This is a genomic window from Gemmobacter serpentinus (assembly GCF_008973825.1).
GTDB lineage: Bacteria > Pseudomonadota > Alphaproteobacteria > Rhodobacterales > Rhodobacteraceae > Gemmobacter > Gemmobacter serpentinus.
The window spans coordinates 111,248-168,430 of sequence record NZ_WCHR01000012.1; the positions used below are offsets into that span (position 1 = coordinate 111,248).

At 63.9% G+C, this 57,183-nt stretch carries 50 protein-coding genes, 1 tRNA gene and 1 riboswitch (2 of these 52 only partly in view); of the genes, 33 read left to right on the forward strand and 18 right to left on the reverse strand.

Translation table 11 applies throughout. The features are described 5' to 3' along the window. The 7 genes from sucD to lpdA form a co-directional block, all read left to right on the forward strand. Nucleotides 1-249, forward strand: partial view of a succinate--CoA ligase subunit alpha gene (gene sucD, locus GBJ34_RS07335; RefSeq protein ID WP_151718613.1) — the 3' end only. 636 nt of this gene lie to the left of the window's left edge; the window shows 249 of its 885 coding nt (coding positions 637-885); its start codon lies off the left edge, out of view; its stop codon occupies nt 247-249. An 84-nt stretch (nt 250-333) separates the two neighbouring features. Then, nucleotides 334-774, forward strand: a complete 441-nt coding sequence (locus GBJ34_RS21195) for a lipoprotein (protein WP_192931133.1) — start codon at nt 334-336, stop codon at nt 772-774. A gap of 36 nt (nt 775-810) precedes the next feature. Next, the gene (locus GBJ34_RS07340) at nt 811-3,777 is read left to right on the forward strand and encodes a 2-oxoglutarate dehydrogenase E1 component (RefSeq protein ID WP_151718614.1); all 2,967 of its coding nucleotides are present in this window, start codon (nt 811-813) and stop codon (nt 3,775-3,777) included. Between the two features lie 4 nt (nt 3,778-3,781). After that, entirely contained in the window at nt 3,782-5,002 is a 1,221-nt protein-coding gene (odhB, locus tag GBJ34_RS07345) for a 2-oxoglutarate dehydrogenase complex dihydrolipoyllysine-residue succinyltransferase (RefSeq protein WP_226341082.1), read from the forward strand. A 69-nt stretch (nt 5,003-5,071) separates the two neighbouring features. Then, nucleotides 5,072-5,443 (forward strand): hypothetical protein, encoded by a 372-nt coding sequence (locus GBJ34_RS07350; protein WP_151718615.1) that lies wholly within the window; start codon nt 5,072-5,074, stop codon nt 5,441-5,443. Further along, nucleotides 5,440-5,844 (forward strand): MAPEG family protein, encoded by a 405-nt coding sequence (locus GBJ34_RS07355; RefSeq protein ID WP_226341083.1) that lies wholly within the window; start codon nt 5,440-5,442, stop codon nt 5,842-5,844. The genes GBJ34_RS07350 and GBJ34_RS07355 overlap by 4 nt, the downstream gene beginning before the upstream one ends. A gap of 80 nt (nt 5,845-5,924) precedes the next feature. Continuing rightward, a complete protein-coding gene (gene lpdA / locus GBJ34_RS07360; RefSeq protein WP_151718616.1) occupies nt 5,925-7,313 on the forward strand; it encodes a dihydrolipoyl dehydrogenase in 1,389 nt (462 codons plus the stop codon). Nucleotides 7,314-7,589: 276 nt separating this feature from the next. On the opposite strand, the gene GBJ34_RS07365 is transcribed toward lpdA, so the two are convergent. After that, on the reverse strand, nt 7,590-9,554 hold the full coding sequence (locus GBJ34_RS07365; RefSeq protein WP_151718617.1) for a protein meaA: 1,965 nt from the start codon (nt 9,552-9,554) through the stop codon (nt 7,590-7,592). 134 nt (nt 9,555-9,688) lie between these two features. Here GBJ34_RS07365 and GBJ34_RS07370 point away from each other — a divergent pair, with 134 nt between their 5' ends. Both GBJ34_RS07370 and parA read left to right on the forward strand, forming a co-directional pair. Continuing rightward, nucleotides 9,689-11,170, forward strand: coding sequence for a 1-acyl-sn-glycerol-3-phosphate acyltransferase (locus GBJ34_RS07370; RefSeq protein ID WP_151718618.1), 1,482 nt, complete (start codon nt 9,689-9,691; stop codon nt 11,168-11,170). Nucleotides 11,171-11,266: 96 nt separating this feature from the next. Beyond that, complete coding sequence (gene parA / locus GBJ34_RS07375; RefSeq protein ID WP_226341084.1) at nt 11,267-11,899, forward strand: ParA family partition ATPase; 633 nt, start codon at nt 11,267-11,269, stop codon at nt 11,897-11,899. A 593-nt stretch (nt 11,900-12,492) separates the two neighbouring features. Here the strand turns inward: parA and ettA are convergent. The 3 genes from ettA to GBJ34_RS07390 form a co-directional block, all read right to left on the reverse strand. Further along, nucleotides 12,493-14,148 (reverse strand): energy-dependent translational throttle protein EttA, encoded by a 1,656-nt coding sequence (gene ettA / locus GBJ34_RS07380; protein WP_151718619.1) that lies wholly within the window; start codon nt 14,146-14,148, stop codon nt 12,493-12,495. 80 nt (nt 14,149-14,228) lie between these two features. Beyond that, nucleotides 14,229-15,566, reverse strand: a complete 1,338-nt coding sequence (locus GBJ34_RS07385) for a reverse transcriptase family protein (protein WP_151718620.1) — start codon at nt 15,564-15,566, stop codon at nt 14,229-14,231. A 188-nt stretch (nt 15,567-15,754) separates the two neighbouring features. After that, the gene (locus tag GBJ34_RS07390) at nt 15,755-16,243 is read right to left on the reverse strand and encodes a GNAT family N-acetyltransferase (RefSeq protein WP_192931134.1); all 489 of its coding nucleotides are present in this window, start codon (nt 16,241-16,243) and stop codon (nt 15,755-15,757) included. A gap of 220 nt (nt 16,244-16,463) precedes the next feature. Here GBJ34_RS07390 and GBJ34_RS07395 point away from each other — a divergent pair, with 220 nt between their 5' ends. Beyond that, nucleotides 16,464-17,033, forward strand: a complete 570-nt coding sequence (locus GBJ34_RS07395) for a nicotinate-nucleotide adenylyltransferase (protein WP_404811411.1) — start codon at nt 16,464-16,466, stop codon at nt 17,031-17,033. 186 nt (nt 17,034-17,219) lie between these two features. Here GBJ34_RS07395 and GBJ34_RS07400 read toward each other — a convergent pair whose 3' ends face one another. Then, on the reverse strand, nt 17,220-19,049 hold the full coding sequence (locus tag GBJ34_RS07400) for an MORN repeat-containing protein (protein WP_151718623.1): 1,830 nt from the start codon (nt 19,047-19,049) through the stop codon (nt 17,220-17,222). A gap of 115 nt (nt 19,050-19,164) precedes the next feature. Here GBJ34_RS07400 and GBJ34_RS07405 point away from each other — a divergent pair, with 115 nt between their 5' ends. Continuing rightward, nucleotides 19,165-20,823: an NAD+ synthase gene (locus tag GBJ34_RS07405; protein WP_151718624.1), complete on the forward strand. Its 1,659-nt coding sequence runs from the start codon at nt 19,165-19,167 to the stop codon at nt 20,821-20,823. Next, a complete protein-coding gene (locus tag GBJ34_RS07410; protein WP_151718625.1) occupies nt 20,820-21,140 on the forward strand; it encodes a YnfA family protein in 321 nt (106 codons plus the stop codon). The genes GBJ34_RS07405 and GBJ34_RS07410 overlap by 4 nt, the downstream gene beginning before the upstream one ends. 106 nt (nt 21,141-21,246) lie before the next feature. On the opposite strand, the gene GBJ34_RS07415 is transcribed toward GBJ34_RS07410, so the two are convergent. Beyond that, nucleotides 21,247-21,945: an alpha/beta hydrolase gene (locus tag GBJ34_RS07415; protein WP_192931135.1), complete on the reverse strand. Its 699-nt coding sequence runs from the start codon at nt 21,943-21,945 to the stop codon at nt 21,247-21,249. A gap of 344 nt (nt 21,946-22,289) precedes the next feature. Here GBJ34_RS07415 and wrbA point away from each other — a divergent pair, with 344 nt between their 5' ends. Further along, nucleotides 22,290-22,886, forward strand: a complete 597-nt coding sequence (gene wrbA / locus GBJ34_RS07420) for an NAD(P)H:quinone oxidoreductase type IV (protein WP_151718627.1) — start codon at nt 22,290-22,292, stop codon at nt 22,884-22,886. 73 nt (nt 22,887-22,959) lie between these two features. Here the strand turns inward: wrbA and GBJ34_RS07425 are convergent, their stop codons facing one another. Together GBJ34_RS07425 and GBJ34_RS07430 are read right to left on the reverse strand one after the other, a co-directional pair. Further along, nucleotides 22,960-23,898 carry an MBL fold metallo-hydrolase gene (locus tag GBJ34_RS07425; RefSeq protein WP_151718628.1) on the reverse strand — a complete coding sequence of 313 codons (939 nt, stop codon included), beginning with the start codon at nt 23,896-23,898 and terminating at the stop codon, nt 22,960-22,962. A gap of 213 nt (nt 23,899-24,111) precedes the next feature. Beyond that, complete coding sequence (locus GBJ34_RS07430; RefSeq protein ID WP_151718629.1) at nt 24,112-24,522, reverse strand: metallopeptidase family protein; 411 nt, start codon at nt 24,520-24,522, stop codon at nt 24,112-24,114. A gap of 163 nt (nt 24,523-24,685) precedes the next feature. On the opposite strand from GBJ34_RS07430, the gene gltX reads away from it, so the two are divergent. From gltX to GBJ34_RS07480, 10 genes are all read left to right on the forward strand, one after another. After that, nucleotides 24,686-26,011, forward strand: a complete 1,326-nt coding sequence (gene gltX / locus GBJ34_RS07435; protein ID WP_151718630.1) for a glutamate--tRNA ligase — start codon at nt 24,686-24,688, stop codon at nt 26,009-26,011. Nucleotides 26,012-26,096: 85 nt separating this feature from the next. Then, nucleotides 26,097-27,440 carry an MATE family efflux transporter gene (locus tag GBJ34_RS07440; protein ID WP_151718631.1) on the forward strand — a complete coding sequence of 448 codons (1,344 nt, stop codon included), beginning with the start codon at nt 26,097-26,099 and terminating at the stop codon, nt 27,438-27,440. Between the two features lie 68 nt (nt 27,441-27,508). After that, nucleotides 27,509-27,614: riboswitch (glycine riboswitch) on the forward strand. Between the two features lie 162 nt (nt 27,615-27,776). Continuing rightward, a complete protein-coding gene (gcvT, locus tag GBJ34_RS07445; protein ID WP_151718632.1) occupies nt 27,777-28,898 on the forward strand; it encodes a glycine cleavage system aminomethyltransferase GcvT in 1,122 nt (373 codons plus the stop codon). Nucleotides 28,899-28,915: 17 nt separating this feature from the next. Continuing rightward, nucleotides 28,916-29,275 carry a glycine cleavage system protein GcvH gene (gene gcvH, locus GBJ34_RS07450; protein WP_151718633.1) on the forward strand — a complete coding sequence of 120 codons (360 nt, stop codon included), beginning with the start codon at nt 28,916-28,918 and terminating at the stop codon, nt 29,273-29,275. A gap of 79 nt (nt 29,276-29,354) precedes the next feature. Then, a complete protein-coding gene (gcvP, locus tag GBJ34_RS07455) occupies nt 29,355-32,213 on the forward strand; it encodes an aminomethyl-transferring glycine dehydrogenase (protein ID WP_151718634.1) in 2,859 nt (952 codons plus the stop codon). A 326-nt stretch (nt 32,214-32,539) separates the two neighbouring features. Continuing rightward, a complete protein-coding gene (locus tag GBJ34_RS07460) occupies nt 32,540-33,229 on the forward strand; it encodes an AzlC family ABC transporter permease (protein ID WP_151718635.1) in 690 nt (229 codons plus the stop codon). Then, entirely contained in the window at nt 33,226-33,537 is a 312-nt protein-coding gene (locus GBJ34_RS07465) for an AzlD domain-containing protein (RefSeq protein ID WP_151718636.1), read from the forward strand. The genes GBJ34_RS07460 and GBJ34_RS07465 overlap by 4 nt, the downstream gene beginning before the upstream one ends. Before the next feature lie 75 nt (nt 33,538-33,612). After that, nucleotides 33,613-34,059, forward strand: coding sequence for a thioredoxin family protein (locus GBJ34_RS07470; RefSeq protein ID WP_151718637.1), 447 nt, complete (start codon nt 33,613-33,615; stop codon nt 34,057-34,059). A gap of 102 nt (nt 34,060-34,161) precedes the next feature. Beyond that, nucleotides 34,162-34,237 (forward strand) — tRNA-Ala (locus GBJ34_RS07475). 135 nt (nt 34,238-34,372) lie between these two features. Further along, nucleotides 34,373-34,630 (forward strand): hypothetical protein, encoded by a 258-nt coding sequence (locus GBJ34_RS07480; RefSeq protein ID WP_151718638.1) that lies wholly within the window; start codon nt 34,373-34,375, stop codon nt 34,628-34,630. 190 nt (nt 34,631-34,820) lie between these two features. Here GBJ34_RS07480 and argF read toward each other — a convergent pair whose 3' ends face one another. Continuing rightward, nucleotides 34,821-35,747, reverse strand: coding sequence for an ornithine carbamoyltransferase (argF, locus tag GBJ34_RS07485; protein ID WP_151718639.1), 927 nt, complete (start codon nt 35,745-35,747; stop codon nt 34,821-34,823). Between the two features lie 113 nt (nt 35,748-35,860). Further along, nucleotides 35,861-37,033, reverse strand: a complete 1,173-nt coding sequence (locus GBJ34_RS07490; RefSeq protein WP_151718640.1) for an aspartate aminotransferase family protein — start codon at nt 37,031-37,033, stop codon at nt 35,861-35,863. 253 nt (nt 37,034-37,286) lie between these two features. Here GBJ34_RS07490 and GBJ34_RS07495 point away from each other — a divergent pair, with 253 nt between their 5' ends. After that, the gene (locus GBJ34_RS07495; protein ID WP_151718641.1) at nt 37,287-37,709 is read left to right on the forward strand and encodes a DUF1801 domain-containing protein; all 423 of its coding nucleotides are present in this window, start codon (nt 37,287-37,289) and stop codon (nt 37,707-37,709) included. Between the two features lie 34 nt (nt 37,710-37,743). Here the strand turns inward: GBJ34_RS07495 and GBJ34_RS07500 are convergent, their stop codons facing one another. Continuing rightward, the gene (locus GBJ34_RS07500; protein ID WP_151718642.1) at nt 37,744-39,138 is read right to left on the reverse strand and encodes a glutamine synthetase family protein; all 1,395 of its coding nucleotides are present in this window, start codon (nt 39,136-39,138) and stop codon (nt 37,744-37,746) included. Between the two features lie 3 nt (nt 39,139-39,141). After that, entirely contained in the window at nt 39,142-40,521 is a 1,380-nt protein-coding gene (locus GBJ34_RS07505; protein ID WP_151718643.1) for an aspartate aminotransferase family protein, read from the reverse strand. Nucleotides 40,522-40,704: 183 nt separating this feature from the next. Between GBJ34_RS07505 and GBJ34_RS07510 the strand changes: the two genes are divergently transcribed. Continuing rightward, nucleotides 40,705-42,198, forward strand: coding sequence for an acetyl-CoA hydrolase/transferase family protein (locus GBJ34_RS07510; protein ID WP_226341085.1), 1,494 nt, complete (start codon nt 40,705-40,707; stop codon nt 42,196-42,198). Nucleotides 42,199-42,265: 67 nt separating this feature from the next. Here the strand turns inward: GBJ34_RS07510 and GBJ34_RS07515 are convergent, their stop codons facing one another. Genes GBJ34_RS07515 through GBJ34_RS07525 form a run of 3 tightly spaced genes read right to left on the reverse strand, consistent with a single transcriptional unit; the run spans nt 42,266 to nt 45,685 of the window. After that, nucleotides 42,266-43,843 (reverse strand): 5-guanidino-2-oxopentanoate decarboxylase, encoded by a 1,578-nt coding sequence (locus GBJ34_RS07515; RefSeq protein WP_404811410.1) that lies wholly within the window; start codon nt 43,841-43,843, stop codon nt 42,266-42,268. A 13-nt stretch (nt 43,844-43,856) separates the two neighbouring features. Beyond that, a complete protein-coding gene (locus GBJ34_RS07520) occupies nt 43,857-45,044 on the reverse strand; it encodes a pyridoxal phosphate-dependent aminotransferase (RefSeq protein ID WP_151718645.1) in 1,188 nt (395 codons plus the stop codon). Further along, on the reverse strand, nt 45,044-45,685 hold the full coding sequence (locus tag GBJ34_RS07525; protein WP_151718646.1) for a TetR/AcrR family transcriptional regulator: 642 nt from the start codon (nt 45,683-45,685) through the stop codon (nt 45,044-45,046). Before GBJ34_RS07525 ends, GBJ34_RS07520 begins: the two co-directional genes overlap by 1 nt. A gap of 73 nt (nt 45,686-45,758) precedes the next feature. On the opposite strand from GBJ34_RS07525, the gene GBJ34_RS07530 reads away from it, so the two are divergent. From GBJ34_RS07530 to GBJ34_RS07545, 4 genes are all read left to right on the forward strand, one after another. After that, on the forward strand, nt 45,759-46,556 hold the full coding sequence (locus GBJ34_RS07530; RefSeq protein ID WP_151718647.1) for an ABC transporter ATP-binding protein: 798 nt from the start codon (nt 45,759-45,761) through the stop codon (nt 46,554-46,556). 86 nt (nt 46,557-46,642) lie between these two features. After that, the gene (locus GBJ34_RS07535; RefSeq protein ID WP_226341086.1) at nt 46,643-47,419 is read left to right on the forward strand and encodes a transporter substrate-binding domain-containing protein; all 777 of its coding nucleotides are present in this window, start codon (nt 46,643-46,645) and stop codon (nt 47,417-47,419) included. 3 nt (nt 47,420-47,422) lie between these two features. Further along, a complete protein-coding gene (locus GBJ34_RS07540) occupies nt 47,423-48,166 on the forward strand; it encodes an ABC transporter permease (RefSeq protein WP_151718648.1) in 744 nt (247 codons plus the stop codon). After that, nucleotides 48,166-48,945 carry an ABC transporter permease gene (locus tag GBJ34_RS07545; RefSeq protein ID WP_151718701.1) on the forward strand — a complete coding sequence of 260 codons (780 nt, stop codon included), beginning with the start codon at nt 48,166-48,168 and terminating at the stop codon, nt 48,943-48,945. Before GBJ34_RS07540 ends, GBJ34_RS07545 begins: the two co-directional genes overlap by 1 nt. 322 nt (nt 48,946-49,267) lie before the next feature. Here GBJ34_RS07545 and GBJ34_RS07550 read toward each other — a convergent pair whose 3' ends face one another. Next, nucleotides 49,268-51,094, reverse strand: coding sequence for a M3 family oligoendopeptidase (locus GBJ34_RS07550; RefSeq protein ID WP_151718649.1), 1,827 nt, complete (start codon nt 51,092-51,094; stop codon nt 49,268-49,270). 341 nt (nt 51,095-51,435) lie between these two features. On the opposite strand from GBJ34_RS07550, the gene GBJ34_RS07555 reads away from it, so the two are divergent. From GBJ34_RS07555 to GBJ34_RS07570, 4 genes are all read left to right on the forward strand, one after another. Beyond that, complete coding sequence (locus tag GBJ34_RS07555) at nt 51,436-52,827, forward strand: circularly permuted type 2 ATP-grasp protein (protein WP_192931139.1); 1,392 nt, start codon at nt 51,436-51,438, stop codon at nt 52,825-52,827. A gap of 5 nt (nt 52,828-52,832) precedes the next feature. Next, a complete protein-coding gene (locus GBJ34_RS07560; protein WP_151718651.1) occupies nt 52,833-53,783 on the forward strand; it encodes an alpha-E domain-containing protein in 951 nt (316 codons plus the stop codon). Further along, nucleotides 53,783-54,646, forward strand: coding sequence for a transglutaminase family protein (locus GBJ34_RS07565; RefSeq protein ID WP_151718652.1), 864 nt, complete (start codon nt 53,783-53,785; stop codon nt 54,644-54,646). The genes GBJ34_RS07560 and GBJ34_RS07565 overlap by 1 nt, the downstream gene beginning before the upstream one ends. Nucleotides 54,647-54,730: 84 nt before the next feature. Next, nucleotides 54,731-55,456, forward strand: coding sequence for a proteasome-type protease (locus tag GBJ34_RS07570; protein ID WP_151718653.1), 726 nt, complete (start codon nt 54,731-54,733; stop codon nt 55,454-55,456). Between the two features lie 25 nt (nt 55,457-55,481). Here GBJ34_RS07570 and GBJ34_RS21045 read toward each other — a convergent pair whose 3' ends face one another. Both GBJ34_RS21045 and GBJ34_RS07580 read right to left on the reverse strand, forming a co-directional pair. Beyond that, on the reverse strand, nt 55,482-56,840 hold the full coding sequence (locus GBJ34_RS21045) for a calcium-binding protein (RefSeq protein WP_151718654.1): 1,359 nt from the start codon (nt 56,838-56,840) through the stop codon (nt 55,482-55,484). A gap of 107 nt (nt 56,841-56,947) precedes the next feature. Further along, nucleotides 56,948-57,183: the end of an alpha/beta fold hydrolase gene (locus tag GBJ34_RS07580; RefSeq protein WP_151718655.1), read on the reverse strand. The gene runs 724 nt beyond the window's last position; the window shows 236 of its 960 coding nt (coding positions 725-960); the start codon falls outside the window, past its right edge; the stop codon is at nt 56,948-56,950.

Sequence of the window (57,183 nt, forward strand, 5' to 3'; positions counted from 1 at the left end):
TCGGCCGAGGAAGAAGCCGCACAATTCCTGGCCGACGAGAAGAAGCGTGGCCGCTGGAAGCCGACCGCCGGTTTCATCGCGGGCCGCACCGCGCCGAAAGGCCGTCGCATGGGCCATGCAGGTGCCATCGTGGCCGGTGGCAAGGGTGATGCGGAATCGAAGATCGAGGCGATGAAAGCCGCCGGGATCGTTGTGGCTGACAGCCCGGCCCAACTGGGCGAAGCCGTGATGAAGGCGATCAGGGGCTGATGTGACAGTTTGCTTCCCCGGGGCGCGCGCATGTTGTGCCTCGGGGAGGGTTTTCCAGTGCAACAGATTTTCAGGGTGAACAGGATGAAACGACCGACACTCGCAATTCTGGCTGTTCTCGCGGTTGCTGGCTGTGTCCAGTCCGCGCATTCCATCCCATTTAGTGCCCTGAAACCTGACCCATCCACTGGTCTGAAGATTGCGCGGGATACGAAAGGTCCGGAACCACTTGTGCCGAGCTTTGGTGTGACATCCGACAATCCGAAGATGGTCTTGGAAACGATCGCCGGATTGCAGCCGTCTGACGTCGCGCCTATCTTTGCTCGGGTTGCCGCACACCGAAAAGCTTCGCCTCCTGGCTCCGTGACTGAACTACCCCTTCTCGCTGGAGTGGCCGAAGATATGCAGACGGTGCGAAAGGCATCGCGTATCATTTGCCAATCTTTCGGTGCCGATCTGTTGGAGGTGGTGGAGGTCTCATCAAAGCCCGGTAGCTTTCATAGACTCCTTCTTCGCTGCAACTGATCTCCGTTCGCCCCTACGTCTCCATGAGGCAATGACATGACTGACCAATCCCCCAACGCCGCATTCCATGCCCAATCCTATCTGGACGGGGCGAATGCCGATTACATCGACCAGCTTCAGGCGCGCTATGCCGCCGACCCCGCCTCGGTGGATGCGGGTTGGGCCGCGTTTTTCGCAGCCCTTGGCGAAAGCGAGCTTGAGGCCAAGCGCGCTGCGGCTGGCCCGTCCTGGGCCCGGGCCGACTGGCCGCCGACCGCGGCCGACGATCTGACCGCCGCCCTGACGGGCGAATGGCCGATCGCGCCGAAAGAGGCCAAGGGGGCGGGTGCCAAGATCGCCGCCAAAGCCGCCGAGACCGGCGTGGCGCTGAGCCAGGACCAGATCCAGCGCGCCGTGCTCGACAGCATCCGCGCCATCATGATCATCCGCGCCTACCGGATCCGGGGGCATCTGGCCGCCGATATCGATCCGCTCGGGATGCGCGACAAGAACTCGCATCCCGAGCTGGATCCGAAATCCTATGGCTTCACCGAAGCCGACATGGATCGCCCGATCTTCATCGATAATGTGCTGGGCCTGACCCATGCCTCGATGCGCCAGATCCTGGACATCGTGAAGCGCACCTATTGCGGCACCTTCGCGCTGCAATACATGCATATCTCCGATCCCGAACAGTCGAGCTGGCTGAAAGAGCGGATCGAGGGCTATGGCAAGGAAATCCAGTTCACCCGTGAAGGCCGCAAGGCCATCCTGAACAAGCTGGTCGAGGCAGAAGGCTTCGAGAAGTTCCTGCATGTCAAATACATGGGCACCAAACGCTTCGGTCTGGACGGGGGCGAGGCCCTGATCCCGGCGATGGAGCAGATCATCAAGCGTGGCGGCAATCTTGGCGTGAAAGAGATCGTCATCGGGATGCCGCACCGTGGCCGCCTGTCGGTGCTGGCCAATGTGATGGGCAAGCCCTATCGCGCCATCTTCAACGAATTCCAGGGCGGCAGCTTCAAACCGGAAGACGTCGACGGCTCGGGCGATGTGAAATATCACCTTGGTGCCTCCAGCGACCGCACCTTTGACGGCAATACCGTTCACCTGTCTCTGACCGCCAACCCCTCGCACCTTGAGGCGGTGAACCCGGTCGTGCTGGGCAAGGTCCGCGCCAAGCAGGACCAATTGAACGATATCGAGACCCGCAACGCGGTGCTGCCGATCCTGTTGCACGGTGACGCGGCCTTTGCCGGTCAGGGTGTCGTGGCCGAATGCCTGCAATTGTCGGGCATCAAGGGCCATCGCACTGGGGGCTGCATCCATATCGTGGTGAACAACCAGATCGGTTTCACCACCGCGCCGCATTTCTCGCGCACCTCGCCCTATCCGACCGATATCGCCCTGATGGTGGAAGCGCCGATCTTCCACGTCAATGGCGACGACCCGGAGGCCGTGGTGCACGCCGCACGCGTCGCCACCGAATATCGTCAGAAGTTCGGCAAGGACGTCGTGCTGGATATCTTCTGCTATCGCCGCTTTGGTCACAACGAAGGCGATGAGCCGATGTTCACCAACCCGGCGATGTATAACCAGATCAAGAAGCACAAGACGACGCTGCAGCTTTACACCGAGCGTCTGGTGCAGGACGGCCTGATCCCGGAAGGCGAGATCGAGGATATGAAGGCGGCCTTCCAGGCCCGTCTGAATGAGGAATTCGAAGCCGGCCGCGAGTTCAAGCCGAACCGCGCCGACTGGCTCGATGGCCGCTGGAAGAACCTCTCGAAAGAGGGGCTGGAATATACTGCCGGCAATACCGCGATCAAACCCGAGACCTTGGCAGAGGTCGGTGCCGCGCTGACCCGCGCGCCGGAAGGGTTCGACCTGCACAAGACCGTGGCGCGCCAGCTGGAAGCCAAGAAGAAGATGTTCGAGACCGGCACCGGCTTCGACTGGGCCACGGCCGAGGCGCTGGCCTTTGGCTCGCTCCAGACCGAGGGGTTCCCGGTGCGTCTGTCGGGGCAGGATTGCACGCGCGGCACCTTCTCGCAGCGCCATTCGGCCTTTGTCGACCAGTCGACCGAAGAACGCTACTACCCGCTGAACCACATCCGTGCCGGTCAGGCGCGTTATGAGGTGATCGACAGTATGCTGTCGGAATATGCGGTTCTGGGTTTTGAATACGGCTATTCGCTGTCGGAGCCCAATGCCCTGACGCTGTGGGAAGCGCAGTTCGGCGATTTCGCCAATGGCGCGCAGATCATGTTCGACCAGTTCATCAACTCGGGCGAAAGCAAGTGGCTGCGCATGTCGGGCCTGGTGATGCTGCTGCCGCATGGCTTTGAAGGGCAGGGGCCGGAACACTCTTCCGCCCGGCCGGAGCGGTTCTTGCAGAACTCGGCCCAGGATAACTGGATCGTTGCCAACTGCTCGACGCCGGCGAACTACTTCCACATCCTGCGCCGCCAGATCCACCGCGACTTCCGCAAGCCGCTGGTGCTGATGACGCCGAAATCCCTGCTGCGTCACCCGCTTTGCGTGTCCAAGGCTGAGGAGTTTACTACCGGCTCGCAATTCCACCGCGTGCTGTGGGATGATGCGCAACTGGGCGTGTCGAAGACCACGCTGAAGGGCGATGACAAGATCAAGCGCGTCGTGATGTGCACGGGCAAGGTCTATTATGACCTGCTGGCCGAACGCGATGCCCGCGGGATCGACGACATCTATCTGCTGCGGGTCGAACAGCTCTATCCGTTCCCGGCGCAATCGCTGCGCGCCGAACTGGGCCGCTTCCCCAATGCGGAGGTGATCTGGTGCCAGGAAGAGCCGAAGAACCAGGGCTATTGGACCCATATGGAACCCAGTATCGAATGGGTGTTGGATCAGGTCGGCGGGGCCTCCAAGCGCGCCCGCTATGTGGGCCGCACAGCCTCGGCCTCGCCTGCCACGGGTCTCGCCTCCAAACACAAAGCTGAACAAGAAGCGCTCGTGAACGATGCGCTGACCGTTGAAGGGAAGTAAGCCAATGACCGTTGAAGTCCGCGTCCCCGCCCTGGGCGAAAGCGTCACCGAGGCGACCATCGCCACCTGGTTCAAGAAGCCCGGCGACACCGTCGCTGTGGACGAGATCCTGTGCGAGCTTGAAACCGACAAGGTAAGCCTCGACGTGCCGTCGCCTGCCGCTGGCGTTCTGGGCGAGATCATCGCGCAGGAAGGTGAGACGGTCGGCGCTGCTGCCCTGCTTGCCACCATCACCGCAGGGGCGGGCGGCGCGGTTGCGCCTTCCGCCAAAGCGGCAGAGGTGCCTGCTGCGGCCCCGGCTGCAGCTTCGGTGGCTGCCACCCCGGCCCGTGATGTCGAAGATGCGCCCGCCGCCAAGAAGGCCATGGCCGAAGCCGGTCTGACCGCCGCACAGGTGCAAGGGTCCGGCCGCGATGGCCGCGTGATGAAGGAAGATGTGGCCCGTGCGGTCGCCGCCGGTGCTGCGGCCACGGCTGCCCCGGCACCCGCCGCGATCCCGCGCGCCCCGGTTCCCGCCGATGACGCCGCCCGCGAGGAACGCGTCAAGATGACCAAGCTGCGCCAGACCATCGCGCGCCGCCTGAAGGACAGCCAGAACACTGCCGCGATGCTGACCACCTATAACGAGGTGGACATGTCCGGCATCATGGCGCTGCGCAACGAATACAAGGACCAGTTCGAGAAGAAGCATGGCGTGAAGCTGGGCTTCATGTCCTTCTTCGTGAAGGCTTGCTGCCATGCGCTGAAAGAAGTCCCCGAGGTCAATGCCGAGATCGACGGCACTGACATCGTCTACAAGAACTATGTCCATATGGGCGTGGCCGTCGGCACGCCGTCGGGCCTTGTGGTGCCGGTGGTGCGCGATGCCGATCAGATGGGCTTTGCCGCGATCGAGAAGAAGATTGCCGAACTGGGCCTGCGTGCCCGTGACGGCAAACTGTCGATGGCCGAAATGGCGGGGGGCAGCTTCACCATCTCGAATGGTGGGGTCTATGGCTCGCTGATGTCCTCGCCGATCCTGAACCCGCCGCAATCGGGGATCCTCGGGATGCACAAGATCCAGGATCGCCCGGTGGTGGTGAATGGCCAGATCGTCATCCGTCCGATGATGTATCTTGCGCTCAGCTACGATCACCGCATCGTGGATGGCAAGGGTGCCGTGACCTTCCTCGTCCGCGTCAAGGAGGCGCTGGAGGATCCGCGCCGCCTGCTGATGGATCTGTGATCCGCAACTGAACAGGGGCGGGCCGCCAAAGGCCCGTCCGACCTCGCGCGACCGGGTAAAACAGTGAAAATGTCACGCTCTGTTCTGACCACCACCCTTGCCTTTGCGGCAGTGCCTGCCGTGGCCGATACGCCGGCTCGGCTACAGCCCGGCGATCTGGTGATGAAGGTGCAAAGCTACGATCCCGACAGCGACAGCTTCATCGCGCCGCGCAAGGGCGAAGCGGATGCCTGTTTCCGCGTCACCGAACGTGCAGCCGACAGCGTGACGCTGGAGCTGGTCTCCGGCCCCTATCACCCGTGGTGGAGCGATGAGGCCTTCGCGCCGGGCTTTACCGATATCTGGTCCAACAGCGAATTCTATACCGCGAACCGGCCGCAGGATCCGCCACTGGCGATGACGGCGCAGATGTTCCGTCAGGTTGAGGCTTGCCCGCAATGATGACCGCCACGTTCTCTGCCGAACTCATCGCCCTGCTTTTTGCCGTGCTGGTCCAGATGCTGTCCATCGCCGCCGCAGGCGCACAGATGAACCGCGAGTTGGGGCCGCGCTACAATGCCGGCCCGCGCGATGCGCAGCCCGAGATGTCGCCGCGCCTTGGCCGGTTGCGCCGTGCGGTGAATAACGGCTTCGAGGGGCTTGCGATGTTCACGCCCGTCGTGCTGGTCACCGTGCTGTCTGGCCAATCCAGCGCGGTCACCGCCTTTGCGGCTTGGATCTATGTCGCGGCCCGCCTGCTTTACATTCCTGCCTATGCCCTTGGTCTTGCGCCCTGGCGCTCGCTCATCTGGGGCATCGGCTTTCTTGCAATCCTGACGATGATCGGTGCCTGCCTGTTCTGAGCCCTTCATCTGTTCCTCAAATATCCTCGGGGGTCCGGGGGCAGACAGCCCCCGGCCTTCGGACGCCAAAGGAGACCACCATGGCAGAATTCGATGTGATCGTGATCGGCGGCGGCCCGGGCGGCTATGTCTGCGCCATCCGCTGCGCGCAGCTGGGCCTGAAAACCGCCTGTGTCGAAGGGCGCGAGACGCTGGGTGGCACCTGCCTGAATGTGGGTTGCATCCCCTCGAAGGCGCTGCTGAACGCCACGCATCACCTGCATGAAGTTCATGAGAACTTTGAAAAGATGGGCCTGATGGGGGCCGCGCCCACCGTCGATTGGGCCAAAATGCAGGATTACAAACAGGATGTGGTGAACGGCAACACCAAGGGCATCGAATTCCTGTTCAAGAAGAACAAGATCACCTGGCTGAAGGGCTGGGGCTCGATCCCGGCCGCCGGTCAGGTCAAGGTCGGTGAAGAACTGCATTCCGCCAAGGCCATCGTGATCGCGACCGGGTCGGAACCGGCCGCGCTGCCCGGCGTCACCGTCGATGAGGAGGTCGTGGTGACCTCGACCGGCGCGCTGTCCCTGGGCAAGATCCCGAAATCCATGGTCGTGATCGGCGCGGGCGTGATCGGGCTGGAAATGGGCTCGGTCTATGCCCGTCTCGGCGCGCAGGTGACCGTGGTCGAATATCTCGACGCGATCACCCCCGGCATGGATGGTGAAGTCGCGAAATCCTTCCAGAAGCTGCTGGCCAAGCAGGGTCTGAAGTTTGTCCTGGGGGCCGCGGTGCAAGGCACCGAGCGCACCAAGACCGGCGCGAAGGTCAGCTACAAGCTGCGCAAGGATGACTCTGCCCACGAGATCGAGGCCGAGGCCGTGCTGCTGGCCACCGGGCGGCGCCCCTATACGGCGGGTCTGGGCCTCGAGGCTGCAGGCGTCGAGATGGAACCGCGCGGTCAGGTCAAGATCGACGGTCATTTCCAGACCAATGTGAAGGGCATCTACGCCATCGGCGACGCCGTGGTCGGGCCGATGCTGGCCCACAAGGCCGAGGATGAGGGCATGGCGGTGGCCGAGGTCATCGCGGGCAAGCATGGTCATGTGAACTATGACGTGATCCCCGGCGTGATCTACACCACGCCCGAGGTGGCCTCGGTCGGCAAGACCGAAGAGCAACTGAAGGCCGAGGGCCGCGCCTACAAGGTCGGCAAATTCCCCTTCATGGGCAATGCGCGCGCCAAGGCGGTCTTCCAGGCCGATGGCTTTGTGAAGCTGATCGCCGACAAGGAAACCGACCGTATCCTTGGCTGCCATATCATCGGGCCGGGCGCGGGCGATCTGATCCATGAGGTCTGCGTTGCGATGGAATTTGGCGCATCTGCGCAGGATCTGGCGCTGACCTGCCACGCCCACCCGACCTATTCGGAAGCGGTGCGCGAGGCGGCGCTGGCCTGCGGCGACGGCGCGATCCACGCCTGATCCGGTCAGGTTTGATCTGGCCCACCAAGGCCTCTGAGACGGAAACACCCCGATCCTTGTGGATCGGGGTGTTGTCATTTTTCGCCCCGTCCTGCCCTTGCGGGCAAGACAGGGCAGTGAGATGTTCAGCCCACAGGCCCACAGGCCCACAGGCCCACAGGCCCACAGGCCCACAGGCCCACAGGCCCACAGGCCCACAGGCCTGCGATCATTCAGGGTCTGCTGGTCAGAGGGGGCATTCGGGTCCGAAGGCGGGAAAGCCGTCAATGCCCGCGATCACTCCGCCGCAACTGGCTCCGGGTCCACCAGCGCCACGATGTCGAGCATGATGCGGTTCAGCTCGAAATCCTTGGGCGTATAGACGGCGGCGACCCCCATGCCGCGCAGCCGGGCCGCGTCTTCCTCGGGGATAATGCCGCCGACCACGACCGGGATATGGTCCAGGCCTGCCGCGCGCATCCGCGCCATCGTGTCCTCCAACAGCGGCAGATGGCTGCCCGACAGGATCGACAGGCCCACCACATGCACATCCTGATCGGCGGCGGCGCTGACGATCTCGGCCGGGGTCAGGCGGATGCCTTCGTAATGGATCTCCATCCCGCAATCGCGGGCGCGGGCGGCGATCTGCTCGGCGCCGTTGGAATGACCATCCAGCCCCGGCTTGCCGACAAGGAAGCTAAGCTGCCGCCCAAGTTTCGAAGACACGGTCGAGACCGCCTCGCGGATCGGCTCCAGCCCCTCGGTGCGGTTGGAGGGGTTCTTGGAGACGCCCGTGGGACCGCGATACTGGCCAAACGCCGCGCGCACCGTGGCCCCCCATTCACCTGTCGTGGCCCCGGCCTTGGCGGCGGCGATGGAGGCAGGCATGACATTGGCGCCGCTGGCACAGGCCTGCCGCAATGCCTCCAGCGCGCGGGCGACCGCGCCGGCATCGCGACTGCTGCGCCAGGCGGTCAGGCGCGCGATCTGGTCAGCCTCGGCCTCGGGGTCGGACAGCATGATCGCGCCATCGCCCGCGGTCAGCGGCGAAGGTGCGGCCTCGGTCCAGCGGTTGACGCCGACCACGATGGTTTCCTTGCCCTCGATCCGCGCGATGCGGTCGGCATTGGCCTCTACCAACCGGCCTTTCATGTAATCGATCGAGGCGACCGCGCCGCCCATGGCGTCGATCTGCGCCAGCTCATCGCGCGCGCCCTGTTTCAGCGCCTCGACCTTGCGATCAATCGCGGGGTTGCCGTCAAACAGGTCGTCATATTCCAGAAGATCGGTCTCATAGGCCAGGATCTGCTGCATCCGCAGCGACCATTGCTGATCCCAGGGGCGCGGCAGACCAAGCGCCTCGTTCCAGGCGGGCAGTTGCACCGCGCGGGCGCGGGCGCGTTTCGACAGCGTCACCGCCAGCATCTCGATCAGGATGCGGTAGACGTTGTTTTCCGGTTGCTGCTCGGTCAGGCCAAGGCTGTTGACCTGCACCCCATAGCGGAAGCGGCGGTATTTCGCATCCGTGATGCCATAACGATCCTGCAGGATCTCGTCCCACAGGTCGACAAAGGCGCGCATCTTGCACATCTCGGTGATGAAGCGGATGCCCGCATTCACGAAAAAGCTGATCCGCCCGACCATATTGGGGAAGTCGGCCTCGGTGACCTTGCCGCGCAGGTCATCAAGCACCGCACATGCGGTGGCAAGGGCAAAGGCCAGCTCCTGCTCGGGCGTGGCCCCCGCCTCTTGCAGATGGTAGGAACACACGTTCATCGGGTTCCATTTCGGCAGGTGCTTCTGCGTATAGGCCGCCACATCGGTGATCATCCGCAGGCTGGGTTTGGGCGGGCAGATATAGGTCCCGCGCGAGAGATATTCCTTGATGATGTCGTTCTGCACCGTGCCTTGCAGCTTGGAGATATCGGCCCCCTGTTCTTCGGCCGCCGCGATATACAGCGACAGCAGCCAGGGCGCGGTCGCGTTGATCGTCATCGAGGTATTCATCTGTTCCAGCGGGATCTGGTCGAACAGCGCCCGCATGTCGCCCAGATGGCTGACCGGCACGCCCACCTTGCCGACCTCGCCCCGCGCCAGCTCATGATCGCTGTCATAGCCGGTCTGGGTCGGCAGATCGAAGGCCACCGAAAGCCCGGTCTGCCCTTTGGCCAGATTGGTGCGATACAGCGCATTGGAGGCGCTGGCCGTGGAATGGCCCGCATAGGTGCGGAACAGCCAGGGGGCATCTTTCATCTGGGTCATGGCAGCCTCGTGAATCGTGTCGGCAATATTATTGCGTGTCTTTAGCCATGACAGAAAGAATGTGCCTCTGTCAATTCGCCGCGTTGCGGCATGACCGGATTGTTGCGGCTGCGGCAATTGCCTAAGGTCAGGGCATGACGTCTGTAGTCGAACTTCCCCTCTGGCTGGTGGTGCTGGCCCTGATCCTTGCCGCCATTGCCGCGCTGGAGCGCGTGCTGATGCCTTCGGCGCGCTGGTTCCTGCGGCGGCGGGCGGAACGGCTGATTGGTCGCCTGAACACCCATCTGTCGCGGCCGATCCGGCCCTTTCGCTTGATGGCGCGGGCGGATCGCATCGTGCAGTTGACCTATGATCCGCAGGTGGTGCAGGCCGCCATCGACCATGCGCGGGCAACCGGCACGCCGGAGCCCGTGGTGTTCGAGGCGGTGCGCAAGGCCGCACGCGAGATCGTGCCGGGCTTTTCCGCCATCATCTATTTCTCCATCGCCTCGCGCCTGGCCCGTTGGCTCAGCCGGGCGCTTTACGATGTGCGGGTGGGGCGCGTCGATGCGGCGCTGAGCCAGATCGACGACGAGGCGACGGTGGTCTTTGTGATGAACCATCGCAGCAATATGGATTATGTGCTGGTGACTTGGCTGGTCGCCAACCGCTCGGCGCTGAGCTACGCGGTGGGCGAATGGGCGCAGGTCTGGCCGCTGTCTGCCATGATCCGGGGCATGGGGGCCTTCTTCGTGCGGCGCAATTCGCGCGATGCGCTCTATCGCAAGGTGCTGGCGCGTTATGTGCAACTGATCACCGCCGAAGGGGTCACGCAGGCGGTCTTCCCGGAAGGTGGCCTCAGCCTTGATGGCAGGGTTGGCCCGGCCAAGATGGGTCTGCTCAGCTATATCCTGCAAGGCCATGGGCCGGGGCATCGCGATGTGGTCTTTGTGCCGGTCGGCATCAGCTATGACCGGGTGCTGGAGGACCGTGTGCTGGTCGAGGCCGCCGCGCGGGGCGAGCGCAGGTTCCGCGGCTCGATCTGGAGCGGCTTGGGCTTTGTCGCCCGGATGATCCGGCACAAGCTGCGCGGCAGCTATCAGGGGTTCGGGGCGGCGGCGGTCAGTTTCGGGACGCCGCTGTCACTGGCGGAATGGCTGCTGCAGCACCCGGCAGAGCCAGAGGCGCTTGGCACCGATCTGATGGCGCGGGTGGCCGCCGTGGTGCCCGCCCTGCCGGTGCCGCTGGTTGCGGCCGCATTGCTGGCCGGGGCGCGGGATCGGCCTGCGGTGAAAACAGCAGTGACGGACCTGACCGCGCAGCTTGCCGCGCGCTCGGTCCCGCTGGAGCTGCCCGAGGCCGCCAGCCCGGGGGCTGCGATTGCCGCGGCGGTGGATCAGGGGCTTGCCGCGCTGATCGCGCGCGGCATCGTGCTGGAGCAGGAAGGGGCGACAGAGGCCGGACTTGCGGATGCTGGCCCCGAGCAACTTGGGCCTGCGCAAGTTGGGCCCGCGCAAGTTGGGTCTGAACAGGTCGGGCCAAAGCGCGCTGTCCTGCGTATCGCCCCTGACAAGGCCGCGCTTTGCGCATTTCAGGCCGCCTCTGTCACCCAGCATTTGGGGCAATTCCCTGCCTGAAACCTGATCCCGATCGCCTGTCGCAGCATCATTGCTGTCCTGTCTGCCCGAATCGCGTTATGCTGCGGTGCAGAAAATGCCTGCGGAGGGCGATGGATGGGCAAGGTCATGACCAAGGTCATCACGGTGGCGCAGCAAAAGGGCGGCTCGGGCAAGACCACGCTTGCCGTTACCCTTGCCGGGGTCTTTGCGCAACGCGGGCTGAAGGTCGCGCTGATCGACAGCGATCCGCAGGGCACGCTTGGTCGTTGGTTCATGACACGGGTGGATCGTCTGGGGGCCCCGGATATGGAGTTCTCCACCGCCTCCGCCTGGGGCGTGACCTATGAGATCCGCAAGCTGCGTGACCGCGCCGATATCGTGATCCTTGACACGCCACCCAAGGCGGATGCCGATCTGCGCCCGGCGCTGCGCGAGGCGGATCTGGTATTGGTGCCGGTGGCCGCCAGCCATGTCGATCTTTGGGCGACCGAAGGTGTGCTGGATCTGGTGGCGCGCGAAAGCGGGCGGGCGATGATCGTGCTGAACCGCATCAATCGCGGCACCCGTCTGTCGGAGGACGTCGCGATCAATGCCGAAGGCATTGCGCGCGTCGCGAAGGCGCGGCTTGGTGCGCGCGTGGCCTTTGCCGAAACGCTGGGCGAGGGGGCCTCTGCCACAGAGGCGCGTGGCCCGGCAGCAGCAGAGGCAAAGGCATTGGCCGACGAGGTTCTGGCCGCGCTGGAGTGATGGCCGGGAAGCAGATGGTCCGACGATCATGGCCGTCTGCACTCGTCAGAGCCTGAAGGCGCATCTGCCTTGGGGGCCGATCTTATCATGCCGACCCTATCGTGCCTTTCTGCATCAACAGGGCCCGCATCAACAACGCGCGACATCGAAGTCGAAAAGGTGGGGCACCGACAAGACGGGGCCTCACCCGTTGCGCATCACGGTGCTGTCTCAGAACACGTCGAAGAAGTAAAGCAGGATGATGATCGGGATCGGAATGCCGAGCAGCCAGGCAAAGATGCCTTTCATGGGATGGTCCTCCTGATTGTGCAACAGAGAAACATCCGGGATGGGTTTCGGTTCCACCCGCTGTGTCGGAGTTTGACCTCGGCTTCGTCAGATTGGCCGATGCTTTGGCCGCCGGGTGACGATCCGCAGATAACAGGACGTTTTGCCTGCCTGTGAAATCAGGCGCGCGAAAATCGTGCCCAAGAAAAGCTGGCGCAAGAAAAGATGGCCCTGGGAAAACTTGCCCATAAAGCTGGCCCTAGAAAAGCTGGCGCATGAAAAAGGGGGCCGTTGGCCCCCTTTTGGCGCGGTCGCAAAGCTGCGGTTCAACGGGCGAAGCGCTTGTATTTCACGCGCTTGGGGTTCACCGAATCCGGCCCCAGACGGCGGATCTTGTCCTGCTCATAGGCTTCGAAGTTGCCCTCGAACCATTCGACATGGGCGTCGCCTTCAAATGCCAGGATATGGGTGCAGAGACGGTCCAGGAAGAAACGGTCGTGGCTGATGATGATCGCGCAGCCCGCGAAATCCTCGATCGCGGCTTCCAGCGCCTGCAGGGTTTCGACGTCCAGATCGTTGGTCGGTTCGTCAAGCAGCAGCACGTTGCCGCCCGATTTCAGCAGCTTGGCCATGTGGACGCGGTTGCGTTCACCACCCGAAAGCAGGCCCACCTTCTTCTGCTGGTCGGTGCCCTTGAAGTTGAAGGCGCCGGTATAGACGCGGCTGTTCATCTGCATGTCGCCCAGATGGATCACCTCGGCCCCGCCAGACACCTCTTCCCACACCGTCTTGTCGGGGTCGAGCGCGTCGCGCGACTGGTCGACATAGGCCAGCTGCACGGTGGAGCCCAGGGTGATCGTGCCCTCATCCGGGGTTTCCTGGCCGGTAATCATGCGGAACAGTGTCGATTTCCCGGCACCGTTCGGTCCGATCACGCCGACAATGGCACCCGGCGGGATGGTGAAGGACAGATCCTCGATCAGCAGGCGGTCGCCCATGGCCTTTTTCAGACCCTCGACCTCGATCACCTTATTGCCCAGACGTTCGCCGTTCGGGATGATGATCTGCGCGCTGGTCGCACGCTCCATGACGGTCTGACTGGCCATCTCGTTATAGCGGGCGAGACGGGCCTTGCCCTTGGACTGGCGGGCCTTTGCGCCGGAGCGGATCCACTCCAATTCCTTCTCAAGCGCTTTCTGCTTGGATTTGTCCTCGCGGGCTTCCTGCGCCATGCGCTTGGCCTTCTGGTCCAGCCAAGCGGAATAGTTGCCCTCATAGGGGATGCCGCGACCACGGTCGAGTTCAAGGATCCAGCCGGTGATATCATCCAAGAAGTAGCGGTCATGGGTCACGATCAGGATCGTGCCCTTGTAATCGATCAGGTGCTTTTGCAGCCAGGCGATGGATTCCGCGTCCAGGTGGTTGGTCGGTTCGTCCAGAAGCAGCATGTCGGGCTTCTCGAGCAGCAGCTTGCACAGCGCGACCCGGCGACGTTCCCCGCCCGACAGCGTGGTCACATCGGAATCATCCGGCGGGCAGCGCAGCGCATCCATGGCGACGCCCACCGTCGCCTCCAGTTCCCACAGGTTGCCGGCGTCGATCTGGTCCTGCAACGCCGCCATCTCGTCGGCGGTCTCGTCGGAATAGTTCATCGCCAGTTCGTTGTAGCGATCAAGGATCGCCTGCTGTTCGGCCACGCCCAACATGACGTTTTCCTTGGCGGTCAGCGCGGGGTCCAGATAGGGCTCCTGCGCCAGATAGCCGACCTTGGCACCCTTGGCGGCCCAGGCCTCGCCCTTGAAGTCCTTGTCCATGCCCGCCATGATTTTCAACAGCGTGGACTTACCGGCACCGTTGACGCCGACCACACCGATCTTCACGCCGGGCAGGAAGTTCAGGTGGATGTTTTCAAAGCAGGTCTTGCCACCGGGATAGGTCTTGGAGACGCCTTCCATGTGATAGACGTATTGATACGAGGCCATGCGGGATCTCCGGTGTCGAGCGGTTGTGCCTAGGATTGGCGCGTATGTAGCGGATCAGCAGGGAAAGGGCAACGCGCGGGTCACCGGGCAGGGGGGACGGTTCTGGCGGAGGCCGAAACCAGTTGCAAGCTTTGCGAGAGGCGGGCTGCGCGGTGAGGGTTCAGCTGGGCCAACCAGGCGATGCGCCCGGACAGGTGGCCCAGAAAGGCCATATCTTGGCGGCGTGGATCGTCAGGCTGCTGCAGGCGGTGCAGGATGGCCTTCAGCCGATCATATTCGACGCGGGGAAGATTGGTGTGATGGTTCACCAAGATCCCGGTGACTTTCTGTTGCTGATGGGATGGCATCACCCTGGTCTTGCGGTGATTGGGGCGAAACCCCTCCTCTGCGCAGATCTCGGGCACTGCGCGCAAAAGGATCGGTGCGATCCGTGCGTCGCCGGAAAAGCTCAGATCATCGGCATAGCGGCTGTATTGCGCATCAAGGCTGCGGGCGAGTGCGGCCAGCCTGCAATCCAGCCGGAAGGCCAGCAGATTGGCCAAGGCGGGCGAGGTTGGCGCGCCCTGCGGCAGATGGCGGGCGTGCAGTCTGCCGGTCAAGGTGGGGTCATGGCCCAGCAGATACCGGCGCGGTGTCAATGCGCTGCACAGGCCCGCAAGATCGCGCGCCGTCGCTGCGGGATAACCCAGGCTACGGAACAGCCCATATACCCGCGCCACATCAAGGCCCGGAAAGAAATCCGTCAGATCGAAACCCAGAACCACCCGTTCGCCCGCATGGCGCGCGGCCGCCTGCACGCAATTGCGGCCCCGGCGAAAGCCGAAGGCGGCATGATGGGGCGGCACATGGTCGAGAATGCCGCGCAGGATGCGGCGTTGCAGGGTCTTGAGAAAGGGGCGCGGTGCCTCGATCAGGCGGTGGCCGCCGTTGCGTTTGGGCCGCAGGTGGCACAGGTAATGAGGCCCGAACGGATCTGTGCTGTGGGCCGACAGGCCGCGCAGATCGGCAAAGCGGATTAGCTGTTCGGGTGTGATGGCCAGAAAATCTGCCAGATCCCCCGGCGTGGCAAGTTTGGGCAGATCAAGCCTGTCGAGTGCGGATACCGGGCGAAACCGGGGGGGATCCAGCACCGGCGCGGGCAGGCTGTCCGTTCGCCTCGCGTGGTCGCGCAGCCTTGCGCTGATGGAAAGGTCCTGCAACATCCTGCGCAATCGGCCCACATCCGGGGCGCTGCCGCCCGGAAAGGCCTGGATCAGGCGCCCTGCGACACGGCCTGCCTGATTGCGCATCCGCACGGGCAGGCGTTGCAGCAGCACCTGTTTCAGACTGGCCTCCTTCCATTCAGCCTGCACAAGGCTGCTGGCGATCGGGCCAAGCACCGCCAGACTGACAACCGGGCGATTGAAAGCGGGGGGCAAAGGCGGTCCAACCTCTCTGGTCCTGCAAGGACTGACCCGGGCAGAGCCCGGCGCCGTCCTTGCGTCGAATGTCTGGCGTTGCGTTTTTCGGGTGGGGAAGCCCCACCCCTCCGGTTGCCCGGCGCTTGGCCGCCTTTGCTGGTGTCAGCCTAATCAGCGCGGCGCAGGCCCGTCAACCTGCTGGCCCGTCAACCAGCCGGGACGAGTCGCTTCTCGAACCAGTGATCCGCATGAGGGTTGCTGTTATAGGCCGGGATCTCTTGCCAGCCATCGCGCAGATACAGCGCCTGCGCTTCGGGTAGGTGTCGGCTGGTATCGAGACGGAGGTGGGTCAGGCCCATTGCGCGCGCGGTGTCTTCAATGGTGGCCATCAGACGCCGGGCAAGCCCCTGGCCCCGCGCCTCGGGCGCGATCCACAGCCGCTTGATCTCGCCGCAGCCGGGGCCGATGCCTTCGGCCACGCTGCGCAACCCGACACAGCCCATGATCCGGCCCGCCGCATCGCGCGCAAGCAGGAACTGCCCGCGCGGCGGGGCCATAGCCCCGGCATCCGGGTCGACGGGGCGGGGCGCGAAAACCTCGCCGAAGCGGGTGCTCAGCTCGGCGAAATAGGCCGCCATGCAGGCTTGTGCTTCAGGTGCGGTGACGGGGCAGGGGGCGAAGGTGATCTGGCTCATGCACGTCATTTGTCCCGGCCCAATTCCGCTTGGCAAGCCGCCTTGACCGTGTTTTGAACACGCTTGGGGCAGGATCGCGCGCCGGGGGGCGAAGGCTGGGGGCAAACACCGCGGCAAGAGCCCGGAACAGAGGTTCGGGGCTGGTTTCCCCGGGCAGGCGCGACACGACAGAAGGACGGGAGGCAGGATGCGGCAGGGCTTTCCCATTGCCACGCGCGGGATGAAGGTCGGGTTGCTGGGCGGATCATTCGATCCGGCCCATGCGGGCCATGTCCATATCACGCGCGAGGCGCTGCGGCGCTTCGGGTTGGACCGGGTCTGGTGGCTGGTCAGCCCCGGCAATCCGTTGAAGGCCCGCCAGCCCGCCCCGATGGCGCAGCGTCTGGCCCATGCCCGCGCCCTGATGCAGCACCCGCGGGTGCAGATCACCGATCTGGAGGCGCGGCTGGGCACACGCTTTACCGCCGCCACCTTGCGCAAATTGCGCGCGATTTATCCTGGGGTGCGGTTTGTCTGGCTGATGGGGGCCGATAATCTGGTGCAGTTCCACCGCTGGGACCATTGGGAAGAGATCATGCAAACGGTGCCGGTCGGGGTGCTGGCGCGGCCCGGCTGGGGTGTGAAGGGGCGGCTGGGGCGCGCGGCGCGGGTCTATGGATCAGACCGGGTCAGCGAAGGGGCTGCGGGCGATCTGGGGGATATCCCTGCACCTGCCTGGTGCCTGGCCGATGTGCCGCTGAACGATCTGTCCTCGACCGAGATCCGCGCCCGCGGGCAATGGGCGCGCTAGGTTTGGGGGCACGCCAGGTTTGACTGCGCCGGTTGACTGCGCTGTCGGGGACCCCGCCTGAAGGTTGCTCGGCGCGGGTCCGGTTCTGTCGTCACTGGCGGATCCCGTCGCCGGCTCGCTCTATCCCAAGTCTGATGCCACGGCCAGCGGCAGGGGGCATCCATGCATCTGCCGCGGGCCTTGGTCTCAGTTCTGGGCCGGCACTTGCGCTGGGCGTGGTTGGGGCTTCAGATCAATCTGCTGCGGCGCGACCGATGGCGTTCCGTCCCAGGGTGAGGCCGGCGTCTGCACCGCAGGCGCGGCGGTGCCATCTGCGGGCATAGCTGTCGCGCTGCTGCCATCTGAGGGCGGGGCAGATGGGGCGGTCACGAGGCCCGCGGTGGAGGCCCCGGCTGCCGGGTTACCGCCGGATGTTGTGGCCGCGCCGGAGTCTGGAGCGGGTTGGTCAGAAGCCGAGATATCGGCGGCCGAACTGTCTGCCGCTGGCGCGTCGGTTGTCGTGTCACTGGGCACAGGCGTGCTGGGCGCAGGTGTGTTGGCGGTCGGTGCGGTGGGGGCCTGTGCCTCTGCGGTCGGGGCATCTGCAGTGGCGGGGGGCGCAGGCACCAAACCCTCTGGCGGCACTTGGCCGGGGGCGACAAGAATACCGTTCAGCCATTGGCCCTCGGCCACCTCGCCCGAGGCATAGCGCAACCGCCCCATGCCCTCGCGCTTGCCCTTCACCACATCGCCTTCATAGACATCGCCATTGGCATAGGTGGCGATGCCCTTGCCAGTCATCTCGCCCGCCTGCCACTGGCCCTTGTAGCGGAAGCCGTCGGGCAGGGTGATCTCGCCCTCGCCCTGCCGCATCCCATCGACGAAATCGCCGCTATAGGTGGTGCCGCCCGGATAGGTGGCAACGGCCTTGCCGGTGCGCTTCCCGGCCTTCCACGCGCCCTCGTAGCGGAATCCGTCGGGCCGGGTCAGCGTGCCGATGCCATCGGCTTTTTCATTGGCGAACTGGCCCTCATAGACCGCGCCATCCTTGTAATTGGCGCGCCCCCGGCCCGCGATGGCACCCGCTGCCCATGTGCCCTCATAGCTGGACCCATCGCGGTAGGTGATCTTGCCCAGACCATCGGGCTTGTCGGCCTTGAAGCTGCCTTGATAGCTGGAACCATCGGCATAGGCGAGGCGGCCTGTGCCCTCCATCTTGCCCGCCTTCCAGTCCCCCTCATAGCGATAGCCGTCAGAGGTCGAGAAGATGCCGGTGCCCTCGCGCTGATCGGCGCGGAACTGGCCCTCATAGGTGGACCCGTCAGTGTAATGCATCTTGCCGCGGCCCTGGCGCTCACCCTCGACAAAGGCACCCTCATAAATGTCGCCGTTGGGCTGGGTCAGGGTTCCAAGGCCGTTGATCTGGCCCTTGGCCCAGTCACCCTCGTAGATCAGGCCGTCGGGCATCGTCAGCTTGCCCTTGCCGTCGCGCATCCCCGCGACCATGGCACCCTCATAGGTGGTGCCATCGGGATAGCGCATGATGCCCGCGCCCTGCTTGATGCCATCGACCCAATCGCCCTCATAGACGACACCGGCGGGCGAGGTCAGCTTGCCCTTGCCATGGTGGCGGGCATTGCGCAGCGGGCCTTCATAGACCGATCCATCGGCATAGCGCGCCACACCGCTGCCCTGGATCTGGCCGTCCAGCCAGTCGCCTTCAAAGGTGGAGCCGTCGGAATAGGTGATCTTGCCCTTGCCTGTGGGTTTGCCACCCAGGAAATCGCCTTCATAGACCGATCCATCGGGATAGCGCGCGCGGCCAACCCCCTGGATCTGCCCCTCCACCCAGTCACCGCTATATTCATAGCCGTTGGGCAGGCGATAGGTGCCCTTGCCATGCTGGCGACCACCGAGGAAGGTGCCCTCATAGACCGATCCGTCATCATATTGCTTGACCAGCACATCGCTCAGCACTTGCGCATGGGCCATGCCTGCGGTCAGTGCGATAAGCGAAAAACCGATTGCCAGGCGCATGACGGACTCCTTCTGACTTGCCGTCTTTTCCTTGGCGGTCAGTCTGCTAGAAAGCAAGTCAATTCCTCGGAAATGCGCGACCGCCCGCGCACCCGCAATCCCCGGAGAGCCCGCCATGGCCGACACCTTTCGCCTGACGCTTGCGCAGCTGAACCCCGTGACCGGCGATATTGCGGGCAATGCGGCACAAGCCCGCGCCGCATGGGAAGCCGCGAAGGCCGCAGGCGCCGATATGCTGGCGCTGACCGAGATGTTCATCACCGGATATCAGACGCAGGACCTGATCCTGAAACCGGCCTTTGAGGCGGCGGCAGAGGCCGCGATCGCGCAACTGGCACAGGATTGCGCCGATGGTCCGGCGATCGGCATCGGTGGCCCGGCCCGCATCGACGGACGGCTGCACAATGCCTTCTGGGTGCTGGAGCGCGGCAAGGTGGTGGCGCGGGTGCTGAAACACCATCTGCCCAATACCGATGTCTTTGACGAGAAAAGGGTTTTTGAACCCGCTGATGTGTCCGGTCCCTACCGGATCGGGCCTTTGCGCATCGGCACCCCGATCTGTGAGGACGCCTGGCACCCCGATGTGGCCGAAACCCTGGCCGAGACCGGGGCCGAAATCCTGCTGGTGCCCAATGGCTCGCCCTATCATCGCGGCAAGCCCGATCTGCGCTTGAACCTGATGGTGTCGCGCGTGGTCGAGACCGGGCTGCCGCTGGTCTATCTGAATATGGTGGGCGGGCAGGACGATCAGGTGTTTGACGGATCGTCGATGGTGTTGAACCCGGGCGGCGATCTGGCGGTGCAACTGCCGCAATTCGACGCCTGTCTGGAACATGTCGATTTCCTGAAAACCCCGGAAGGCTGGCGCGCCCAGCCCGGCACGATGGCCGAGATTCCCCGCGTCTGGGAAGCCGACTATCGCGCCTGCGTCATGGCTTTGGCCGATTACATGGGCAAGACCGGCTTTTCCAAGGTGGTGCTGGGCCTGTCGGGCGGGGTGGATTCGGCGTTGGTGGCTGCGATTGCCGCCGATGCCCTGGGCCCGCAAAATGTGCGCTGCGTCATGCTGCCCTCGGCCTATACCTCGGAGCATTCGCTGGAGGATGCGGGCGAATGCGCGCGGCTGCTGGGCTGTCGTCTGGATACGGTGCCGATTTCCGGTCCGCAGGGCGCGGTCGGCGATGCGCTGGCGGATCTGTTTGCGGGCACCGAACCGGGCGTCACCGAAGAGAATATCCAGAGCCGGTTGCGCGGCGTCATCCTTATGGCGATTTCCAACAAGTTCGGCGAGATGCTGCTGACCACCGGCAACAAGTCCGAGGTGGCGGTTGGCTATTGCACGATTTATGGCGATATGAATGGCGGATATAACCCGCTGAAAGACATGTATAAAACCCGTGTCTTCGAGACCTGCCGCTGGCGCAATGAAAACCATCGCGACTGGATGCTGGGGCCGGGCGGTGTGGTGATCCCTGACCGGATCATCACCAAGCCACCAAGCGCGGAGCTGCGCCCGGATCAAAAGGATCAGGACAGCCTTCCGCCCTATGAGGTGCTGGACGCCATCCTTGAAGGGCTGGTGGATCGTGAACAGTCGGTTGCCGATCTGGTGGCGCAGGGCTTTGATCGTGCCACGGTCAAGCGGGTGGAGCATCTGCTTTACATCAGCGAATACAAACGCTTCCAGTCCGCGCCGGGTGTGCGGCTGACGCCCAAGGCCTTTTGGCTGGATCGCCGCTACCCCATCGCCAATCGCTGGCGCGACCCTTCGTGACGCTGGCGCTCTATCTTGGGGCGGCGCTCTGCGAGATCGCGGGCTGCTTCGCGGTCTGGGCCTGGTGGCGCGGCGGGGCATCCGCGCTATGGCTTTTGCCGGGCGGTGTGGCGCTTGCGGGCTTTGCCTTCCTGCTGGCCCTGACCCCGCCCGAGGCGGCGGGGCGCAGTTTTGCGGTTTATGGCGGGGTCTATATCGCGGCCAGTCTGGGCTGGATGTGGCTTTACGAGGGGATGCGCCCGGACCGCTTTGATCTGGCGGGGGCGGCGCTTGCGGTGATGGGCAGCGCGGTAATCCTGCTGGCACCGCGCGGCTGAGTGCAGGTCAGGGGCGCTTGGGGCCCCTCTTGGTCTTCGGCCCATTCATCAACAGGGTGCGCGCGCCCGACATGGGGATATTGGGGAACAGCAGAATGTGAAAGGGTCAGGCGGTCCGCAGAAGGCAGCGGCGCAGGAAGTTTGCGGTGACCGCGGCGGTGCGGGTATCGAACCAATGGCCAAGGCCCTGCCAAAGATGCAGGTCGCAGACATGGCCTTGGGATTGCCAATGAGCCATGGCCTTGATCGCATCGCTTGCGGGGATCACCGGGTCATCGCGGCCATGCGACAGCATCACCGGCACCTGATGGGCGGCGACCGGGCCGCATTTCACCAGTCGCCCCGAAAGCGCGGCCAACCCCGCCACCGGCCAGCGGCCCGACATGACCGCATCGGTCGCCATGATCGCGCCTTGCGAAAAGCCGACCAAGGCCACGCGGTTCAGCCGGTCTGCAAAACCCGCCGCCGCGATCTCGCGCGCCAGCACGGCATCGAACCCGGCCCGTGCCGCGCGTAGTCGGGCGGGGCGGTTGCGCGGCGAGATATCCTTCACGCTGAACCACTGCCGGCCGGTATCATCCCAGTCGTAGCGCAAAGGCGCATCCGGGCAGATCAGACGCGCGCCGGGCAGGGATGGGGCGATCATCTCGGCCAGCGCCTCCAGATGCGCGCCGCGCCCGCCCACGCCATGCAGGACAAGATGCGCGCCGCGCCCGCCCACGCCATGCAGGACAAGATGCGCGCCGCGCCCGCCCACGCCATGCAGGACAAGGATCAGGCTATCGGTAAAGTCGGTCTCGGGCATTGCGGGGTCTTCATTCCTGCGAGGTCTGGTTCGTGCAAAGGTCGATTTCGGTGCGGCCCTATTCTTCAAGATCTGGCTTTCGCGGGCCAATTCGTCGCGCGCCCGAATGCGGGTGCACCGGATGATGACGCGCCGTCTTTGGCAGGCAGATCCGCACGACCATGGCAGCACCCTTGGCGCGGGGCAAGCGGGGCGGGCCAGCCTTGCGCTCGCCTTCGCCCCATTGTGCGCTGGTGCACAATGGCCCGGCTGCATTACCGAATGGAACCGTTCCAGCGGCGTGCTACTTTTCCTTGCAAGAGACCGGATACATTCACCAGAACCAAGCCAACAGAGAGGCCACCATGTCCGCCGTCAAGCTCGCCATCGTGTTCTATTCCACCTATTCGACCAATTTCGAGATGGCCTCCATCGCCGCCGAGGCCGCGGGTGCCACAGGTGCCGAGGTGCGTCTGCTGCGCGTCGCCGAGACCGCGCCCGAGGCCGTGGTGAACAGCCAGGACGGCTGGAAGGCCACCGCTGAAAAGATCAAGGATATCCCGGTGGCCACGCCCGAGGATATGGAATGGGCCAATGCCTATCTCTTTTCGGCGCCGACCCGCTTTGGTCAGGCTGCGTCGCAGATGCGCAGCTTCATCGACACGCTGGGCGGCGTCTGGTTCCAGGGCAAACTGGCCAACAAGGCGGTCTCGGCGATGAGCTCGGCGCAGAATGTTCATGGCGGGCAAGAGGCGACCATTCTGGGCCTTTATACCACCTTCATGCATTGGGGTTCGGTCATCGTGGCGCCGGGCTTTACCGATGCCTCGATCTTTGCTGCGGGTGGCAACCCTTATGGCTACAGCCATACCCAGGGCAAAGAATTCGGAGAAAACGAACGCGCCGCGATCGCGCATCAGGCCAAGCGACTGGTGGAGATGGCCGGCAAGATTTCGGCCTGATCGGCCTTCAGGTGACAGGCATGAAAAGGGGCGCGGTCTGCGCCCCTTTTGGTCTGCAATCGGAGCCCAGCCGTTACAGCAACTGATAACTGGCCGGGATCATGAAGAACCCGTCGGGGCGGGTTTCCAGATAGCCCATGCCGGGGAAGGGCATGTGATAGCCGATGAAGGGCAGCCGGTCGGTGGCGATCCAGCCCAGCAGCTTGCGCCGGGTCGCGGCAGCGGCGGCCTTGTCCATGTCAAAGCGCACCTCCCAATCCGGGCGCTGCAACGAGAAGACGTAGTGATTGACGGTGTCTGCGGTCAGCACCAGCGTTTTCCCGGCGCTTTCCAGCGCATAGGCCATATGGCCGGGGCTATGTCCAAAGGCCGCAACTGCCGTGATGCCAGAGGTGACCGCGCCGCCATCGTCCAGCATGGTCATCTTTTCCGCCAAGGGTTTCACCTTGGCGTCAAAGCCCTCATTCCCGGCCTTCGACCAATGCTCGAATTCTGCCGCCCCCGTGACATAGCGCGCATTGGCAAAGGTTGGCCCGGCTTCGCCTGACAGCCCGCCGATATGGTCGCCATGCATATGGGTCAGCACCACGGTGTCGATCTGATCGGGGCGATAGCCCGCTGCCGTCAGCGCGCCTGCAATACCCTCGGGCGCAAGGCCGGTGTCGAACAGCACAAGCTCCGCCCCGGTATTGACCAGAACCGGGGTGAAGTAGTTCTGGGTCCGGTCTGCGGGCAGGAAATTTGCCCTGGCCAGTTCGGCAAATGCCTCGGGACTGGCATTGGTGCCAAAGGTTTCCTGCGGGTTCTCCGTGCTGCGGGTGCCTGCCAGCAGCGAGGTCACCTCGAAATCGCCAAGTTTGAAGCGCTGGAATTGCGGCAAGGCTGTGCCAAGAGGTTCACTTGCGGCCACGGCGCGCCCGATCAAAGCGGGCGAAAGCGGCAGCGCCGCCGCCGCGATCAGTGCGCCGCGGCGGCTCAGGCCGGGACCGCGTTGGTTTTTTTCGGGGGGCATGGCTTGGGTCATGGGGGGTCCCTTCAGGTCTCAAGGTCAGATGCGATGCGGCCCGGAAGGCTGCGGCGCGGCCAGATCGAAAAGGGGGGCTGGCCACAGGAAGGATTGGGCCACCGGAAGGATGGGGCCGCAGAAATGGGGTGGCCGCGCGCCAAAGGGCCGCGACAGGGGCAGGGTAACCCGGTCGGGCCGCATCGCCCGATCACGCTTGCGTCATTCCCACCAGGGGTCGATCGCCGCGATCTCGTCATCCGACCAGCCGAAATGATGCGCCAGCTCATGCACCATGACATGAGTCACCATCTCGCCCAGCGAGACATTGCCGCGATCAAGCCATTCATCCAGCATCGGACGTCGGAACAGCCAGATCACATCGGGGCCAAGCGGCTGGTCCATCACCGATTTCTCGGTCAGCGGGATGCCTTCATAGAGGCCTGTCAGTTCAAAGGGATCCTCGATCCCCATTGCGGCCAGCATGTCCTTCGGCGGAAAATCCTCGATCCGCAGGCGGATTTGGGTCGCGGCCGCGCGCCAGGGCTCGGGCAGGGCGATCACGGCCTCATGGGCCAGTTGTTCGATCAGGGTGAGGTCGGGGGCGATAGTGTCTGCGTTGGCCTGGGTCATGGCGCGAGCTTAGCCGGGCCTGCGCGATTTTTCGACGATAAATCGGGATATGCGGGGGGCTGCGATCTTTCGACGAAAAATCGGGATCCGGTGGCAAAGGGTGCCCGATATGGACAAAACCCGCGCCCCGTGCAAAAGGTGCCTGCGTTCAGGAGAGCCAACCATGACCACCGTTACCCGCTTCGCGCCTTCGCCCACCGGCTATATCCATGTCGGCAATCTGCGCACCGCGCTGATGAACTATCTGATCGCGCGCAAAAGCGGCGGCCAGTTCATCCTGCGGCTGGACGACACCGATCAGGAACGCTCGAAGCAGGAATATGCCGATGGCATCATGCGCGATCTGGAATGGCTGGGCCTGCATTGGGGCCGGGTCGAGAAGCAGTCGCTGCGCCTTGACCGCTACCGGGAAGAGGCCGAGAATCTGAAGGCCAAGGGGCGGTTCTACGAATGCTTTGAAAGCCCGACCGAGCTGGACCTGAAGCGCAAGAAACAGCTGAACATGGGCAAGCCGCCGGTCTATGACCGGACCTCTTACCGGCTGACCGATGCAGAGAAATCCGCCTTCCGTGCTGAGGGGCGCGATGGCTATTGGCGCTTCCTGCTGGATCAGAACCGGATCGAATGGACCGATGGCATCATCGGCCCGGTCTCCATCGATGCGGCCTCGGTCTCGGACCCGGTGCTGATCCGCGCCGATGGGCAGGTGCTCTATACCTTTGCCTCCTCGGTCGATGACGTGGATATGGGCGTGACCAACATCGTGCGCGGTGCCGATCACGTCACCAATACCGCGACACAGATCCAGATCATGCAGGCCATGGGCGGCACGCCCCCGGCCTTCGCGCACCATTCGCTGCTGACGGGGGCAAAGGGAGAGGAGCTTTCGAAACGTCTGGGCACGCTGTCCCTGCGCGATCTGCGCGCGCGCGGCGTGGAGCCGATGGCGCTGCTGTCGCTGATGGCGCGGCTGGGGTCATCAAAGCCCGTCGTGCTGGCAGGATCCATCGACGAGCTGGCAGAAGGCTTTGATGTCGAATCTTTCGGCACCGCGCCGACCAAGTTCGACGCCGAGGACCTGTTCCCGCTGACGCGGCAATTCGTGCAGGGCCTGCCGCTGGATGCGGTGGCCGCACGGATCGCGGCGCTTGGTGTGCCTGCCGACAAGGCCGAGGCCTTCTGGCGCGTGGCCAAGGACAATATCACCGTGCTGGACGATCTGGCAGGCTGGTGGAACCTGTTCCGCGACGGGGCGGACCCGCTGATCGAGGATGAAGACCGCGATTTCGTGGCGCAGGCACTGACCCTGCTGCCGGCGCAGCCCTGGACCTCCGAGACCTGGGGGCAATGGACCGCCGCCGTCAAGGAGGCCACGGGCCGCAAGGGCAAGGGCCTGTTCATGCCGCTGCGCAAGGTGCTGACCGGCCAGGCGCATGGGCCGGACATGGCAGATGTGATGCCGCTGCTGGAAAAAGTGCGCGCTTTGTGACCTGAGGCGCTTTGCCCCGGGGGATATGTCGAGAAAGAGGAAAGGGGGCGCTGATGCCCCCTTCCGGCGTTTTAGGGGTGATGCGATGGCACAGCAGCAGGCCAAGTTCGTCGAAGGCAACCTGTTCCGGCATGTCACGGTCATGTCGCTGACCGCATCGGTCGGTTTGATGGCGATCTTCATCGTCGATCTGATCAACATGATCTATATCAGCTGGTTGCAGGACGAGGTTCTGACGGCCGCCATCGGCTATGGCGGGGCGGTGCTGTTCTTCACCACCGCGGTCGGCATTGGCCTGTCGGTCGGGGTCTCGGCCCTGGTCGCCCGCGCGGTCGGCGCACAGGATGCCGAATTGGCGCGCCGCCGCACCACCGAAGGGCTGCTGCTGAGCGTGATCGTCGGCGCGGTCTTTTCGGGCATTGTCTGGATCTTCCTGCCGGGCATTGTCTCGGCCCTCGGCGCGACCGGCCGCACGGCGGATGAGACCTTGCATTTCCTGCGCCTTGTGATCCCAAGTCAGCCGCTGCTGATGATCGGCATGGTCGGGGCTTCGATCCTGCGCGCGCATGGCGAGGCGCGCGGATCGATGATGGTGACGGTGTGGGGGGCCATCGTGCTGGCGGCGCTGGATCCGATCTTCATCCTTTGGCTGGATCTGGAACTGACCGGGGCCGCGATTGCCGGTTGGGGTTCGCGCCTCGCGATGGCTGCGATGGCGCTTTGGCCGATCTGGCAAAGGCATGGCGGCTTCAGCCTGACCACACGCAGCGGGTTGATGGCGGCGGCGGTGCCGCTGTTCGTGATTTCCGGCCCCGCAGTGCTGACCCAACTGGCCACCCCGGTGGGGCAGGCGGCGGTGACGCGGATGGTTGCCGGTTACGGCGAACACGCGGTGGCCGGAATGGCGATTGTCGGGCGTCTGACGCCGGTCGCTTTCGCGATGATCTTTGCGCTGTCCGGTGCCATCGGACCGATCATGGGGCAGAACCTTGGCGCGGGCCGGATGGACCGGGTGCGCCGCAGCTTCTGGGATGCGGTGTTGTTTGTCGGCCTGGTGATCGGGGCCATGTCGCTGGCGCTGTTTGTGCTGCGCGCACCCATCGCCGATCTGTTCCATGCCGAGGGGCTGACGCGCGACCTGGTCTATCTGTTCTGCGGCCCGCTGAGCCTGCTGTTTTTCTTCAACGGGTTGATCTTTGTTGCCAATGCAACCTGCAACAATCTGGGCGCGGCCTTCCAGTCGACGCTGGTGAACTGGGGCCGCCACACGCTGGGCACGCTGCCTTTCGCCTGGTGGGGCGCGCAGCATTGGGGGGCACCCGGCGTGCTGATCGGGCAGGCGTTTGGCGGCATCGTCTTTGGCGTTGTGGCGATTTATCTGGCATTGCGCGTGGTGGATCGTCGTGCCGCCGCGCAGGTCGTGTCGTAATTTTTCGACGATGCGTCGGAAACGCTTTTTCTGCTGGACAGGCAGGGGCTGGCCGCGCTAACCCGATCTGGTCAGGATCGGGAGAATCCGGCAGCGGGCCAATGGCCCGTGCAGCCGGTGCCGAAGGAGCAACCGCCCCGGTAAACTCTCAGGCGAACGGACCGTTCTGGCACCAAAACTCTGGAGAGTGGCGCTTTGCGCCCGCCGAAGGGATAACGATCTCAGGCGCCCCGCCCCGATCATTCGGGCAAGGGGTAGGGACAGAGGGGGCACCGAAGGGACAGGGGTTGGCCTGTCTGCACGGTGCCGGGCATTTTCCGGCCAAAAGGGGGACGCATGAGCGACCTGAAGCGTTTGGCGCTGCATGATCTGCATGTGGCATTGGGGGGCAAGATGGTGGCCTTTGCCGGCTACGAGATGCCGGTGCAATATCCCCTTGGTGTGATGAAGGAACATCTGCAAACACGGCAATCGGCCGGTCTGTTCGATGTCAGCCATATGGGGCAGGTGATCCTGCGCCCCAAGGGCAGCTATGAGGCGACCGCGCTGGCCTTCGAGGCCTTGATGCCGGTCGATGTGCTGTCGGTGGCTGAGGGGCGGCAACGCTATGGCCTGTTCACCAACGACTCCGGCGGCATTCTGGATGACCTGATGTTCGCCAATCGCGGCGATCACCTGTTTGTCGTGGTCAATGCCGCCTGCAAGGAGGCCGATCTGGCCCATATGCAGGCGCATCTGTCCGACACGACCGAGGTGATCGCGGTGACCGACCGTTGCCTCTTGGCGCTGCAAGGCCCGCAGGCCGAGGCGGCGCTGTCGCGGCTGGTGCCGCAGGCGGCGGCGATGCGGTTCATGGATGTGGCGCAGGTGCCGACCCTGTTTGGCGAGCTGTGGATCAGCCGCTCTGGCTATACCGGCGAAGACGGATATGAGATTTCGGTGCCCGAAGCCGGGGCCGAGGGGCTGGCCAAGGCGCTGCTGGATATGCCAGAGGTCGAGGCCATCGGCCTTGGCGCACGCGACAGCCTGCGGCTGGAGGCCGGGCTTTGCCTTTACGGCCATGATATTGACGAGACAACCTCGCCGGTCGAGGCCGCGCTGACCTGGGCGATCCAGAAGGCCCGCCGTGCAGGTGGTGCCCGCGCGGGCGGCTTCCCGGGCGCGGCCCGTATCTTGCGCGAACTGGCCGAGGGGCCGGAGCGCCTGCGTGTCGGCCTGCGCCCCGAGGGGCGTGCACCGATGCGCGAAGGGGTGGAGCTGTTTGCGACCGATGGCACGCCCTTGGGCAAGATCACCTCGGGCGGCTTTGGCCCTTCGGTCGAGGCCCCCGTTGCGATGGGCTATGTCGCCCGCGCCCATGCCGGCATTGGCACCGAACTTGCCGCCGAATTGCGGGGCAAACGCCAGCCGCTCACCGTGGCCGCGATGCCCTTCCAACCCACAACCTACAAACGCTGAACGGGGAGTCCCAAGGCATGAAATATACCAAGGAACATGAATGGCTGCGCGTCGAGGGCGATCTGGTGGTGGTGGGCATCACCCAGCACGCCGCCGAGGCCCTGGGCGATGTGGTCTTCGTTGAGCTGCCCGAACCCGAGACGCAGGTGGCGGCGGGCGATGAGGTCTGCGTGATCGAAAGCGTCAAGGCCGCTTCCGACATCCTTGCCCCGGTCGATGGCGAGATTGTCGCCGTGAATGAGGCGCTGGCCGACAATCCGGGTCTGGTGAACGAGGATCCGCTGGGGGCTGCCTGGTTCTTCAAGATGAAGATCGACGATCTGGGCGTGCTCGACGACCTGATGGACGAGGACGAATATAACGAGCTGATCGGCTGAAAAGCCGATTTTTCGCCGAAAAATCGGGATCCGGATTTTCACCGAAAATCCGGGCCGCCCGCGCACAGGATGTGGTGAGATGACCTTCACGCCGACCGATTACAATCCATATGACTTTGCCAATCGCCGCCATATCGGGCCTTCGCCCGTGGAGATGGCGGCCATGCTGCAGGCGGTCGGCGTGCCGACGCTGGACGCGCTGATCGACGAGACGATCCCGGCTTCGATCCGGCAGGACAAGCCGCTTGGTTGGGCCCCGCTGTCGGAACATGAGCTGCTGGCGCGGATGCGCGAGGTCGCGGCGAAGAACCGGGTGATGACCAGCCTGATCGGGCAGGGCTATTACGGCACAGTGACGCCGCCTGCCATCCAGCGCAACATTCTGGAAAATCCGGCCTGGTATACCGCCTATACCCCCTACCAGCCCGAGATTGCGCAGGGGCGTCTTGAGGCGCTGCTGAACTATCAGACCATGGTTTGCGACCTGACCGGGCTGCCGGTCGCCAATGCCAGCCTGCTGGATGAGGCGACGGCTGCGGCCGAGGCCATGGCCATGGCCGAGCGCGTGGCGAAATCGAAGGCACGCGCCTTCTTTGTCGATGAACATTGCCATCCGCAAACCATCGAGGTGATCCGCACCCGTGCGCGGCCTTTGGGCATCGAGATCATCACCGGCGACCCGGAGACGATGGAGGCCACCGCCGTCTTCGGCGCGATCTTCCAATATCCCGGCACCTGGGGCCATGTGCGCGACCTGACCCCCTGGATCGAGGCGCTGCACGCCGCCAAGGCGGTCGCGGTGGTGGCCACCGATCTGCTGGCCCTGATGATGCTGAAGGCCCCGGGCGAGATGGGGGCCGATATCGCCGTGGGTTCGGCGCAGCGGTTCGGCGTGCCGATGGGCTATGGTGGCCCACATGCCGCCTTCATGTCCTGCCGCGATGATCTGAAGCGCAATATGCCGGGGCGCATCGTCGGTGTCTCCATCGACGCGCGCGGCAACAAGGCCTATCGCCTGTCGCTGCAAACCCGCGAACAGCATATCCGCCGCGAAAAGGCCACCTCCAACGTCTGCACCGCGCAGGCGCTGCTGGCGGTCATGGCCTCGATGTATGCGGTCTTCCACGGGCCCAAAGGCCTGCGCGCCATTTCGGAGCGGGTGCATTCCTACACCGTGCGTCTGGCCAAGGCGCTGCGTGATGCGGGCGCCAGCCTGCCGCCCAAGGCTTTCTTCGACACGATCACGGTGAATGTCGGCGTGGGGCAGGCGGGGATCCTCGCTGCGGCGCGGGCCGAGGGGCTGAATTTCCGCAAGGTCGGCCATGACCATGTCGGCATCAGCCTGGATGAGACCACCAATGAAGACGTGCTGGCCCGCGTCTTGCGCGCCTTTGGCATTCATGCAGCCCCGCCTGCCGAGGCGGAGCTTGGTTTCCCGGCCGAGATGCTGCGCAGCTCCGAGGTGCTGACCCATCCGGTCTTCCACATGAACCGGGCGGAATCCGAGATGATGCGCTATATGCGCCGTCTGTCGGATCGCGATCTGGCGCTGGACCGGGCCATGATCCCGCTGGGGTCCTGCACGATGAAGCTGAACGCCGCCGCCGAAATGATGCCGATCACCTGGCCGGAGTTTGGCAGCCTGCACCCTTTCGTGCCGGTGGATCAGGCGGCGGGCTATGCCGAGGCGATCAGCGATCTGTCGCAAAAACTGTGCGAGATCACCGGCTATGACGCCTTCTCCATGCAACCCAATAGTGGTGCGCAGGGCGAATATGCCGGGCTTCTGACCATTCAGGCCTATCACCGGGCGCAGGGGCAGGGGCATCGCGACATCTGCCTGATCCCGGTTTCGGCCCATGGCACCAACCCGGCCTCGGCCCAGATGGCGGGGATGAAGGTGGTGGTGGTGAAATCCTCGCCCAATGGCGATGTGGATGTGGAGGATTTCCGCGCCCGCGCTGCCGAGGCGGGCGAGAACCTTGCCGCCTGCATGATCACCTATCCCAGCACGCATGGCGTGTTCGAGGAGACCGTGCGCGAGATCTGCGACATCACCCATAAATATGGCGGGCAGGTCTATATCGACGGCGCGAACATGAATGCCATGGTCGGCCTTGTGAAGCCCGGCGAGATCGGCGGCGATGTCAGCCACCTGAACCTGCACAAGACCTTTGCAATCCCGCATGGCGGCGGTGGCCCCGGCATGGGCCCGATCGGTGTGCGCGCCCATCTGGCACCCCATCTGCCGGCGCATCCGGAAGTTGGTGGAACTGCCGGCGCGGGCCTGCACAGTGCCAATGATGCGGGGCCGGTATCGGCTGCGCCCTATGGCTCGGCCTCGATCCTGCTGATTTCCTGGGCCTATTGCCTGATGATGGGGGGCGAGGGGCTGACGCAGGCGACGCGCGTCGCGATCCTCAACGCGAACTATATCGCGGCCCGGCTGAAGGGGGCCTATGAGGTGCTGTTCATGGGCAATCGCGGGCGTGTTGCGCATGAATGCATCCTGGATACCCGGCCCTTCGCCGAGGCCGGTGTGACGGTGGATGACATCGCCAAGCGTCTGATCGACAACGGCTTCCACGCACCGACCATGAGCTGGCCGGTGGCAGGCACCCTGATGGTGGAGCCGACCGAAAGCGAGACCAAGGCCGAGATCGACCGCTTCATCACCGCCCTTCTGGCCATCCGCGCCGAGATCAAGGCGGTCGAGGCGGGCGAGATCGCGCCCGAGGACAGCCCGCTGCGCCACGCCCCCCATACGGTGGAGGATCTGGTGGCTGACTGGACGCGCAAATATCCGCGTGAACAGGGCTGCTTCCCGCCGGGTTCGTTCCGGGTCGACAAATACTGGCCGCCTGTCGGGCGCGTCGACAACGTCTTTGGCGACCGCAATCTGGTCTGCACCTGCCCGCCGGTGGAATCCTACGCCTGAAGGGTGAAGGATTGGCATTGAGTGATGCGCCGCCGCCCGGGTGAGGCTCCGGGCGGCGGCGTTGTTTTTTGAGTATTTGGGCAAGCAGCAATGCAGGGAGTCGGGGGATTTGTCGGTTGAGCGGGGCAGGGTGTCACGCTGCCGGTATCGGCGCGTCTGGGGGCTGCGCCGTCTGGGCTGCGCAGTTTGGGCGGCCAGGTCTGCGGCGCGGCTGAAGGGCCGAAATCCCTGCGCTGTATCTGCGGCACGATCATGGTCCGAGGCGTGGGCGGCCCCCTGCCACGCGCCGCATTGACCCCGCCTGCGGTGCAGGCTAGCTCTGCCCGATGAATGAGCAATCCGCGCGTTTCAGCCATGGACTTGTCGCTGCCCTGCCGGTGGCGCTGGGCTATTTTCCTATCGCATTCTCTTTCGGGGTGGCGGCCAGCCGGGCCGGGTTCTCGGTGCTGGAGGCCACCGGGTTCTCGCTGATCATCTATTCCGGCGCGGCGCAGTTTCTGGCCATCGCGCTGATCGCGGGCGGCGCGCCCCTGCTGGTTTCGGCCTTCACGCTGGTGGCGATGGGTCTGCGCCATCTGGCCTATGGCCCGGCACTGATGGCGGCAGCAGGCCAGACCCGCATCAAACGCGCCTGGATCTGGGCCTTTGGTCTGACCGACGAGGTGTTCGGTGCGGCCTTGGGCGAGATGGCGCGCGGTCGGCGCTTCTCCGAGGCATTCATGTTCGGGCTGGGCCTTGCCTCCTATGCGTCCTGGGTCATTGGCACGCTGATCGGGGCGCTGGCGGGGGGCGGTGCCCTGGCTGCCTTTCCGGCAGTGGAGGCGGGGCTTGGCTTCATGCTGCCTGCCCTGTTCCTCGCGCTGCTCCTGTCGATCCTGAGCCGGGCACAGATGCCGGTGATCGCGGTTGCGGCGGTTGTGACGATCTTGGTCACGCTTGCGGTCAGCGCCACTTCGGGGATCCTGGCGGGCATGTTGGCCGGGGCGCTGGCCGGTGCGGTGCGGAGGCGGGCATGAGAACGGACTATCTGCTGCTGGCGCTTGTGGTCGGGGCATCGGTCTGGGCCTTTCGGACCATGCCTTTCCGCTTTGACATGTCGCGCCTTTCGCCGGAAGGCTGGCTGTCGCGGCTGCTCTCGGCCACCGGGCCTGCCGCGATCACCGCGCTTTTCGTCGTCTCGGTGATGCCGCTTTTGGGGGGCGGGCAGGCTGTGCCGTTCTGGGCGGGCACGCTTTCGGTAATCGGCATATGGTTCTGGCGGCGGTCCGTCGTGCTGGCGACCTTGACCGGGGCACTGGTCTATGGATTGGCCTTCGCGATCTGAGCCACGCCCCCCACTTGCGATCTGCTGGGCGACTGCAAATATTGGGCCAGGTGGGCACTGGACCGGAGACCGGGGATGGATGCTGTCAAACTGATCTGCGCGACCTGTGGGCAGGCCAATCGCGTGCCGATGGCGCGGCTGGCGCAAGCGCCGAAATGCGGCAGCTGTGGCGAGGCGCTGGCAGGTGGCCGCGTGCATGATCTGGACGCGCTGAGCCACGACAAGGCGGTGCGCGGTGATGACCTGCCGCTTCTGGTGGATTACTGGGCCCCCTGGTGCGGACCGTGCCGTGCGATGGCCCCGGAATTTGCCAAGGCCGCCAAGGGCATGGAAGGGGCTGCGCGCTTTGCCCGGCTGAACACGCAAGATCACCCGGATATTGCCGGGCGTGCGCGGATCCAGGGCATCCCGGCGCTGGTGCTCTATCATAAGGGACGCGAGGTTGCGCGCCTGACCGGCGCGCGCCCGGCCGCCGAAATCACGGATTTCGTGCGGCAATCGCTTGTGGCACGCAATCGGTGAGGCTGGTGCCATGGCTCGTGAAATGCCGTGAAATCCTGATCGGTGGCTTTCGCCCAAGCTTGACAATATCGGGATGATTGGAGAAAAAGACCCACAAGTCATGGGGCAGTAGCTCAGTTGGGAGAGCGCGTCGTTCGCAATGACGAGGTCAGGGGTTCGATCCCCCTCTGCTCCACCATGGCCTTCTCTAAGGCATTGATGCTGAAAGAGTAATTCGTTTTTAGGCACTTGGCTCATGTCAGCTGGCAACAAAGCTGGTAACATGGAGCGATGAAGTAAGTGTCGAAGACCTTCCGCATCACGAAGATCGGCAATGCTTGGCACTACCAGCCGTGCGTTTCCGGTGAGTCTTGTTCCGCAGTTCGGCAAGAAGTTTTGGAAGACCTCGTTCGGGCAGGTCAGCCAGGCCGAGGCCATCAAGTTTCGTGCCCTCGAAGATGTGAAATTCGATGCGCATATCCCCCCGAACACCAGGCCTTTGGCACGGGACAAACTGACGGCATCTGCGCGGCGGGCCGCGTCGCCATGCTGCCCGGCGAAGAAAATGCGCTCAGCTGCCACGGAGATCTGACGGGCTGGTCTTGATGGGGCGATCTTGACGGCGATTGTCGCGGGATTTCGCTGCGTGAAAGTAATCGCTTACGGCCCGCGAGATGACGGTTTGCGATCGCAACGGCCAGGCCAAAGCTCAGCCAGGCCTGTCCTGTCCAGAGTTGCTGGTTCGGCCCCGCCGTCAGGCAGGGCCTCGCATCATCGCGGCCTTAGCGGCCGAGGCACCACCGCAGGATGGCCTTTTGTGCGTGCAGACGGTTTTCGGCCTCGTCGAAGATCACCGAATGCGGGCCGTCCATGACGGCGCTGGTGGCCTCGTCATTACGATGCGCGGGCAGGCAATGCATGAACAGCGCATCGGGCTTGGCCTTGGCCATCAGATCTTCATTGACCTGATAGGGGCGCAGCTGGTTGTGGCGCCGTTCCTTCGCGCTTTCGGGATCATGCATCGAGACCCAGGTATCGGTCACGATCAGATCGGCATCCGCGACCGCTTTGGCCGGGTCACGCTCTACCGCGACCGACACACCCTTGGATCGGGCAAAGCCCAGCCATTCGGGTTCGGGGTCAAGGGTCTGCGGGCCGGTAAAGGTGAAATCAAACCCGAACTGGCCGGCGGCATGAAGAAAGCTGGCGCAGACATTGTTGCCGTCGCCCGCCCAGACCACCTTCTTGCCCGCGATGGAGCCGCGATGTTCCTCATAGGTCTGGATATCGGCCATGATCTGGCAGGGATGGGTGCGGTTGGTCAGCCCGTTGATGACCGGCACGGTGGCGTGTTCGGCCATCTCCAGCAGGGTCTGCTCTTCAAAGGTGCGGATCATGATCAGGTCGACATAGCGCGACAGCACCCGCGCGGTATCGGCGATGGTTTCGCCATGGCCCAGCTGCATCTCCTTGCCGGACAGGACCATGGTCTCGCCGCCAAGCTGGCGCACGCCGACATCGAACGACACCCGGGTCCGGGTCGACGGTTTTTCAAAGATCAGCGCGACCATATGGCCCTTCAACGGCTGGTCGTCATCGGGCGTGCCCTTGGGGCGGCCTTGCCGCGCCGTTTTCATCGCATGGGCGCTGTCGATCATGGCGCGCAGATCGGCAGCACTGGTGGTGTGAATATCAAGGAAGTGTTTCATTATGATGGGCTTTCTTCGGGCGGTCCCTGGGGCTTTGCGCCCCGTCAGCCATCGGTCTTGAACCGATGGCGACCGATGGCTGACCCCCGTGGGATATGTAAAGTCAGTGGTGATCAGGCGGCGTCCAGCGTGGTGGCGGCGGCATCGAGGCGCTTCAACGCCTCGGTGATGTCGGCGTCTTGAATGGTCAGCGCGGGCAGAAGGCGGATCACATTATCCGAGGCGGCGACCGTCAGCAGGTTCTGCCCATAGGCCGCCTTCACCACATCCGTATTGGTCACAGCACATTCCAGACCCAGCATCAGACCTTGACCACGCACCGCCTTGAAGACGGTGGGATGGGCCGCAACCAGACCTTCCAGTCCCTGACGGAACAGCGCGGCCTTGCGGTTGACCTCGGCCAAGAAGGCATCATCCGAGACGATGCGCATCACGGCAGCCCCCACCGCGCAGGCCAGCGGGTTGCCACCATAGGTGGAGCCATGCGTGCCCGCCACCATGGCCGAGGCGGCCTCTTCGGTGGCCAGCACCGCGCCCAGCGGGAAGCCGCCGCCGATGCCCTTGGCGACCATCATGATATCGGGGGTGACACCCGCCCATTCATGCGCGAACAGCTTGCCGCTGCGGCCCATGCCGCATTGCACCTCGTCAAAGATCAGGAGCGCGCCGGTCTCGTCACAGAGATCGCGCAGGCCTTTCAGGCAGGCATCCGACAGCGTGCGGATGCCACCTTCGCCTTGAATGGGTTCAATGATGACGGCGGCAGTCTTGTCGCTGATCGCGGAGGCCAGTGCCTCATGGTCGCCGAACGCCACCTGCTTGAAGCCTGGCATCAGCGGCCCGAAGCCCTTCACCATCTTTTCCGAACCGGCGGCGGCAATCGCGCCGGTCGACCGCCCATGGAAGGCCCCTTCAAAGGCGATAATCTCCGTCCGGGCCTCGCCCTTGTCATACCAGTATTTGCGCGCCATCTTGATCGCCAGCTCGGCCGCCTCGGTGCCGGAATTGGTGAAGAACACCGTATCGGCAAAGGTCGCATCGACGAGCAGGTCGGCCAGCGCCTCTTGTTCCGGGATGCGGTAGACATTCGACACATGCCAAAGTTTTTGTGCCTGTTCGGTCAGGGTCTGCACCAGAACCGGATGGGCATGGCCAAGCGCATTCACCGCGATGCCCGATCCCAGATCAAGGTATCGGCTGCCATCCTCGGCAAACAGCCAGCTGCCTTCGCCTTTGACGAAGGCGAGAGGGGCGCGGTTATAGGTCGGCAGGACGGTGGTGATCATGGATTTACCCTTGGAAAGCCGAAGCCCCAGACGTGCCAAAGGGCCGGGGGGCTGTCAACGTATGAAGGCGGACAGAACGTCGCGAAGGCGGGGTGGGGATGTGCCGCAAGACGGCGGCAGATGATCGCGCAAAGCCGCGCGGCTCTGTCAGAAGCGTCGGCGTCGGGGCTGGGAAAGAAGGGTGCCACATGCGATCATGGCTCTGGCGATAGCGGCAAACTGTGCCAGAGGCAAGCAGAATTGGAGATCGACAATGACAGAAGCAAAGCCCGCGCAGGTCGTATTGCTGTCCAGCGGCAATCCGCAGATCGCCAAGGCTTATGGCGATGCGCCGGTGCAGGCCTATATCGCGGCCATGCCCGGTTGGAAAAGCCCGGTGGGGCGGCGGCTGGATGACCTGATCGTCGCGCGGGTGCCGAATGTGCAAAAGGCGGTGAAGTGGAACACGCCGCTTTACGGGATGGGTGACAGCCACTGGTTCATGTCGTTCTATTGCATGACCCGCTATATCCAGATCACCTTCTTCAGCGGCATGGCGCTTGATCCGGTGCCGCCGGTCAGTTCCAAGCAGCAAGGTGTGCGCTATTACCATATCCATGAAGGCGACGCCTTTGATGCCGATCTGCTGGGGGCATGGATCGATCAGGCACGCGCCCTGCCGGGGGCCAAGCTGTAGGCCCCCGATGCAAGCGCTTCAGACTGCAAGCGGTTCAGACCGTATGCAGATACAGGTCGAAATCGACCTCTGACACCGTGCGCGCCACCCTTGCATATTCGGAGGCCTTGATGGCGGTGAAGGTGCGATGCATGTCGGGGCCAAGCGCATCCTTCAGGAAATCCGATGCCTTTGCGGCCTCAATCGCAGACCGCCAATCGACCGGCATTGGCGGCGCATCCGCGCCACCCTCATAGCCGTTCCCGGTGGTTTCAGGGCCGGGATCGAGGTGTTCATTCAGGCCCTTGCGGATGCCTGCCAACACGGTTGCGGCCACCAGATAAGGGTTTGCATCCACACCTGCCGGGCGGTGTTCGACCCGGCGCGCGCGGATATCGCCAGCCGGGATCCGCAGCGCGACCGAGCGGTTGTTCACCCCCCATGTCGGGCTGACCGGGGCATAGGATTGCGACGAGAACCGCCGCCAGCTATTGGCGTGCGGCGCAAAGACCAACATGCTTTCGCCCATGGTGGCGCGCAACCCGCCAAGCGCGTGCAGGATCTTGTCGTTCCACTGGCCCTCTGCGGCCTCCATGAAGACGTTCTGGCCCGCGCCATCCTGCAGCGAGACGTGGAAATGCATCCCGGAGCCTGCATAATCCTCATTGGGCTTGGCCATGAAGCAGGCGGTGACGCCATGCGCGCGCGCCTGCGCCCGCACGATGCGTTTCAGCCGCATCAGATCATCGGCGGCCTGCATCACGTCTTCGCGGTAGTGCAGCGTCAGCTCATACTGGCCGGGCGCATATTCCGAAATCATCGTCTCGGCCTTGATGCCGGACTTTTCGGCGGCGGCGTAGATATCGGAGAACAGCGGCAACATGCCATGCAGGTGATCGACCGAATAGACCTCGGTCTTGCGCGAGGGGCGACCATCCAGCACGTCCCGGGCCGGAACCATCTTGCCATTGGCATCGCGCTCATTCGCCAGCAGGAAAAATTCCAGCTCGAACGCGCCTGCCGGGTGCAGATCCATTGCGGCCAATGCATCAATCTGGGCCTGTAGCGCGTGACGCGGATCGGAGGTCATCTTGTGGCCCTCCAGATCATACATCGACATGAAGACCTCGCCGCGTGGCGGCTGGGTGTTGTGCAGGGGCTTCAGCGTGCCGGGGATCGGCCAGGCCCGCAGATCGCCATCACCCTGATCCCAGATCAGCCCGGTTTCATGCACATCCTCACCGCAGATATCCAGACCAAGGATCGAGATCGGCAAATGCCGACCATTCTTGTAAAAAGACAAAAGCTCATGCCTACGAATGATCTTGCCGCGGCCAATTCCGTTCGCATCGTGCAAGACGATATCGAAGGCCTCGATCTCGGGATGGGCGGCAAGAAAGGCTTCGGCCTCGGACAAGGTGGAGCCGGAGGGGGAGATGGTCTCGGTCATGGATCAGAACAGTTCAGCAAGAATTTCATCAAAGGCGGCGATCAGGCGGTCGATTTGGGCCGCCTTTGTGGCGGGGCTGACCAGCATCATGTTGTGAAAGGGGGCGATCAGGCAGCCGCGATTGAGCAACGCGGTGTGCAGCACCGCCTCCACCTCCGGCTGATGGGCCAGTGCGGATTCGGCTCCATTCTTCAGCGGGCCGGGGGCGCAGATAAATTCGACCCGTGCGCCAACCCGCACGACATGCCAGGGCGCGCCGTGTTTCACGATCGATTTTTGCAGCCCGGCGGACAGGCGCTTTGCGCCCTTTTCCATGTGTTTATAGGCCTTTGGCGTCATCACTTCAGACAGGTTTGCGCGCAGGCAGACACATTGCATCGGATTGGCCGACAGCGTGGTGCCCATGCCGGAATGGCCGGAGGGGCGCTTGGCCTCATAGGCGGCAAAGCGGTCCGCCACCTCTTGGCGCAGCCCCCAGACCGCCGTCGGCATTCCGCCTGCCACGCATTTGCCCACCACGAACATATCCGGGTCGAGGCCATGCACGCTTGTATAGCCGCCATAGCCCGATGAAATCGTGTGGGTTTCATCGATGATGAGCAGAGCGCCATATTTGCGCGACAAGGCGCGCAGCCCGTCATGAAAGTCAGGCGCGGGCAGCACCATGCAGGAATTGGTCATCACCGGCTCGGTCAGGATCGCGGCGATCTCGCCGGTTTTCAGCGCGGCCTCGACTGCGGCAAGATCGTTGAATTCAACCGCCGTGGCCCCCAGCGTCAGATCGGCGAATTGGCCGACCAGCCCTTGGCGCGACCGGGTCTTGCCGTTGGCAAGCTCCACCATCGTGTCATCCAGCGTGCCGTGATAACAGCCGTTGAAGACCAGCACCTTGGGGCGACCCGTCACCGCCCGTGCCACCCGCAACGCATAGCGGTTGGCGTCGGTTGCGGTGGTGGCGATCTGCCAGCGGAAGGCACCGAAGGCCTGCGTCAGCAGGCTTGATGCCTCCAATGCGGCTTCGGTCGGCAGCATGAAGGTCAGGCCATGGCGCGCCTGCGCCCGGATCGCCTTGGCCACCGGCGCGGGCGAATGGCCGAACATCGAGCCGGTATCGCCAAGGCAGAAATCATCAATCTCATGCCCGTCGAGATCGGTCAGCTTCGCGCCCTTGGCGCTGTCCACCAGCATGGGGAAGGGCATCGACCAATCCTTCATCCAATGCATCGGCAGCCCGTCCAGGAAGTGGTTGCCGCCCTGTTCCAACGCCTTGCGGGTCGCGGGGCGGCTTTTGGCATAGGCCTTGGCCTCGCGGGTTTTCATCGCATCAAGGCGGTCGCGGCGGATGCCGGCAAGCAGGCCAGAATTTTGGGCGGAATCGGTCATGGAAGCCTCCGGGTTGTCTTGCTTATGCGGCGTGATTTGATCAAATTCAAGTCGGCCATTGGGTGCAAGCTATGCATTTAAAATTATAGATATGCGTATATGTCATACCTGCTCCGTCAAACTGACAGTTGTGCCCAAATCGGCGGCAGGTCACGAAGCGGAAATCAATGCGAGGAGGCATCCGTGACCCAGCTGGAAACCCGTATCCGCAATGCCGCCCTGCGCGACCGTGTGGTCAGTGCCGACGCCGCCGCGCGCCTGATCCATGATGGTATGGTGGTTGGCATGTCGGGCTTTACCCGTGCCGGCGAGGCCAAGGCGGTGCCGATGGCCTTGGCCGAACGCGCGAAAACCGATCCGCTGAAGATCACGCTGATGACCGGGGCAAGCCTTGGCAATGATCTCGACAAGACCTTGGCCGAGGCCCATGTCCTGTCGCGCCGCATCCCCTTCATGTCTGATCCGGCCCTGCGCCGCGCCATCAATGCGGGCGAGGTGATGTATGTCGATCAGCACCTGTCGGAAACGGTGGAGATGCTGCGCACCCGGCAGATACCCGGCGTCGATGTCGCGGTGATCGAGGCGGTGGCGATCACCGAAACCGGGGGCATCGTGCCGACGACCTCGGTTGGCAATTCCGCCAGTTTCGCCCTTCTGGCCGATAAGGTGATCGTGGAGATCAACCTGAACCAGCCCGCCGAACTGGAGGGGCTGCATGACATCTTCATCCCGACCTATCGTCCCAACCGGATGCCGATCCCGGTGGTCAGCCCCGAAAGCCGGGTCGGGCTGCCCTTCATCCCGGTCCCGCCGGAAAAGATCGCGGCGATTGTCATCACCGAAAAGCTCGACAGTTCATCGACCATTCTGGACCCCGATGACGAGACACGCGCGATTGCCGGGCATCTGACCGATTTCTTTCTGAACGAGGTCAGGCAGGGCAGGTTGGACAATAGTCTTGCGCCCTTGCAGGCCGGAATTGGCACCATTGCCAATGCAGTGCTGCACGGTCTGATCGACAGCCCGTTCCATGACCTGAAGATGTATTCCGAGGTTTTGCAGGATTCGACCTTTGATCTGATGGCGGCGGGCAAGATGAGCTTTGCCTCGGGCTCGTCCATCACGCTATCTGCCGCGAAATATGCCGAGGTGCTGCCGCGTCTGGCCGAGTTCAAGCCGAAACTGATCCTGCGCCCGCAGGAGATATCCAACCACCCGGAGGTGGTGCGGCGCCTTGGCCTGATCTGCATCAATACCGCGCTGGAGTTTGACATCTACGGCAATGTGAATTCGACCCATGTGATGGGCACACAGATGATGAATGGCATTGGTGGATCGGGCGATTTCGCGCGCAATGCCTATCTTTCTGTCTTCGTCACCAAATCCATCGCCAAGGGGGGCGCGATTTCCTCGGTCGTGCCGATGGTCAGCCATGTCGACCATACCGAACATGATGTGGATATTCTGGTGACCGAACAGGGGCTGGCCGATCTGCGCGGCCTCGCGCCGCGGGAACGGGCGAAGGTGATCCTTGCCAATTGCGTGCATCCCGACTGGTGCCCGGCACTGGCGGATTATCTGGCACGGGCCGAAGCGCGCGGCGGCCATACGCCCCATCTGCTGGAAGAGGCGCTGAGCTGGCATGTCAGGCTGCGTGATACCGGCAAGATGGCTTGACGATTTGCAATAAGAAAGGGGGCCCGAATGGCCTCCTTATCGGATCAAAATATCAGATTCAGAACATTCAGGTCGCGCGGATCTCGATCAGGCGCGGGCCATTACAGGGCGTCTCAAGCGCCGCGCGCAATGCCGCCGGATCGCTGTCTACCCCAGCATAGGGCAGATCGCAGGCGGCGGCAAATGCCTCCAGCCGCAGGGGGGATGGCGTGCAGCCGGTCACCGGCACATCGGCCGCAATCATCGCCTCGGCGATCTCGCGATAACCCGCATTGTTCCAGACCAGGAAGGTCAGGTTCAGGTTCTCATCCCGTGCCACGCGCAGTTCTGCCGGGGAAAACTGCAAACCGCCATCGCCGATCAGGCAGACCACCGGCGCATCCGGGCAGGCGATGGCTGCCCCGATAGCCGCCCCCGGGCCGAAGCCAAGCGCGCCATAGCCGGTCGCCGCATTGAACCAGCCGCCGGGCCGGTCATGGTCGTAGAAAAGGTTCCCGGCATAGACCGGCTGGGTGCTGTCGCCCACGATCAGCGCGCCGGGCACGGCATCGCGGATCGCCTCAACCATCTGCAACTGATGTGGCATGGCGGGGTGCAGGCCCGTCAGTTCCGCCCGCGCGGCGCTGCGGCCTTGCGCGGCACGGGCGGCACCGTCGCCAGATTTCGATTGCAGCAAGGGCAGCAGGGCCGCAAGACTTGCGCCGCTTTCCCCCTCTATCCGGCAGGCGGCGGGGTGGCGCGCAAGTTGCTCGGGGCACAGATCGATGCGGATCATGCCCGACATATCCGGCAATCCGCCGCGCATATACATGTCGTAATCGGTGGGGCCGAATTCGGTGCCGATGGCAAGGATCTGGTCCGCCCCGGCGATCACTGACCGTGTGGCATCCAGGGAAGGCGAGGCGGGCAGCGACAGCGGGTGGTCAAACAGCACCCCGCGCGCATTGGTGGTCTGGATCACCGGCGCATCCAGTCGCTCGGCCAAGGCGCGCAGCGCGGGTGCCGCGTGTTTCGCGCCGCCCCCGGCCAGAATCACCACCGAAGACGCGCGGTTCAGCAGCGCAGCCGCCTGTGCCAACAGGCCGGGTTCCGGCACTTTGGCGGGCGCAGGCGGGGCCAGGGCGGGCAGGGCGGCAGGCAGCGGCATCACATCGGTTGGCACCTCGATATGCACCGGGCCGGGGCGGCCGCTTTCCAGCAGGGCGAAGGCGCGGTTCAGGACCGGCTCCAGCATCTCGGGCGCGGTGATCTGCAGGCTGGGGCAAAGCGTCCGCACCATCCCGGCCTGGTCGGGCAGCTCATGCAGCAGGCCGAAGCCTTGGCCAAAGCTCGCGCGGCGATTGACGCCCGAAATCACCAGAATCGGCACCGAATCCGCCCGTGCCTGCGCCATCGCGGTCAGCGCATTGGTCAGGCCCGGCCCGGTGATGACAAAGGCCACCCCGATCCGGCCCGAGGCGCGGGCATAGCCATCGGCCATGAAGGCCGCGCCCTGTTCATGACGGGGCGTGACATGGCGGATGCCCGATCCGGGCAGGCCGCGATACAACTCGATCGTATGCACGCCGGGAATGCCGAAAACGGTATCGACACCGCGTGCCTTCAGGCCCTGAACCAGCGCCTCACCAACGGAAAGGGTCATCATCATCGCTCTCCTGTCAGGCGGCGCGGTGGCGCAGCGTTGCGGCATGACGGGCGATGCGGGTGCAACCCTCGGCCACCAGCGCATCGGGCTGGCTGAGCGCCAGCCGCAGCCAGCCCGTAAGGGCAGTGCCGAAACTTTCGCCCGGCATGGTGGCCACACCTTCGGCTTCCAGCAGGGATGCCGCAAAGGCCGCGCCGGAACATCCGGTCTCGCGGATATCGACAAGAGCGAACATGCCCGCCTCTGGCGCGTGGACGCGCAGGCCCGCATTGCCATGCAGCCGGTCATGGATCAGGCTTGCGCGGGCCGAGAAGCGCGCGACCATGCCGGGTGCGACTTCCGACGGGGCGCTGACCGCCTGTGCGGTCATATCGGCGATGAAAGGCTGGTTACCGAACAACATGGTTTCCGACAAGGGCAGAAGCCGGGCGCAAAATTCGGCCGATCCCACGCACCAGCCAGAGCGGAAGCCGGGGGCTGCATGTGATTTGGAAATCGAGGCGCAGGCCACGCTGCGATCTGCCAGATCCGGCAGATCCAGCGGCGAGGTGAAGCTGACACCGGGAAAGACCAGATCCTCATAGACCTCGTCCGAGACGATCCACAGATCATGGGCGCGGGCGATCTCGCCAATCGCGGCGATATCGGCGCGGCTCAAGACTGCGCCGGTCGGGTTGTGCGGGGTATTGAGCAGGATGACGCGCGACTGCGGCGTGACGGCGGCCGCAAGATCGGCGGGGTCCAGCCGGAAGCCGCGCTCGGGCCGCAAGGGCACCGGCACCGGGCGCGCACCGCTGGCGCGGATTAGCCCTTCATAGGTCGCATACATCGGATCGCCCACCAGCACCTCGGTGCCCGCTTCGCAGAGCCCGGTCAGCACCGCGTAAAGCGTGGTTTGCGTCCCGGGAAAGCACAGAATGTTTTCAGGGCCGAAATGCCGGCCGCGCCGCGTGCTGTAGCGATGCGCCAGCGCGCGGGTCAGGCCCGGTTCGCCCTGACCATTGGAATAGCCGATGCGCCCGTCGAACATTGCGCTGGCTGCGCGCTGCATCAGGCTTTCGGGGCAGGGCACGTCAGGCTCGCCGATGGTCAGTTCGATGACGGCGCGGCCTTCGGATTTCATCTGGCGGGCACGGCGATGGATTTCCCATTTCGCGCCACCAAGGCCCGAAAGGCGATCCAGGATCGAAGCATATTGCATCAGGGTTGCTCCTCCGCAGGGTGACGGGACAGAAGGTCAAGGCCAAGGATCGCGCCGACTGCCATCAGGCCGATCCGTTCCAATTCGCCGGGAGCGAAGGCTGCGGGCAGGGCGCTGCCCTCAAGCCAGAGCCCGTCGATCACGCCATTGCAGGCGATCGCCAGACCGCGCAGGGCCGAAGCCTCGTGCCGGCCCAGATCGGCGATCAGGCTTTCCAGCAGGTCACGGTAGCGCAGATAGGTTTCGGCATGAACAGCAGCCATATCTGGATCGCTGCGCACCTGATGGATGAAGCCGGCCCAAAGCCCCATGCGATGCGGGTCCATCACCGGCGGGCGCAGGGCTGCGGTGACAAAACCGGCCAGACGCGTGGCCGGATCGGCGGTGGCCGGGCCCAGCACGGTGGTGTTATCTGCCTGCATCGCGGCCATCATCGCGCGGTAGGCCTCGCGCGTCAGGTCATCCTTGCCGTCGAAATAATGCCGGATCAGCCCCGGCGTCACCCCGGCACGGGCGGCAATGGCGCGCACCGTTGCAGCCGTGGGTCCGCCTTCCGCGATCAGCTCCAGCGCCGCCGCGATCAGCGCCTCGCGCCGCGCATCCTCGCTTTTGCGGGTGAATTTTCGCCGCTCTCCGGTCATCGATGCCTCAATTATACACTTGCATAATTGCAGAGGCGCGGGCTTACTGCAATGAGCAAGTGACGGAGTCCCGATGACAGTGACAGCCGACAACGCCCGCCAGAGTTCCCAGGTCCTGCGCCCCGAAGCGATCCATGTCGAAGGCTTGCGCAAATCCTTCGGCACGCTGGAAGTCTTGAAGGGTGTCTCGTTGACGGCGCGCGAGGGCGACGTGGTGGCGATTATCGGCGGGTCTGGCTCGGGCAAGTCGACCATGTTGCGTTGCATCAATTTTCTGGAGCAGCCTAGCGCGGGCCGTATCGTGATTGGCGGCGAGGCGGTCGCGATGCGCGCGGATGGCGCGCCCGCTGACCGTCGCCAGATCGAACGCCTGCGTCAGAGCCTTGGCATGGTGTTCCAGCAGTTCAACCTGTGGAGCCACCGCACCATCCTGGAAAACCTGATCGAAGTGCCGGTGCATGTGCTGGGCGTGAAGCGCGCGGATGCCGAGGCGCGCGCCCGGCGTCTGCTGGAACGGGTGGGGCTGGCGGCAAAGGCCGATGCCTATCCGGCCTTCCTGTCGGGCGGGCAGCAGCAGCGCGCGGCGATTGCGCGGGCGCTGTGCATGGAGCCACGGGCGATGCTGTTCGATGAACCCACATCCGCCCTGGACCCGGAGCTGGTGGGCGAGGTGCTGGCGGTGATCCGCGATCTGGCGGCGGAAGGGCGCACGATGATCCTTGTCACCCATGAGATGAAGTTTGCCCGCGAGGTCGCAAGCCATGTGATCTATCTGCATAATGGTGTGATCGAGGAAGAGGGTCCGCCCGAGGCCCTGTTCGGCGCACCGCAATCCGAACGGTTGAAACAATTTCTGAGAAGCGTGGGTTAACCCGCCGCAGAGACGGCCATAATCGGCTGAAGACGACAGAGAAAAGCGCGGGAAAACCCGCCAGATCCAACAGAGAGGTATGCCCGATGATGACGAAACTCGCCCTGACCACAACGCTGGCCACGCTGCTACTGGGGGGCACCGCCATGGCTGAAACCGTAAAAGTCGGCATCGCCGCCGAACCCTATCCGCCTTTCGCATCGCCCGATGCCAGCGGCAAATGGGGCGGATGGGAGGTCGATATGATCGGCGCGGTCTGCAAGGCCGCCGAGATGGACTGCACGGTGGTGCCGGTGGCATGGGATGGCATCATCCCGGCGCTGACGGCGGGGCAGATCGATGCGATCATGGCCTCGATGTCGATCACCGAAGAACGTCTGAAGACCATCGATTTTTCCGACAAGTATTATGACACGCCGACCGTGGTGATCGGCCCGAAATCCGAGACCTTTGCAGCCACGCCCGAGGGGCTGGCGGGCAAGATCATCGGCGTTCAGGTGTCCACCGTGCATGAGGCCTATGCGCAAAAGCACTTCAAGGACACCGCCGCCGAGATCAAGATCTATCAGACCCAGGATGAGGCCAATCAGGATCTGGTCGCGGGCCGGATCGATGCGACCCAGGCCGACAGCATCGCGCTGGATGCCTTCCTTGCCACGCCGGAAGGCGGGGCCTGCTGCGAAAGCAAGGGGGCGGTGGCCAATGATACCGATGTGCTGGGCCTCGGCGTGGGCGTGGGGCTGCGCAAGGGGGACGACGCCTTGAAGGCCAAGTTCAATGCGGGCATCGCCAAGATCCTGTCGGATGGCACCTATGACGCGGTGACCAAGCCTTACTTCGCCTCGTCGATCTACGGCGGGTAACGGGTGTTCGCCCTCGTCGGGGCGGCAGAGGCCGCCTCCACGTTGGACCTGTTGCGCCTTGCGCCCCCCGGTTGGGGGGCAGGGCTGCTTTGGGGCTTGTGGAATTCGGTGATGATTTCGCTGGGTGCCTTTGGTCTTGGCCTTGTGCTGGGCACGGGCGGGGCCTTTGGCAAGCTCTATGGCGGGCCGGTGCTGCGCGATCTTCTTGCGGTCTATACGACCGTGGTGCGCGCCGTGCCGGAACTGGTGCTGATCCTGATCCTTTACTATGCGGTGACGGATGCGGTGAACCAGATCCTGCTGTCCTTCGGCTATGCCCGTATCCAGATCTCGGGCCTTGCCGCCGGGATCGCCGTTCTGGGCGTGGTGCAGGGGGCCTACGCGACCGAGGTGTTGCGCGGTGCCATTCAGGCGGTGCCTGCGGGCCAGATCGAGGCGGCGCGTGCCATGGGCATGTCACCCGGGCTGCTGGCGCGGCGGGTCACCTTGCCGCTGATGCTGTCCAATGCGCTGCCGGGCTTAGGCAATCTGTGGCTGATTGCCACCAAGGATACCGCGCTGCTGGCGGTGGTTGGCTTTGCGGAACTCACACAGGCCACGCGGCAGGCGGCGGGGGCCACCAAGGCCTATTTCACCTTCTTCATGGCGGCAGGGCTTTTGTATCTGATCCTGTCGATCGGGTCGGGGTGGCTCTTTGCCATGGCCGAACGGCGGGCGCGGCGCGGGCAACCGGAGGTGCGGGGATGATGCTGTTCACACGCGCCTTCTGGCAACCGCATCGCATCATCATGGCGCTGATCGTGCTGGGGATCGTGATCTGGTCGGCTGCCACCCTGCGATGGGACTGGTTGCCGAAATATCTGCCGCAGGCGGTCCAGGGCATCTGGCGCACGATCTGGCTGATGCTGGCCTCACTGGTCCTGGGGATGATGCTGGCGATCCCGCTGGGGCTGGCGCAGGCGGTGGGGCCATGGTTTCTGGCATGGCCCGCGCGGGCCTTTTGCACGGTGATCCGGGGCACGCCTTTGCTGTTGCAGCTTTGGCTGTTGTATTACGGCCTTGGCTCACTGTTCCCGCAGATCCCGTGGATCCGGCAAAGCGACCTCTGGCCGATCCTGCGCCAAGCCTGGCCCTATGGGTTGCTGGCGCTGACGCTCAGCTTCGCGGGCTATGAGGGCGAGGTGATGCGCGGTGCCTTCAAAAGCGTGCCGAAAGGTCAGCTGGAGGCCGCAAAGGCCATGGGGATGCCGCGTTTCACCATGCTGCGCCGGATCTGGCTGCCACAGGCGGTGCATCGGGTCTTGCCCACGCTGGGCGGCGAAACCGTGTTGCAGTTGAAGGCGACGCCCTTGGTGGCGACGATTACGGTGGTCGATATCTATGCCGTGGCCAGCCGGGTGCGGCAGGACACCTTCCTGACCTATGAGCCGCTTCTGCTGCTGGCGGTGGTCTATATGGCGATCACCGGCTTGATCGTGCTGCTGTTTCGGTGGTTCGAGGCACGGCTACCCAGCCGGGTGGCGTGAAGGGGGGCATCGGCCATCGCCGATGCCCTTCGCGCCATAGGCAACCTGACCGCCGGAGGCCCAAAGGCCGCCGGCCAGCGTCCGCCCTCCGGGTGGCGGGCGCTTTGCACCCGCCAGGGCAGGGCACTGGCCTTTGTCATCGCGGTGGCTGAGGGTCTGGTGGGAACCTGACCGCGCGGGCGGGGAAACGCGGTGCGTTTCCGCTGCCCGCCCGATCCCTGTTGGCCCGACCCCGGCCCACCCGCAACCTACGTCACGCCCCAAAAAGAAAAGACCCGCCGGAACGCCTCCGGCGGGTCTTTTGCATGGCGCTTGGGGGCGATCAGTCCTCCATCGCCTCCAGCTCGTCGATGAAGCCTGCGATCATGCTCAGGCCCTTGTCCCAGAAGGCCGGATCCGAGGCATCCAGCCCGAAGGGTGCCAGCAATTCCTTGTGGTGCTTGGACCCGCCTGCCTTCAGCAGATCGAAATATTTCTCCTCAAAGCCCGGCAGGCCCGAGGCATAGACCGCATAAAGCGCATTCACCAACCCGTCGCCGAAAGCATAGGCATAGACGTAGAAGGGCGAATGCACGAAATGCGGGATATAGGCCCAAAAGGTCTCATATCCTTCCATGAAATCAAAGGCATCGCCAAGGCTTTGCGCCTGCACGCTCATCCACAGCACGTTGATGTCATCAGGCGTCAGCTCGCCCTCGGCGCGGGCCGCGTGCAGCTTGCACTCGAAATCATAGAAGGCGATCTGGCGCACGACGGTGTTGATCATGTCCTCGACCTTGCCCGCCAGCAGGGTCTTGCGCTCGGCCTTGGTCTTGGCGCCATCCAGCAGCTTGCGGAAGGTCAGCATCTCGCCAAAGACGCTTGCGGTTTCGGCCAGCGTCAGCGGCGTGGAGGCGAGAAGTTCGCCCTGATCCGCCGCAAGGCGCTGGTGCACGCCATGCCCCAACTCATGCGCCAGCGTCATCACGTCACGCGGTTTGCCCAGATAGTTCAGCATCACATAGGGGTGCACCGTGGTCACCGTCGGATGCGCAAAGGCACCCGGTGCCTTGCCCGGCTTCACACCCGCATCGATCCAGCCCTTAGTGAAGAAGGGCTCCGCCAGATCGGCCAGCTTGGGCGAGAAGGCGGCATAGGCGTCAGAGACGGTCTTGCGGGCCTCGGACCAATCCACCAGCTTCGGCTGTTCGATCGGCAGCGGCGCGTTGCGGTCCCAGACTTGCAACCGCTCCAGCCCCAGCCACTTCGCCTTCAAGCGGTAATAGCGGTGGCTCAGCTTGGGATAGGCCGCAACCACCGCATTGCGCAGCGCCTCGACCACCTCGGGTTCGACATGGTTCGACAGATGCCGCCCATGCTGGGGCGAGGGCATCTTGCGCCAGCGGTCATGGATTTCCTTTTCCTTGGCCAGCGTGTTGTGGATGCGCGCGAACAGCTTGATATTCTTGTCAAACACCGCTGCCAGCGACCGGGCCGCCGCCTCGCGCCGGGTGCGGTCGGTGTCGGTCAGCAGGTTCAGCGTGGCCTCAAGGCTCAGCTCTTCCTCCTCACCGGCCACGGTGAACATGAGGCCCGCCATGGTCTCGTCGAACAGCTTGTTCCAGGCGGAAGCACCCACAACGCTTTCGTCATGCAGGAAGCGTTCCAACTCGTCCGACAGCTGGTGTGGGCGCATGGCGCGCATACGCTCAAACACCGGGCGATAGCGTGCCAGATCGGCATTTTCGGCCAGCAGCCCGTCCAGATGGGCATCGTCCAGCCGGTTGAATTCAAGGCTGAAGAAGACCAGCGGCGTGGTGTGGTTGGTCACGCGGTCCTGCGCATCGGCCATGAACTTGGCGCGTTCGCTGTCCATGGTGTTCTGATAGTAGCGCAGGCCCGCGTAGGACATGATCCGCCCGGCGGTCACGTCGATGGCCTCGTATTCCTGCACACAGGCCAGCAGGGCCGCCGCGTCAAGGCTGGCAAGCTTGCCCTCATAATTCGCGGCAAACCCTGCGCAGGCCTGTTCCAGCCAGGCCATGTCGCGCGCATATTCCGGCGCGTCTGGGGCGGGGTAGAGATCGGTCAGATCCCATTCCGGCAGATCACCCAAACCCCCGCCAGTGGCATGGGCATCAAACAGCGGGGTAGGCAGCGGCAGCGTCATGGGAAAATCCTCAAGATCCTTTGCCCTTCATCTAGGTTCTGGGCAGGGCGAAGCGCAAGCCTTGAGGCCCGGTGATTTTCCGGTGCGGCCCCGGACCGCCCGGCTTTCCCCAAGGGCAGTTTTTGCCGGATTCGGACAACTCGGCGGCGTTTTTCGGCGGTGCAGCGAAGAATTTGCTCAAATATTGTGCAAATGACCGGGTGCAAAGCAATTTCATTTCGCGATCTGCCCGGAAAATGCGCCGGGCGCTTTTCTCTCCCAAAGGCGGTTGCTTAACTGATCTCAATAAGAACCCAGAACAAGACCGGGGGGTGGTTCAGGTGACCGACTATTTCAACGAGATGTATCAGAACGGCGCGGTGCGCCCGCCTTACGCCCGGCTGGAAGATTGGATGAGGACGATGCCGGCTGAGTTCCGGCAAATGAAGCAGGCCGAGGCCGAGGCGTTGTTTCGCCGCATCGGCATTACCTTTGCCGTCTATGGCGAAGGCGGTGATCCGGATCGCCTGATCCCGTTCGATATGTTCCCGCGCGTCTTCACGGGGCAGGAATGGGCCAAGCTGGAACGCGGGATCAAGCAACGCGCCCGCGCCCTCAATGCCTTTCTGGTCGATGTCTATGGCCGGGGCGAGATCGTGAAGGCCGGCCGGATCCCCGCGCGGCTGGTCTACCAGAACGAGGCCTATGAAAAGGCCGTGGTGGGTTTCGTGCCACCCAAAGGGGTCTATTCCCATATCGTGGGCATCGACCTTGTTCGCACCGGGCCTGAGGATTTCTTCGTGCTGGAGGACAATTGCCGCACGCCTTCCGGTGTCAGCTATATGCTGGAAAACCGCGAGATCATGATGCGGATGTTCCCCGACCTATTCCGCGAGAACCGTATCCAGCCGGTCGACAGCTATAGTGAAAGGCTGCGCCGCACGCTGGCTTCGGTCGCGCCCGCAAAATGCAAGGGCGAGCCGCGCATCGCCATCCTGACGCCGGGCCATTTCAACAGCGCCTATTATGAGCACAGCTTCCTCGCCGACCTGATGGGGGTCGAACTGGTCGAGGGGCAGGATCTGTTTGTCGAGGGCGAATATGTCTATATGCGCACCACCGAAGGCCCCAAGCGTGTTGATGTGATCTATCGCCGGATCGATGATGCCTTTATCGACCCGCTTTGCTTCCGCCCGGACAGTATGCTGGGCGTGCCGGGATTGATGGATGTCTACCGCTCTGGCGGGGTCAGCATCTGTTCGGCACCGGGCGCGGGCGTGGCCGATGACAAGGCGGTCTATACCTTCGTGCCCGAAATGGTCCGTTTCTATCTGGGCGAGGAGCCGATCCTGAACAACGTGCCGACCTGGCAATGCAACAAGGCCGATGATCTGAAATACGTCCTCGACAAGCTGCCGGAATTGGTCGTCAAAGAGGTGCATGGATCGGGCGGCTACGGCATGTTGGTAGGTCCAAAGGCCTCCAAGGCCGAGATCGAGACCTTCCGCGCCAAGATCGAGGCCGATCCCGACAATTACATCGCCCAGCCGACGCTGGCGCTTTCCACCACACCGACCTTCGTGGCGGAAGGCATCGCCCCCCGCCATGTCGACCTGCGGCCCTATTGTCTTGTGGGCGAACAGATCGACCTTGTGCCGGGTGGCCTGACCCGCGTGGCGCTGACCGAAGGCAGCCTCGTGGTGAACTCGTCGCAGGGCGGAGGCGTCAAGGATACCTGGGTGTTGGCGGAGTAACGATCATGCTGAGCAGAACCGCAGACAACCTCTATTGGATCGCCCGCTATATGGAGCGCGCAGATATCGCCGCCAGACTGCTGGAGGTCGGATCGCGCATCACCTTGCTGCCCTCGGCGCATGGCTATCGCAGCGAATGGGACAGCCTGTTGCAATCTTCGGGCACGGCCGATGGCTTTGCCCGCAAATATGGCGATCCGGTACAACGCAATCTGGAAAGCTGGCTGTTCTTTGACCGCGACAATCCGTCTTCGGTCGCAAGCTGCATCACGGCGGCACGCGAGAATGGCCGCATCGTGCGGACGGCGTTGACCAGTCAGGTCTGGGATGCGCTGAACACCGCCTTCCAGGAATTGCGCCAGCTGGAGCGCACCCCAAGGTCCGAGCTGGAGCTGAGCCGGTTGACCGATTGGGTCATGCGCCACGCCGCCATGGTGCGCGGTGCGATCGATGCCACGCTTCTGCGCGACGATGGCTATAACTTCCTCAACATCGGCTATTATCTGGAACGCGGCGACAACACCGCCCGGCTGATGGATGTGAAATATTATGTCCTGTTGCCCAGCCTCGATCTGGTCGGCTCTGGCATCGACAATTACCAATGGATCACGCTTTTGCGCGCCATGGGGGCGCAGCGCGCCTTCCACTGGGCCTATGGCGGCGAGGTCACGGCGGCCAAGATCGCCGATTTCCTGATCCTGAACCCGCAAAGCCCGCGCGCGATCATCACTTGTGTGGCGGGTATGAACAACCATCTGGGGCGGCTGGCCAAGGCTTACGGGCGCAGCACGCGGGCGCAGGCCAAGGCGGCGGCGATGCTGGCAGAGCTGGAAACCACCAATGTCGAGGCGATCTTTGACGAAGGCTTGCACGAATTCCTGTCGCGTTTCATTGGCGAAAGTGCTGAACTCGGCACGTTGATCCATGAAGGCTATCTGAGCGGGGATGTGCGCTGATGCGGCTGAGCGTCGATCATGTGACCAAATACAGCTATGACCAGCCGGTGCGCGGCGTGGTGCAAAGCCATCGCCTGACCCCCTCGGCCTTTGAGGGGCAGACGGTGCTGGACTGGCAGATCGAGGTGAGCGATGGCACGCCCGGCGGGCAGTTCCGCGATGGGGCGGGGGACCGTATCCAAAGCTGGTCAGTGCAGGGCCCGGTGACCGAGATCACCGTGCGTGTGCGCGGCACGGTGGAAACCGTCGATCTGGCCGGGATGCTGAAAGGCCATCGCGAGACTGTGAAGCCCGAGGTCTATCTGCGCGAAACCAAGGCAACATGGGCCGATCCCGGTCTGGTCGCCCTGGCGGCGGCGGTAGAGGGGGCCGCAAACCCGCTCGATGCGGCGCATCGCCTGTCAGGGGCGGTGGCCGATGCCATCACCTATTCACCCGGCGTGACCGAGGCGCAGACCACCGCAGCCGAGGCCTTGGCGCAGGGCGCGGGGGTCTGTCAGGATCACGCCCATGCCCTGATCGCGGTGGCACGCCATTGCGACATCCCGGCGCGTTATGTCTCGGGCTATCTTTGCGCCGATGCGGAAGGCGCGCCGCATGAGGCGGCCCATGCCTGGGCCGAACTGTTCGTGCCCGGACTGGGCTGGATCGGCTTTGATCCGGCGAACAGATGTTGCCCGGATGCGCGCTATATCCGGCTTGGGTCCGGGCTTGACGCGCAGGATGCCGCCCCCATTCGCGGCATTGCGCGCGGCCCGGGGGCGGAAACCATGCTGGTCACCGTGTCTGTGGCACCCGGGCAAAGCCGGTCATCGGGGGAGGGCCCGTCATCGGGGCAAAGTCAGTCGCAGACCCAGCAATAGTGCGCCCCTTTTGCGCAGCTGCCCATTGCGCAGGCATCAGCTGGACAATAGGGTTGCCTTATCCAGCCCGTTACGGAAACGAACATGACCTATTGTGTGGGCCTTCTTCTGAATGAAGGCATGGTTCTTCTGTCCGACACCCGCACCAATGCGGGGCTCGACAACATCTCCACCTATCGCAAGATGTTCACCTTTGAAGAACCGGGCGAAAGGGTCATCGCCATTCTGACGGCGGGCAGCCTGAGCGTGACGCAAACCACCATTGCCCGCTTGCGCGAGGCGATGGACGATCCCGACAGCGATGGCGAAACCTCGATCATGAAAGCGCCGACCATGCTGAAGGTGGCGCAGATCGTCGGCAATATGCTGGCCGGTGTCCGGGTCGAGATCGGCGAGAAACTGAGCGTGATGAAGCAAAGCGCCTCGGCCTCCATGATCGTGGCGGGGCAGCGGCGGGGCGGCGCGATGCGGCTGTTCCTGATCTACCCGGAAGGAAATTTCATCGAGGCGACCGAAGACACGCCCTTTCTGCAGATCGGCGAGCACAAATACGGCAAGCCGATCCTGGACCGTGTGGTGCGCCCCGAGACCAGCCTTGCCGATGCGCAAAAGGCCGTGCTTCTTAGCATGGATTCCACGCTGCGTTCCAACCTTTCGGTGGGGATGCCGCTGGATCTGGTGGTGATCGAGGCCGAGGCCTGCCAAGTCAGCCAGCGCCGCCGGATCGAGGCGGGTGATCCGCAATTCCGCGCCATGAGCGAGGCCTGGTCGGCCGCCTTGCGCGACGGCTTTACCCAGATCGCGATCTGACGCCGGGGCGCATTACCGGGCCCCGTTACAGGATAAACATCCCGGCCTTCATGACATGCAGGCCCGACAGTTCGATCGTCATTTCGATCTGGGCATCGCGGTCGGTATTCAGCCGCAGGATGGTGCGGTCATTGGCGGTGCCGGGATTGTCGATCTGATACCAGCCGATCTTGCCGGGGCCGACCGCGCTATTGGCAGTCCCCATGCGCGCGATCAGGCCGAAGGCGTTGTTGTTGCCTCCGGCGATTGCGTCGATGGTTCGCAGGTCGATCCGGTCAATCGAGCTGAAATCGGTGATGATATCACGGGTCGCAGCGGTGGTTCCGCTTTCGCGCGGCGTGTTGAAGTCGAATACATCCGCGCCGGCACCGCCCGTGAGGATATCGCGCCCGTCGCCCCCGGTCAGCCGATCCTTGTCTTTTCCCCCTTGCAGCGTGTCGGCCCCGGCCCCGCCAAACAGCAAATCCCGGCCGCCATCGCCCTGCAACAGATTGGCCGTGCGGTCGCCCTCCAGCCGGTCACCGAAGCGAGAGCCGCGCAGGTTCTCGATCGCGACGAAGAAATCATAGCCCGCACCCAGGGCCTTGCCGGTCTTGAGCGAGGCCTGAACGGACCCTGCCGCAGCAAACGAGGCGGTGTCGATGCCGTCACCGCCATTGAAGATGTTGGAGCCACCATTGCCGGTCAGCACATTGTTCAGCCGGTTGCCGCGCAGATTGAGGTCGGCATGACCGACGAGGGTCAGGTTTTCGACACCTGTCGCGTCAAGCAGGCTGTAGGAAATCCGCGTATGAATGGTGTCGGTCCCTTCATTCACGGATTCGATCACCTGATCTTCGGCGCTGTCCACATAATAGTGGTCATCACCCTTGCCGCCATACATCTGGTCCGCGCCGGTGCCGCCATCCAGCGTGTCGTGACCATCATTGCCGGTCAGCGTGTCATTGCCCGCCATGCCGGTAAGGTAGTCGTTGGCTGTGCTGGCCGTGATGCTGTCATGGCCCGCCAGAACGACGCTGGCAAAGGCCAGCGGTGTGAGGGTGCGGTAATCGGCCTGACTGACCGAAATGCCCGAAAGCTGCCATTCGGAGGAATGATAGGTTTCGGGCACAGTGGAATAGTCATGCCACCAGTCCTGTTGCACGATACTCGTGACCGTGGCCGTCACAAGCGAGGTGGTGAAGTCGCTTATATTTGTCTCGAAGGTGAAGGTCCCGCCGAATGCGATGGCATTCCCGTCATCCATCGAGCCGTATTCCAGCATGATGCTGCTGGACGACCATGTGGCCATCCGTTCCGGGTCTTCCATGAGCGTCGGGAGGAGGGGCACGAACAGGCCGTTCTGCATGTTCAGCAAACGCCCATAGACCGTCAGGGATGCCATATCGTCCTCCAGGTAATGCGGATTGAAATGACCAGATGTTTTGTCTGCGCCAGGCGGATGTCAAATGAATATTGATCCCTCGACCGGGCCGGTCCGCGCAATGTCGCTTAAGGTGGCGATGCCGCGAACAGCGCCAGCACCGCCTTGTGGAAGCGGTCACGATGGATCGGCACTTCCATCATCACCTCATGTTCGGAGCGGGGGTAAAGATCAAGCTGCCCGCCGGGCCAATCCGCCATGCGGCGCTTCACCATCCGTGGGCAGATGATGCGTTCGGATGTGCCAAGGGCCGTATAGGCGGGCAGGGCCGGGGATTTGGCCTGCGCGAGCGCCCGCATCTCGC

Bases quoted from the DNA above. Each gene is read 5' to 3' on its own strand.
- GBJ34_RS07490 (WP_151718640.1), bottom strand. From the start codon at position 37,033: ATGATCACCACCGTCCTGCCGACCTATAACCGCGCCCCTCTCGCCTTC.
- GBJ34_RS07430 (WP_151718629.1), bottom strand. From the start codon at position 24,522: ATGACCCAGGCCAACGCAGACACTATCGCCCCCGACCTCACCCTGATC.
- gcvT (WP_151718632.1), top strand. From the start codon at position 27,777: ATGAGCGACCTGAAGCGTTTGGCGCTGCATGATCTGCATGTGGCATTG.
- gcvH (WP_151718633.1), top strand. From the start codon at position 28,916: ATGAAATATACCAAGGAACATGAATGGCTGCGCGTCGAGGGCGATCTG.
- GBJ34_RS07355 (WP_226341083.1), top strand. From the start codon at position 5,440: ATGATGACCGCCACGTTCTCTGCCGAACTCATCGCCCTGCTTTTTGCC.
- GBJ34_RS07460 (WP_151718635.1), top strand. From the start codon at position 32,540: ATGAATGAGCAATCCGCGCGTTTCAGCCATGGACTTGTCGCTGCCCTG.
- GBJ34_RS07495 (WP_151718641.1), top strand. From the start codon at position 37,287: ATGACAGAAGCAAAGCCCGCGCAGGTCGTATTGCTGTCCAGCGGCAAT.
- GBJ34_RS07545 (WP_151718701.1), top strand. From the start codon at position 48,166: ATGCTGTTCACACGCGCCTTCTGGCAACCGCATCGCATCATCATGGCG.
- wrbA (WP_151718627.1), top strand. From the start codon at position 22,290: ATGTCCGCCGTCAAGCTCGCCATCGTGTTCTATTCCACCTATTCGACC.
- GBJ34_RS07565 (WP_151718652.1), top strand. From the start codon at position 53,783: ATGCGGCTGAGCGTCGATCATGTGACCAAATACAGCTATGACCAGCCG.
- GBJ34_RS07370 (WP_151718618.1), top strand. From the start codon at position 9,689: ATGACGTCTGTAGTCGAACTTCCCCTCTGGCTGGTGGTGCTGGCCCTG.
- GBJ34_RS07525 (WP_151718646.1), bottom strand. From the start codon at position 45,685: ATGACCGGAGAGCGGCGAAAATTCACCCGCAAAAGCGAGGATGCGCGG.
- GBJ34_RS07395 (WP_404811411.1), top strand. From the start codon at position 16,464: ATGAAGGTCGGGTTGCTGGGCGGATCATTCGATCCGGCCCATGCGGGC.
- GBJ34_RS07505 (WP_151718643.1), bottom strand. From the start codon at position 40,521: ATGACCGATTCCGCCCAAAATTCTGGCCTGCTTGCCGGCATCCGCCGC.
- GBJ34_RS07550 (WP_151718649.1), bottom strand. From the start codon at position 51,094: ATGACGCTGCCGCTGCCTACCCCGCTGTTTGATGCCCATGCCACTGGC.
- GBJ34_RS07390 (WP_192931134.1), bottom strand. From the start codon at position 16,243: ATGAGCCAGATCACCTTCGCCCCCTGCCCCGTCACCGCACCTGAAGCA.
- GBJ34_RS07480 (WP_151718638.1), top strand. From the start codon at position 34,373: ATGCTTGGCACTACCAGCCGTGCGTTTCCGGTGAGTCTTGTTCCGCAG.
- argF (WP_151718639.1), bottom strand. From the start codon at position 35,747: ATGAAACACTTCCTTGATATTCACACCACCAGTGCTGCCGATCTGCGC.
- GBJ34_RS07555 (WP_192931139.1), top strand. From the start codon at position 51,436: ATGTATCAGAACGGCGCGGTGCGCCCGCCTTACGCCCGGCTGGAAGAT.
- ettA (WP_151718619.1), bottom strand. From the start codon at position 14,148: ATGGCCTCGTATCAATACGTCTATCACATGGAAGGCGTCTCCAAGACC.
- GBJ34_RS07405 (WP_151718624.1), top strand. From the start codon at position 19,165: ATGGCCGACACCTTTCGCCTGACGCTTGCGCAGCTGAACCCCGTGACC.
- GBJ34_RS07470 (WP_151718637.1), top strand. From the start codon at position 33,613: ATGGATGCTGTCAAACTGATCTGCGCGACCTGTGGGCAGGCCAATCGC.
- GBJ34_RS21195 (WP_192931133.1), top strand. From the start codon at position 334: ATGAAACGACCGACACTCGCAATTCTGGCTGTTCTCGCGGTTGCTGGC.
- GBJ34_RS07560 (WP_151718651.1), top strand. From the start codon at position 52,833: ATGCTGAGCAGAACCGCAGACAACCTCTATTGGATCGCCCGCTATATG.
- GBJ34_RS07400 (WP_151718623.1), bottom strand. From the start codon at position 19,049: ATGCGCCTGGCAATCGGTTTTTCGCTTATCGCACTGACCGCAGGCATG.
- GBJ34_RS07500 (WP_151718642.1), bottom strand. From the start codon at position 39,138: ATGACCGAGACCATCTCCCCCTCCGGCTCCACCTTGTCCGAGGCCGAA.
- GBJ34_RS07350 (WP_151718615.1), top strand. From the start codon at position 5,072: ATGTCACGCTCTGTTCTGACCACCACCCTTGCCTTTGCGGCAGTGCCT.
- GBJ34_RS07340 (WP_151718614.1), top strand. From the start codon at position 811: ATGACTGACCAATCCCCCAACGCCGCATTCCATGCCCAATCCTATCTG.
- GBJ34_RS07465 (WP_151718636.1), top strand. From the start codon at position 33,226: ATGAGAACGGACTATCTGCTGCTGGCGCTTGTGGTCGGGGCATCGGTC.
- GBJ34_RS07530 (WP_151718647.1), top strand. From the start codon at position 45,759: ATGACAGTGACAGCCGACAACGCCCGCCAGAGTTCCCAGGTCCTGCGC.
- GBJ34_RS07515 (WP_404811410.1), bottom strand. From the start codon at position 43,843: ATGATGACCCTTTCCGTTGGTGAGGCGCTGGTTCAGGGCCTGAAGGCA.
- GBJ34_RS07425 (WP_151718628.1), bottom strand. From the start codon at position 23,898: ATGCCCCCCGAAAAAAACCAACGCGGTCCCGGCCTGAGCCGCCGCGGC.
- GBJ34_RS07520 (WP_151718645.1), bottom strand. From the start codon at position 45,044: ATGCAATATGCTTCGATCCTGGATCGCCTTTCGGGCCTTGGTGGCGCG.
- GBJ34_RS07440 (WP_151718631.1), top strand. From the start codon at position 26,097: ATGGCACAGCAGCAGGCCAAGTTCGTCGAAGGCAACCTGTTCCGGCAT.
- lpdA (WP_151718616.1), top strand. From the start codon at position 5,925: ATGGCAGAATTCGATGTGATCGTGATCGGCGGCGGCCCGGGCGGCTAT.
- parA (WP_226341084.1), top strand. From the start codon at position 11,267: ATGGGCAAGGTCATGACCAAGGTCATCACGGTGGCGCAGCAAAAGGGC.
- gltX (WP_151718630.1), top strand. From the start codon at position 24,686: ATGACCACCGTTACCCGCTTCGCGCCTTCGCCCACCGGCTATATCCAT.
- GBJ34_RS21045 (WP_151718654.1), bottom strand. From the start codon at position 56,840: ATGGCATCCCTGACGGTCTATGGGCGTTTGCTGAACATGCAGAACGGC.
- odhB (WP_226341082.1), top strand. From the start codon at position 3,782: ATGACCGTTGAAGTCCGCGTCCCCGCCCTGGGCGAAAGCGTCACCGAG.
- GBJ34_RS07535 (WP_226341086.1), top strand. From the start codon at position 46,643: ATGATGACGAAACTCGCCCTGACCACAACGCTGGCCACGCTGCTACTG.
- GBJ34_RS07570 (WP_151718653.1), top strand. From the start codon at position 54,731: ATGACCTATTGTGTGGGCCTTCTTCTGAATGAAGGCATGGTTCTTCTG.
- gcvP (WP_151718634.1), top strand. From the start codon at position 29,355: ATGACCTTCACGCCGACCGATTACAATCCATATGACTTTGCCAATCGC.
- GBJ34_RS07365 (WP_151718617.1), bottom strand. From the start codon at position 9,554: ATGACCCAGATGAAAGATGCCCCCTGGCTGTTCCGCACCTATGCGGGC.
- GBJ34_RS07415 (WP_192931135.1), bottom strand. From the start codon at position 21,945: ATGCCCGAGACCGACTTTACCGATAGCCTGATCCTTGTCCTGCATGGC.